The sequence below is a fragment of the Kiritimatiellia bacterium genome (assembly GCA_026417735.1).
Taxonomy (GTDB): domain Bacteria; phylum Verrucomicrobiota; class Kiritimatiellia; order PWTM01; family PWTM01; genus CAACVY01.
On the sequence record JAOACR010000016.1, the window covers coordinates 1 to 53,973 of the forward strand.

Consider the following 53,973-nt stretch of genomic DNA (forward strand, 5'->3'; position numbering starts at 1 on the left):
AGCAGTTCGCGCTCGCGATCGAGAACGCGCGGCTCTACACGGAGGTGGATGACGCGCGCCGCTACAATGAAACGCTGCTCCAAAATGTCGCCGACGGCGTCATCGCCTGCGACGCGACTGGCCGGATCACCGCGGTAAACCGCGAGGCGACACGACTGCTGAACATCCGCGAAGATGGACCTCCCACGTCGCTCCGCGAACTGCCGCCTCCGGTCCGCGAAGCGCTGGACCATGCGCTCGCCGGAAGTCCTCCGCCGCCAGACCTCGAGGCGCGACTCCCCGCAGAGCCGGCACCCCACATCGTGCGCGTCAGCGCCCGCGCCTTGCGCCGCAGCGATGGCACCCCACTGGGCGCGCTCGTCACCCTGCACGACGTCACCGCGGAACGACGCTTCGAAGAGCGCGCACGCCGCGCGGACCGTCTGGCCAGCGTCGGCACGCTCGCCGCCAGCATGGCGCACGAGATCAAAAACCCCCTTGTCACGATCAAAACGTTCATTCAACTGCTGCCCCGCGCGTTCGACGACCCCGACCTGCGCGCCTCGATATGTCCCCTGATCGGCACGGAGGTCGAACGCATCGACATGGTCGTCAACCGACTGCTCGACTTCGCCCGGCCCGTGCAACCCACACTCACCCCTCTGCACCTGCATGAGGTCCTCGCCCAGACGCTCCGCCTGATCGATCCCCGCCGACGTGCCCGCAACATTCGCACCATCGCAGACCTGCAGGCCGACGACGACCGTATTTTGGGCGACCGCGCCCTGCTCGAGCAGGTATTTGTCAATCTCTGCTTCAACGCCATCGAGGCGATGCCGCACGGCGGTACCCTCACGCTCTCCAGCGCGCTGGTGCAGGTCGACTCAGGCCAGCGCGACCTCTGGGGTCAGCAGATCTTTCTGCGCCGACTGCGCGTCTCGGTCCGAGACACCGGCATCGGCATCCCCCCAGACGTGCTGCCTCGCATCTTTGACCCGTTCTTCACGACGAAGGCGGACGGCTCCGGCCTCGGGCTCACCATCGCGCATGGCATCTTGCAGGAACATCATGCTACGATCGATATCGAAAGTCGGCCGGGTGCCGGGACGGTCGTGCACGTCTTCTTCCAGCCGCTGGAAACAGCCGCACAGGAGGGCAACTCCGCGTGAGTCTGCTCCCCTCCCTTTTGTTGTTCACCCGCACGCCCGACTTAGTGGAACGCGTGCGCGGTGCTCTCGTCATGGTCGCCCGCGTTCTGCCCGCCAGCAGCGAGGAGGAACTCGAACGGCTGCTGGCACGCCACGATCCAACACTCGTGCTCGCCGATCTCCGAGACGGCGAGGGCGGACGAGTGGTGATGGAGACCCTCCGCCGGTGGCCCAACACGCTTTGCATCGCCATGGGCGATCACCGTTCCGAACCGGTCCGTCTCGCCCGCGACGCCGGCTGCTACGCCGTTGCGCCGCTCGATCCGGACCCCTGGCAGCTGCAGAGCCTGGTTGAGCGAGGCCTGGAAAGCTTGCAGTTGCGGCGCGAAATCGAACGGCTTCGTCGGCAGGCTCCCACCGAGCGGGTTCCGCTGCCGTTCGCCGCGGCGGAGACCGGCGGGTCGGGACTGCGTTCCGCCGCCCCGCTGTGGCACCTCTCGCTGGCGATGCGCAACATCGAAAATCTCGATGCGCTGTTCACCCGAACCGTCGACGGCATCGCGGCGGCCATGCTGCTGTCTCGCGTCGGCGTGTTCGCACGTTCGCGCGCGGACGGCGTCTATCGGCTCGTCGCCGGCGCGGGATGTCTCGACGAGACGCGCGCCACTACCTATGAGCCCGATGACTGGCTCGTCCGCTGGATGTCGCGCCACGCCCACCTGATCTCCCGGCCCCTCCTCGCCCATTTGAGCGACCCCGACGAGGTCCGCCGTCTCTCCCGCGCACTGGACGCGATGGGCGCGGAGGCGATCGCACCGTTCTTTGCGAGGGGGCGCCTCTATGGATGGCTCTTCGTTGGCCGGCGAGCAACGGGCGCCCCGTTCACCTACGCCGACCTTGAAGAGCTCTCAGTGCTCGCCGGCCACGTCGCGATCATCATCGATAACGCTCACCTCTATGACGAGGCCGCACGGGAACGAGCGCTCGCCGAAACACTGCTGCGAAGCCTGCCCACCGGCATTATCGCGGCTGGCCCCGACGGCACCATCCAATGGTGCAACACGGACGGGGCCCGAATCGCGGGGCGAAAAGTGGAAGAGCTCATCGGTCAGCCCGTCGAGGCCGCCGGCATATGGCTGGCGGATGCGTTGCGCCGTGCGCTCGCCGGCGAAGAAATCGCTGGCCAAAATCTCGCCGACCCGGCCACGGGACGCCATCTGTTCCTCACCACGCGGCGTCTCGCCGCGGACAGCGGCACCGGTCATGGCGCGGTCGCGCTGATCGAGGACCGAACCGAGGCGCTCAAAATGGCCCAGCGGGTCGAAGAAGCCGAGCGAGCGGCGTTCTGGTCCGACCTCGCCGCAGCGATGTCCCACGAAATCCGGAATCCCTTGACCGCGATCAAAACCTTCGCCCAGCTGCTGCCGGAGCGCCACGCCGATGCTGAGTTCCGTGAGCAGTTCCGGCGGGTGGTGGAGGAGGAGGTCGGACGGCTCGAGGACATCGTCGCGGCCATTCATGCGTACGCTCACCCGCCAGAGCGCCGCCGCGAACCAGTGGAGCCGGCGAAGCTACTCGCCGCCGCGCTCGACCGGGCACGCCGGCGATTCGAAGCGCCCGGCGCGCGAGTGGAACTGTGCGCCGCCCCGGACGCGCCGACAATTGAGGGTGATGCCAACGCGCTCGCGGACGCGTTGGCGCACCTCATGGTCAACGCGCTCGAAAGCTCGCCCGAGACCGCTCGGCTTCACGTGGTGGCCGCCGCCAATCGTGTGACCATCCGGGGCACCGATCACCTGCTGCTCATGGTCCGTGACAACGGGCCGGGCATTGCGGACAGCGTGCGCGATCGTCTTTTCTCGCCGTTCGGCACCACAAAGCCCAAAGGCCTCGGACTCGGCCTGCCGATCGTACGCCGCATCGTGCTGGATCACGGCGGACGCCTGCAGGTGGACTCCTGCGAGCATGGAACGCGAGTGACCATTGTGCTGCCTCTCGTTCCCCCGCCCACACCGGACGCCACCACACCCGCTAGTCCGGCGAACGAGCCGACGGTGCAAATCCCGGAGGCGGCAGATCCGCAAGGGTGATCCGGCGCTTCGCCGCCAGCCACTTTAGCAGCGCGGAACGCGTATCTACTGCCGTGATCTCCAGCGCGGCTTCCGGCGCACTCGCCATTCGACGCACCCCCGGCCATCGTCCCCCTGCGGAAGCGATCGCGTGACTGTTCATTGCAACTCGAAATCGTCGCCGCGGATGCGGCAGGCTCCCGTCCGGAAGCTCGATCCGGACCACCCGGCGGCCCGCTTCCGCTGCCGGGTCGAGCCGCACCCGCAGACCGCTGATCCCGCTCACCGTACGGCCGGTCGTGCTTAACATCTCTTCCAGCGCCGCGCGGATCTCCGTCACCGTCCAACGGCAAATGCCGATCCGATTCTCGTACGGCACCACCCGCCACACGTCGCGCACGCGCACGTCCCCTTCCGTCAGCTCTGCCTCCGACAAACGGCCGTGGATCACGACATCCGCGCCGACAGTCTCCATGATGACCTTCCGTAGTAGCCGCGCGATGTTTTCATCGCCGGGCGCCGTGGCTTCCGCCGACCATGGCGCCACCACCTGAGCGACGACGCGCTCCAGCCGATTCGATGCCCGCTGCACCACCGATCCGGTCAGAGCCACAAGGTCGGCATCCGGCTCCACCGTGGCGTCCACCGGCAGCAGCACGCCGCTCTTGCGCACCACACGCCGCTGCAGCGTGTCGTAGACGATGTCCACCCTCCCCACCCACTGGCCATGACAGCCAGCCTGGGCGTACAGCACCCCCCCCGCCAGCATCTGCTCCGCAATCGCCTCATGGGTATGCGCACCCAGAACCACATCGAAGTCAGGGTATCGGCCTGCCAGCGCGACCGCGCCCGGTGCCGGATCCTCCCGACCCGGCCGGAGACCTTCGTGAACCACCAGCACCAGCACTTCCGCGCCCGCCGATCTCAGCGCGGGCAGCGCATCTCCGATCGCATCCTGCGGCGCCCGAATCGCCAGCCCTTCCAGCCAGCCGGGCGGCTGCCAACGCGGTGTGGTGGGATGCGTCGTTCCCACCACACCGACGCGCACGCCGCCGAGTTCACGGACGATCCACGACCTGATGCCCGGCAACGGCGGCGGCGCCCCGGGCGCCGGCCCGATGTTGGCCCCCAGCACCGCAATCGGCGACGCCTCAACCAGCGCGCGCAACGCCGGCAGCCCCCAATCGAACTCGTGGTTGCCGAGGACCCATGCGTCGCAGCCCGCGCGCGCCAGCGCATCCAGCATCAAGCGGCCACCCGTTTCCAGGCTCTCCAACGTGCCCTGGATGGTGTCACCGCAGTCCACCCACAGCACGTTCGGTTCCCGCGCGCGAACCCGTCGGATCAGCGTCGCACAGCGCCACAGCCCCGCCTCGGACGCAACGCCGCCCTCCGGCACCAGGTTGACCAGCCGACCGTGGAGATCAGTAGTGTGCAGCAGCACAATCGGTACTTCGCGTGCGGCGCACGCGAAGGCCACTAGCAGTGCGACCGCCGTCGCCCACCGGGGGACGCGTTCGCCCCTCATGCGCACCGGCTCATCGCGTTCGGCCGCTCGTCAGCATCTAGCCGCCGCGCGACCATTGCACGATCCACCCTCACCACTCGCGGATGTGCGGCCGAGCCCGGATGGTCGGGCGCGTGATACATCACGTCCAGCATCACCGTCTCGAGCATCGCCCGCAGCCCCCGCGCGCCGGTCCCCCGAGAAACCGCACGCCGCGCCAGCTCCCGCAACGCCGGCTCGGTAAACTCCAGCCGAATCCCTTCGCGCGCCAGCATCTTCTGATACTGCCGCACAATCGCGTTCCGCGGCTCCGTTAGAATCCGAAAGAGCTCCTGCTCCGTCAGAGGGTCCAGCACCGTCACCACCGGCAGCCGACCGATGAACTCCGGAATCAACCCGAATTGGCGAAGATCCTCCGGCTCGACGCTCGCGGCCGCACGACCGGTTTCCGGCCCCGCATGAAAGCCGAGCCGGCTGGTCCCGATCCGCCGGCGAACGATGTCCTCCAGACCCACAAACGCCCCGCCACAAATGAACAGAATGTTCCGCGTCTGAATCTGAATGTACTCCTGCAGCGGATGTTTCCGACCGCCCTGCGGCGGAACGTTCGCGACGGTCCCCTCGAGAATCTTCAGCAACGCTTGCTGCACCCCTTCACCCGAAACGTCCCGGGTGATTGAAACGTTCTCCATCTTCCGCGCGATCTTGTCGATCTCGTCAATGTAGCCGATGCCGACCTCCGCGCGCGCCACGTCGCCATCCGCCGCGCGGATCAAACGCAACAAAATATTCTCCACGTCCTCGCCAACATAGCCGGCCTCCGTCAGCGTCGTCGCGTCGGAAATGCTGAACGGAACCTTCAACATCCGCGCCAGCGACTGCGCCAGCAGCGTCTTGCCCGAACCGGTGGGGCCGATCAGCAGCACATTGCTTTTGTCCAGCTCAACGTCCGCGAACTCGGGGGGCTCCGCGCCTTCCCGCGCCCGTATCCGCTGATAGTGGTTATAGACCGCGACCGACAGCACGCGCTTCGCCGTCTCCTGCCCCACCACGTACTGGTCCAGAAACGCGTGGATCTCGCGCGGCGTCGGCACCTCGATCTCCGGCGCCGATCGCCGACGGCCGACGCCACGGGCGCCGACCTCCGGCATCTCGAGCATCGCCGCACACGTGCGCACACACTCCTCGCAAATCGTCGCGCGCGGCGCCGCGAACATGCGCAGTCCCTCGTCGTCCGGCCGACCGCAAAACGAACATCGCCGGGATGGCCTGTCTGCCATCGGGCTCAGCCCTCCCGTCCACCCGCCTTCTCCCGCGGTCGGAGCACCTCGTCCACCAGACCGTACTGGCGGGCCTCCTCGGCGGACATGAAGAAGTCTCGATCCGTATCCTTCGCCACCGCCTCCACGCTGCGGCCCGTGTGAAACGCCAGAATCTCGTTCAGCCGATCCCGCAGCCGGAGAATCTCCTTCGCCTGTATGCTGATGTCCGCCGCCTGTCCCTCCACACCACCCCACGGCTGATGAATCATGATGCGAGCGTTCGGCAACGCGTAGCGACGGCCCTTCGTGCCGGCCGCCACCAGCACCGCCGCCATGCTCGACGCCTGACCGACGCAGTACGTCTCCACCGGGCAGCTCAGATACCGCATCGTGTCGTACAGCGCCAAACCGGCAGTGACGGATCCGCCCGGCGAATTGATATACAGCCGTACCGGCTTCTCGGTGTCCTCGCTCTGCAGAAACAGCAACTGCGCGATCGCCAGATTGCTTACTTCATCGGTCACTGCAGTGCCAAGAAACACGATCCGGTCTTTCAGCAGACGGGAGTAAATGTCGTACGCGCGCTCGCCGCGCCCGGTCTGCTCGATCACCATCGGAATCAAAATCTGTGCAGACTCGTTCACGTTTGCGCTCCTTCCTCGACGCGGGCCAGCCCGGCAAGATGCTCCAACACCTTCTCCGGCCGCAACATCGCCCGCAACTGCTCGATCCGTCCGCGTTCCCGAACCTCCCGCAACCAGGTCGCCGCATCCGAGCCCGAGCGCCCGGCAATCGCCGTCGCGTGACGTTCGAGGTCCTCGTCGCTGACGACGATATGTTCGGCCTCCGCAATGCGGTCGAGAATGAACCGCACGCGCAGCCGCTGTTCCGCGCTCGCCCGCGCCGCGGCCTCAATCTGCTCGCGGTTGCGCCGGATCGCCTCTTCGTCAGCGCCGCGCCCCATCGCCTGCCGCACCATCTCCACGACAAGGTCGCGCGTTTCCTCCTCCACCGCCGCAGGGGGCAGGGTCATCGGTGTCCGCGCCAGCAGATACTGCAAAATCTGCCCCCGAACATCCTCGCGAATTCGGCGGCGACGCGCCTCCTCAAGCTCCGAGCGGACCTTTGCCCTGAGCTCGTCCACGCTGTGCACACCGAGAGCCGAACAGAACGCGTCATCCAGTTCGGGAAGGACCGGCTCGCGAATCGCCAACACTGTGGCCCGGTACACAACGCTGCGGCCGGCGAGCTCCGCGACGCCAAAGCGGTCGGGAAACTTCACCGTCACCGTGCGCGACTCGCCCACCGCCGACCCCACCAGCGACGCTCCCAGCCCCGGCGGAAACGCCTCGGGCTCAGTGGAAAGCCACTGCCCCGCAATCCTCGCCAGCCGCTTCGCGGCACCGTCCATTTCCGCGAGCGGCCGGCCATCCATCTCCCCCACCGCGTCGACCTTCACCCAGTCGCCCACCGCCACCGGCCGATCGGCAACCTTGCGGTACCCCATTCGCTCCTCCCGCAGCGCCCGCACCGCCCGGTCCACCTCCTCCTCGCTCACCGTCGCGGGAGGCACGCGCACCGGAATGCCACGGTACTCCGGCAGTTCGAAGTCCGGCATCGTCTCGACCAGTACCCAGCACTCATGCGGCCCCGCCGCATCCGTCAGTGCCTCCGCGCCACGGTCCACCACCATCAGCGCCCGCTCCGGAACTGCGTCAAACGCGGAAAGCGTCGCCCGGTTCAGCAGGGCTTCATGGGTCCGGCGAGTCACCTCGTTCCGATAGCGCAGCTCGGTTACCTCCGGCGGTACGCGCCCCGGCCGGAACCCCGGCACAGTCACCGTCTTCGACATCTGCTCGACGATCGCCCGCCGCACCTCCGCCACGTCCGGCGGGTCAAACGCCACCCGCACCCGCACCCGACAGGGCCCCACTGTCTCAAGGAACGTCTTCATTCTGTTGCGTAAAACATGTTATCTTCCGTCCCGACAGTCGGCCGGTCAAGCAGCGATTCGGCCGTCAACCGCGCAGAACGCGGCACCGACCACTCAGGGAACCACCTCCTCGATTTGCGGCCACCGCGCGCGCACCGTCGCACCGATTCGCTGCTCGTACAGCAGCTTCAAGTTCGGTCCTGCGTCCATCGTGAACCATACCGGCACACCCTCCCGTCGCGCGGCCTCCACCTCGCGCACCGCCTCCAGCGTCGCCGCTGTCCAGTAGCGCACCGGCGGGCGAGCTGCCCACATCACCGCGTGCATCGCCAGCGCATTACCTTCCGCCGCGCGCCCCAACCGCTCGATATCCCGCGACGCGATCGCCGCCTCAACCTCCCGCAGATCCGCCACCACCACTTCCGGCCAGGCTCGATACAACGGCGACGTCGCGCGACAGTGGGCCATCGCCTCACCGGATCCCCGCCCCTTCGGACCCTCATCCACCCGCCACAACCCGACGCGCAGCTCCGGCCACTCCGCGCCCAGTGGCTCGCCGTGGCTGTCCAGACCGTCCGCCCGCTCGCCCCGACGCCATCGCACAAATCCCCGCCAGAGCGACCGACACGCGCTGCCACTTCCCAGCCGCGCCAGCACCGACAGTTCGCGCTCAGACAATCCCCAGCCGTACACCGCGTCCAGCGCCCGCACCAGCGCCGCAAACGCGGAAGCGGACGACGCCACCCCCGCCGCCGTCGGCACCGTATTGCGCGTCACGATGCGGAACCCCCCTGCCGGCCGTGTCGGCAATAACCCCAGAAACTCAAACAGTCGCCGGGCCGCCGGATCCTCACGCACCACCGGCTGGCCGTTCAAAATCAGCTCGTCGCTGCCCGCAACCTCAATCCGCGTGTCCGTACCCAGTCGGCCGAGCGAGATCGATAGACTATCGGTCTCCGGCAGATGGAGCGCCTCGTCCCGCTTACCCCAGTACTTCACCAGCGCCACGTTCGCCGGTGCATAGGCCGCGGCCGCCCCCACCGGCGGACGATCCGCACGCTCGCCCAGAACGGCGCGGACCGCCGCCCGTCGCCGTGCCTCCACTTCTCCCGCCGTTTCCACCAAGCTGTTCACCCTCCCTCCTCCTCAAACCGCACTCCGTCGGCCGAAACCGCCACCTCGATGTCCCGCTCATCCGAGACGGTGCGCTCCCGACGTCCCACCGCCACCACGCAGTCGCCAAGGCCCGACCCGGAGATCTTCGCGCCGTACACACCGGGATCGGAGCGCAGCACGTTCGCAATCGCGCGCAGCTCGGGCGTATCCACCCCCAGCGCCGCCATCAGGTCATGTCCAATGTTCATCGCAGCGCCAAGCCGCCGCCAGTCACCGGCCTCGATTGCCGCCGCACCTTCGAGCGACAGCGCGCCGATCGCCGAAAATATCCCACCCACCACCGCGGGTAGACGCCGCCGAAGGGCTTCGACCCGTTCGATCACCACCGGCGTCGGGGTTTTTCGACCCGAATAGACCAGTAACAACGGCGGCGCTCCCCGCAGCGGCCGGTCCGTCTCACCGTCGCGCGCAAACACCCTCAGCCCCCCCAGTGCGCTCGCCCACGCGTCGGCACCGGAACCCGCTCCTTGCACCGCTCGGATCACCGCCACCGCCTCCCGCGCCAACTCGGCCGGCGTCCCCCCGCGGCCCGCCAACCTTCGCAACGCCGCGAGCGCCGCCACAGTGACGGCCGCGGAGGACCCCAGCCCCACGGTCGGCGGAAAATCCGATTCGATCACCATCTCCATCCCCGTCGGCAACTCCGGTCGGCACGCGAGGATCGCGCGCTCCACGAACGCCAGCGGCGCCGAAGGCTCGATCTCGTCCAGCGAGCGCTCGCGCGTGGCCAGCGCCGAGACAATCCGCACCCGCCGGTCCGCACGCGGCGTCACGCTCACATGCACCCGCCGCGCAACCGCCATCACCACCGCCGGATAGCCATGCAACACCGCATGTTCGCCGAACAGCATCACACTGCCTGGCGCCGAGGTCCGGATCATTCCTCCATCATACAACGTCGCCCTCCGGCCCGCGCCCTCGGACCAGCCCGTTAGGCCGCCGCCGCTTGTTCGGCCCGCCGTCACGGCTATACTCCGCCCATGGCCGAGTCGCTGGTCATCACGCCCACCTACAACGAGCGGGAAAACGTCGAGGCCATCGCGCGCGCCACCCTCGCCGCACTGCCCTCCGCGGAACATCTCTTCGTCGACGACAACTCGCCCGACGGCACCGGTGACCTCCTCGATCGGATGGCGGCCGCGGACCCTCGCATTCACGTGATCCACCGCCCCGGCAAACAGGGACTCGGCCGCGCATACGTGGCCGGCTTTCTCTGGGCTCTCGAGCGAGACTACCGCTTCATTTTCGAAATGGACGCGGACTTCTCGCACAACCCGGCGGACCTCCCCCGCCTGCGATCGCTCGCGGATGAGGCCGACCTCGTGCTCGGCTCGCGGTTTGTCGGCGGTATCCGCATCACCAACTGGCCGCTCTCGCGCCTGATGCTGAGCGTCTGTGCGGCCGCCTACGTCCGCCTGGTCACTGGCATGCCGTTTGCGGACCCCACCGGCGGCTTCAAGTGCTACCGGCGCGAGGTGATCGAGGAGCTCGACGTTCCCACGCTGCGGTCCAACGGCTACTCGTTCCAAATCGAAACGCTGCACCGCGCCTGGATTCGCGGGTTCCGCATCGTCGAAGCGCCGATCATCTTCGAGGATCGCCGCAGCGGCGTCTCCAAAATGAACCGCTCGATCATCAGCGAAGCGATGTTCCTCGTCGGCCGGCTGTGGCTGCGCAGCGGTCTGCGGCGACGGCCCGTCGGCGTGCATCCGCGCAGCGTCGCGGCGCGCCGGCCGTCGTGAGAATCCTGCTGGTCGAGTTCCGCGATCCGCTTCACCCGCAAGCGGGCGGCGCCGAGACCCTCCTACTCGAGGTGGCCGCGCGGCTCGTCGCCGCAGGGCACGGGGTGGACTACCTCTGCTGCCGCCCCGCCGGCGCGGCGCCCCAGTGCGAGCTGCGCGGCGTCCGCGTGATCCGTCGCGGGCCGCAACCGCTGTTCAACTACGTCGCACCGGCCGCCGCATTGCGACTGCGGCGAGAGCACCATCACGATGTGATCGTCGAGGGACTCGACAAGGTGCCCTTTTTTCTGCCCCTCCTGCGGCCGGGTTGTGCCGTCGTCGCGCATGTGCCCCACCTCTTTGGCGAGACGATCTTCCGGGAGGCCCCCTGGCCGCTGGCCGCCTACGTCTGGGCGATGGAACGCCCGATTCCGTGGGTGTATCGCCGCTGCCGCTTCTCCGCGCTGTCGGAGACCACTCGCGACGACCTGATCCGGCGCGGTGTCCGGCCGGACCGGATCCGCGTGATTCCGCCCGGCATCGACCACGCGCGGTACCGCCCTGACGCGTCCGTGCCGCGCGCGGCCGTGCCCACCCTGCTCTACGTCGGCCGCCTCAAGCGCTACAAAAGCATCGAGACCGCGCTCGCCGCGCTCGCGCAACTGCGGCGCGACATGCCGGAAGCGCGGCTGGAAATCGTCGGCGCCGGCGACCATGAGCCCGCGCTGCGTCGGACCGCAGCCGAACTGGGTCTGGGCGATGCGGTCGACTTCGCGGGCCGCGTGAGCGAGGAAGAGAAAATCCGGCGAATGCGCCGCGCCTGCGCGCTGGTGTACCCCTCTCCGAAGGAAGGCTGGGGGCTCTCCGTGATTGAAGCAAACGCCTGCGGAACACCCGCGATTGCCAGCGACTCGCCCGGCCTCCGCGACGCGGTCCTCGACGGTGTCAGCGGCATGCTGGTGAGGCACGGCGACCCGCGGGCGCTGGCCACCGCGGCCCGCCGCCTCCTCACCGATCCGGCCCTCGCCGCCCGTCTCCGGGAAGGCGCGCTGCGCTGGGCCGCGAGGTTCAGCTGGGAACGAGCAGCAGCCGACATGGCCGATCTGCTGCGGGCCGCGATCGCGGACCACGCGGCTAGGCGCGCGGGTGGTACCGCTCGTGAACCTGCTTGAGCCGTCCCGCGTCCACGTGGGTGTAAATCTGCGTCGTCGCGATGTCCGCGTGGCCGAGCAGCTCCTGGATCACACGCAGCGGCGCGCCGTTCGCAAGCAAATGCGTCGCAAACGTGTGCCGCAGCGTGTGCGGATGAACGCGCTTCGCCAGCCCCGCCCGCGCGGCCGATCGCCGCACGATCGCCCAGATCGTACGCCGGTTCAGCGCCCCACCCCGTGCGGAAAGGAACAGCGCCGACGAGGCGCGGCGGCCCGCCAACCGCGGTCGCTCTTCCTCGAGATACCGCAGCAACCACGCGCGCGCGGTCTCGCCAAACGGCACCAACCGCTCGCGTCCCCCCTTGCCAAGACACCGCAGCACGCGTTCCTCCAGCCGCACGCGATCGAGCGTCAACCCCGCCACTTCCGACACCCTCAGCCCCGTCGCGTACATCAGCTCCAGAAGCGCACGGTCGCGCACACCGTGCGCCCGGTCCAGATCCGGCGCCGCCAGCAGCCGATCCGCCTCCCGCTGCGTGAGCGCGTCCGGCAGCGCGCGCCAAAGTTTCGGCGCATCCATCGTCTCCGCGACGTCCGCCGCCAGTAGCCCCTCACCGTGCAGGTACCGGAACCAGGACCGGATCGCCGCCAGCCGGCGCGCAATCGTCGGACTGCGCAGCCCCGCATCCCGCCCCTCCATCAAAAAGGCGACGATCTCCGCCCGCCCGATTTCCGCCGGTGAAGCGACCCGTCGCGCGGCAAGAAACCGCTCGAACTCGCGAAGGTCCGTCCGATACGCCGCCAGCGTGTGGGGACTCAGTCCCCGCTCGAGCTCGAGAAACTCGATGAACTGGTCAATGAACGGCCGCACGGCTTCGGGCCGTCAGGCGTCCGCAATCGCCGCGGAGAGCGCCCGCCCAGTGATTCGCTGAAAGGCCTCGATGTACTTCACCCGTGTGCGCTCGACCACCTCCGCGGGCAGCTCGGGCGCCGGCGGTGTCTTGTTCCACGGTAGCGACTCGAGGTAATCGCGAACGTACTGCTTGTCGAACGAGGGCGGATTCCGACCGGGCTCGTACCGGTCCGCGGGCCAGAAGCGCGAGCTGTCCGGCGTCAACACCTCGTCGACCAGATGGAGCTGTCCGTCAATCAGGCCAAACTCGAATTTCGTATCGGCGATGATGATGCCCCGTTCGGCAGCCCACGCGGCGGCGCGCCGGTACAGTTCCAGGCTGATGTCCCGCACGCGCGCGGCGAGCTCCGCGCCGATCAGCTTCGCCGTCTCCTCCAACGTGATGTTCACATCGTGGCCCGCCGCCGCCTTGGTGGACGGCGTGAACAGCGGCTCGTCCAGGCGGTCGGCCAGCCGGTACCCCGCCCGCAGTGGCATGCCACCGATCGCACCCGTCGCCTGGTATTCCTTCCATCCCGACCCGGCAAGGTAACCGCGGACGATGCACTCCACCGGCAGGACATCGGCCTTCCTCACGATCATCGTCCGACCCCGCAGCAGCCCCCGGTATTCCTGCAGCACCGACGGCAGATCGCCAAACCGCACCGACACACAGTGGTTCGGCACCACGTCGGCAAGGTGGCGAAACCAAAACGCCGACATCAGATTCAAAACGTGTCCTTTCGCCGGAATTCCGGTCGGCAGAACGCAATCGAACGCGGAGATGCGGTCGGTCGCGACCAGCAGCCAGCATTCCCCGAGGTCAAACATTTCGCGCACCTTGCCGCTTTTGACCCTCCGTAGCTCGGGGATGTCAATGATGGTGTAGGCGCGATCCATTCTGCTCAGCTCCGCGTGGATGCGTCGTGATGCCGTGTGAGCCACTCCGCGAGCAGCCGCGCGCCAAACAGCGTTGCACCGGCTCGACGGTGGGCAGCACCCGCCGAGTCGCGTGCGGTGCCCGCCACATCGAGATGCGCCCAGCGCACGCCCTCCGGAACAAACCGCTTCAGAAACACCGCACCGAGGATCGTCCCTGCCCCGTGCTCACCGGCGTCCGAATTCGCGAGATCTGCAAACTCGCTCGCCAGCGCGCCGTCGTACTCGGGCCACAGCGGCAGCGGCCACAACCGTTCGCCACACTCCTCGCCGGCCGCCCGCAGCGCCGCGATCAGTCCATCGTCGTTCCCCAGCACCGCCGCCGCGTGATGGCCCAGCGCGACCACCACCGCGCCGGTCAGCGTCGCAATGTCCACGATCACCTCGGGGCGCCGGTCCGCCGCCATCGCGATCGCATCCGCCAGAATCAACCGGCCCTCCGCATCCGTTGAGACCACTTCAACGGTCAGCCCCGCGCGCGTTCGCAGCACATCGCCGGGCCGCACCGCGGCGCCGTCCGGCATGTTTTCCGCCACCGGCAGCCAGCCGGTCACCCACAACGGCAGTCGCCGCACCGCGGCCAGCACCATCGCGCCGAGCACCGCCATCCCGCCGCTCTTGTCGTAGCGCATCATCTGCATGCCCTTCCACGGCTTGAGCGACAGGCCGCCGGAATCAAATGTGATGGTTTTGCCCACCAGCGCCAGCGGCCGCCGGCCGGCGCCGCGGCCGCGATACTCGATCTCGATCAAACACGGCGGATGCGCACTACCGCGACCCACGGCCAGCAGCGCGCCACAGCCGGCCCGCTGCAGCGCCCGATGGTCGTGCACCCGGCACCGCAGCCCATGCCGCCGACAGATGCGGGAGGTTTCCCGCGCAATCACCGACGGTGGCGCCTCGTTGCCCGGCCGATTCGCCAGTTCCACAACCTCGAGCAGCGCTTCCGCTTCGCCCGCACCGGCCGCGGCCGACCGCGACACCTCCCGGCCCTCTGCACCGACCAACTCCAACCGTAGCGTCCCACGACGAGGAACCTTCTGTTGGGGTTTGTCCGGCCACCCCCCCGCCAACACCGCCGCAAACGCAAGCCGCCGCGCCACCGAGGCCGGCTCACCCTCCCCCATCCCCAACGAGGCCTCCAGAACCTGGATCTGACGCGAATCGCACGCCCGCACCGCCGCGCCCAGCGAGTGCTCAACCCGCCACAGCGGCGGCCGCGGTGTCTCTCCGGCGCCGCTCAGCACCCACCACCCCGCGCCGTCCGCTCCATCGCCGGGCAGCAACGTGACCGTACCCGGCTTCGCCGCGTCCCGCGTCCGCCGCAGCCAATCCTCGATCCGCCGCCGCGCCGCGGCACCAACAACCGGCATCAAGGGCATCGGCCGGTCTCCCCGCCGCACAACCGGCACCCACACTGCCCGGTCTCGTCGCGCGACGGGTCTCTGCGAGCCGGTTGCCACCACCACCCGGCTCACCTCAACTCCTCCGGTAATTGTGACTTGCGGCCCGGGTCGCCCGGCAAATCATTGGCATCAAAACCCAGAACAACGATCGCTCGCTCGAAGTTTCGACGCGCCGCGCGTTCGCTGTTGTAGGTTACCCGCACCACCCGATTCGAGAGATCCGTCTCCACCCGGATCAGGATGTTCGTATCGAACACTCGCAGCGCCTGCTCGATCATTTGCGCCGCCTGGGGTGTGCGCATCTGCGGCACCCGGATCTCAAACGTGCGGATCACCTCGCGGAAACAGCCCGCTGCGACCACCGCCGCGACAACACCGGTCCACCATCGCATCGTCGGATTCTCCACCGGGCCGCCCTGACCCGGCCCCCGCACGATAGGCCGGCCCCGCGCAAGGTGTCAATAATGCGCCATCGCCTCGCCGCAGCGCGGTGTCGCGCCGTTACGCCAATCTTTCCCCACCGCGAGAGGCGACGAGCTGCGCCATCCGCTGCCCCAATTTTCGGCAGGTGTCCAGGCCAAGTTCATCCCCGGCGATGTCATCGTCCTTCGACAACACCGTCGCGCCCTGAAACGCCGGCGCATCCCCGCCCACCGCCACCATCCCAAAACACAGCATCGAGGTCAGAATTTCAGCGATCACCAGCTCCTGTCCGCCATTGCGGAAGGCGCCCACCGCCACCACCCCCACCGGCTTGCCCTGCAGCCGCATCGTCGGCTCGCGCAATGGCGCCAGCCGCTCGATGAACGCACGACAGAGCGCACTGGGCGCGCGGAAATAGCAGGGCGATCCGATGATCAGCCCCGCGACGGCCGGATCCCCAAACCGGGCCAGCAGCGGCGTGAAATCGTCCTCCGGCGGCGGCTTCGAATAGCCCCCAACCCGCAGCCCCCCCAGGTCCAACAGCTCCACCGCCACACCTGCCGCCGCCGCCGCGTCCAGCGCCGCCTGCACTGCCTTCGCGGTGGTCATGCCGCGGCGGGGACTGCACGCCACCCCAATGATCTTCGCCGGCCCCGCACCACCAGCCGGCCCCGCCGCCACGAACGGACCGACCGCCGCAAGTGCCCCGACTCTTGCAAATGAGCGCCGACTCATCCTCTCCGCATTCATTGGGACCTCCTCAATCGCATCCAGCAGTAGCACAGCATGGCGCTCCTCCGCAAATCCAACCTTTTGCCGACCGCGCTTGCCGCTGAAGCGTTCCCCCGCTCCCAACACTGCCTCAACTCCCCGTTTGACACCGCAGCATCTTAAGAGAATGCTCTCGCTGGTGTTGAATCGGTAAGAGAACCGTGATGCAACGTTCCCGCTTGGGGTTGGTGTGGCTGTGGGCGGCCGCCGCGGGGTGGCTCGTGGGCACGCTGCCGCACCGCCACCCATCGAGCTGCACGGCTCACACCCATGCCGCGCGGCCCGGCCACTCAACCCCGGCCCATCCTCTCGTTCCCGGCACCCAGGATCCCAGCCACTGTGACCGCTGTGGCTTGGCCTCTTCGTCCCCCGAAGTTCCGATCGCGCCATCGCTGCCCACCGCGGCATTTCCGCTCCTCCGGCGGACCGAGCCAGAGTCTCTCGTTCTCCCCGCGCCGCCGGGCGATCTGGACTGGCCCCCCTCCTGCGGGCCGCCCTCCGCCTAATCCTCGTCTACGTCGTTGACCGCCCCGCCGGCGCACGATGGAACGCGCGCCGCGCGAAGCGGCAATGCCGGCGAACAGGATCATCAACAGCGGAGGACTCCTGCATGAAATCTGCTCTCGAGACAACTACTGTACCGATCGCTCTCGCGATCATTGCCCTCACATTGGCCGCGGCGGGCCAAACCGATCGCGACGCGGCGGCCTCTGGCCGGCGAATGCAACCGACGTTCAACCCCGACATTTCGGCAATCCTCGATGTGTTCTACCACGACGATGACAGTGCGGAGGGTATCCGACATGTGCTCAGAGAGCTTCCCGGCTTCCGCGCCCACCATTCTCGTTCGCACAACGGCGATCACTCACACCCGGAGACACCGCGCCAGGGGTTCAACCTGCGGCACGTGGAGCTGGTTCTCTCCGCCGCAGTCGATCCGTACGCGCGAGGCATGGTGAACGTCGTCGTCACGCGCGCCGGCGCTGAGCTCGAGGAAGCGTGGTTCGAGACGCTCTCCCTGCCGCTGGGCTTGAAACTAAAGGGCGGCAAGTTCTACAGCGACTTCGGCTACATCAATCCTCGACACCCCCACGAGTGGGACTTCGCGGACCAACCGCTCGTCTACCGGCTGATGCTCGGCGAACACGGGCTGAATGATACCGGTCTGCAGCTGAGCTGGCTGGCGCCCACGCCGTGGTACCTGCTCGTCGGCGCGGAGCTCTTCCAAGGCGAATCGGAGGCGTTCTCGCATGCTGGCGACGCGCCGCTGCCGCCGCACGACGCGCCGCGACTCTGCGTCGGTTGGTTGAAGTTCGGCCCTCCCGTGCCGGGTCCCCACGGCCTCCAGATCGGTACCTTCGGCATCCTCGGCCGCCACCAGGAGGAACACGACGAGGATCAGGACGGCGAACCCGATCACTGGCTGGATGGTGAAGCGATCATCTGGGGAGCCGACGCCGTCTACAAGTACGACGCCGCTCGCCCGTACGGCGAGGGCGATCTCACCATCCAGGGCGAATACGCCCGCCGGGATCGCAGCCTCGGTCTGGTCGCTCACAAGCTTCGCCCTGAACTGATCGGCCGAGCTCTCGAAACGGCGCAGGACGGGTACTACCTGCAGGCGGTGTATGGTGTTCTGCCCCGCTGGCGCCTGGGAGTGCGCTGGGAGCAGGCGGGGCTGATCAACCGCGACGAGCTGCCCGATGGCTCGGTGGACGAGTCGGACCCCTCTTGGAAAGCCTCCGCGATGCTGGAGTTCGCGCCTTCCGAATTCTCGCGATTCCGCGCGCAGGTAAGCCGCGGCCGATACGAACTGGCGGACGGTGCCGACACGGTCACAGAGCTTTACCTCCAGGCGATCTTCTCACTCGGCGCACACGGTGCGCACAAGTTCTGAGGCGCGCAATGAACTTTCAACATCGCGTCGCCACCGTCCTTACCCCCGCCGCGCTGCTGGTCGGCGTCACGGCCGCCGGCTCCCTTCGGCTGGTGACCACCACCGAGGACCTCGCCGCAATCGCACGCGAGATTGGGGGGGACCGCGTTGCCGTGCGCTCGATCTGCCGCGGGTGGGAGGACCCTCATTCGGTGCAGGGCCGTCCATCCTTTGTGCTGGCAGCACGCGATGCGGACCTCTGGATCCGCGTCGGACTGGACCTCGAAGCCGGATGGGAGCCGGCGGTGCTCGAAAACGCCCGCAACCCGCGCATCCTGCCCGGCCGCCCCGGCCATCTGGACGCTGCCACGCTCATCGAGCCGCTCGACGTTGCGACCGGGCGGCTGAGTCGCTCCGCCGGCCACGTGCACCCCGCCGGCAATCCCCACTACTGGACGGATCCTTGGAACGGCCGGCTGCTCGCCCGCGGGATCGCAGAACGTCTGACGAGGCTCGATCCGACGGGCGCCACCAACTACACGGCCCGCCTCGCCGACTTTGAACGCCGGCTGGACACCGCCATGTTTGGCTCGCAGCTGCTCACCCGCCTCACCGGCGACGAAGCGTGGGCGGCACAACGGGCGGGCGAGCTGGACAGTCGGGCCGCATCGCTCGGCCTCAGCCCCGGCGGCTGGTACGCCGCGATGCGACCGTTCCGAGGCACCCGGCTCCTCACCTACCACCGGAGCTGGACCTATTTCGCACACCGGTTTGGCCTCCACATCGCCGGCGAGATCGAGCCCCAACCCGGCGTGCCCCCCTCGGGCGCGTGGCTCGACTCGCTCGCCGAACGCGCGCGTGCCGCAGGCGTGCGCTTCATCCTTCAAGAACCGCATTACTCCGACCGGGCCGCGCGTCGGCTCGCGCGAGACACCGGCGCGCGGGTTGTGATCGCGCCGATCAGCGTCGGCGGAGCGCCAGAGGTCTCCGGCTACATCGCGCTGCTCGACGAAATTGTACGGCGCATATGCGAGGCACGGCGATGACACCTGCCCCGACATCGCCTGCCCCCCGCCTCGACCGCGTGCCGACGGCGGCGGTCCCGTTGGTGGTCGTCGAGAACGCCTCCCTCGGCTACGGCCCGCACACGGTACTTGAGAACGTGAACCTCGCAATCAAACCTGGCCAATGGCTCTGGCTCATCGGACCGAATGGGGCGGGCAAAACCACGCTGCTACGCGCGATGGTTGGCTTGTGCGCGCCGCTGGAGGGCGTGGTCCGCCGTGCCGTTCACGCGCATCCGATCGGCTACGTCCCGCAGCAAGCCTGGTTCGATCACCGCTTTCCGATGTCCGCCCGCGAGATCGCCGAGATGGGCCTGCTGGCCAGATCCGGCCCGTGGCGACACCCCCGACCAGCGGACCGCGCTCTGGTCGACCAGTGGCTGAGACGGTTCGATCTGCTGGACCACGCGACGAAGCGATACGCGGAACTGTCCGGCGGAATGCGCCAGAAGCTCCTGCTGGCGCGGGCGCTCATTTCCGGCGCGCGCCTGTTTGCGCTGGACGAGGCGACCTCCGAGCTAGACGCAGTGTCCGAGGCGACCGTCTGGAGCGAACTGCAGCACCTCACCGCCGAACGGCACGGTGCGGTGATTGCGGCTCGCCACGGCGAGCTGCCGCCACGTTCGCCCGCCCTGGACGAATGGATCGCCACCGTCAAAGACCGAACGGTGAAAATTCGCCGGCGCACGGAGGCGCACCGATGAAGGACACGCTCGCCGCGCTCCTGCATTCATTTCCGGAGGCAATCCTCACCGGAGCGATCGCCGCTCTCGCGCTCGGCTGGCTCGGACTGTTTGTCGTGCTGCGCGGCGCGGTCTTTATGGCCCTGGCCATGGCCGAAGCCTCGGTATTCGGTGCGGCCGTCGCGGAGCACTGGCATGCGCCCGTGCTGCCGAGTTCCACCGCGGCCGGACTGCTGGCAGCGGCGCTCGGCGCCGGCCCCGGCACGCGCCGACGTCTGCCCCGCGAAGCCATCGTTGCAGTGGTCTTCCTCGGTGCCGCCGCCCTCACGCTGCTGGCGGGCGCCCGCGCGGGCCCCGGTCTACGCGAACTCCGCGCCGCGCTCGAGGGCGAGCTGATCCTCGCCACGCCGGCGGACCTGCGCGTCGCGCTTCTCATTCTGCTACCCACGGCCGCACTGGCCCGGCTCGCCGCACGCCCGTTGCTCTACGTGATGTTCGACCGAGAGTGCGCACGCATCCTCGCGATGCGGCCCACCCTCTGGGAAACCGCACTCTTCGCTGTCCTCGCTGTCGCCGTGGCCACAGCGACCCGCATCGTCGGACCGCTGCTGGTGCTTTGTCACCTCGTCGTGCCGCCCGCCGCCGGGCTGATGCTATGTCGCCAGTGGTCCGCGGTGATGCGCACTTCCGCAGTGGTCGGCGTCGGCTCGACGATCCTTGGGCTCGCGGTTTCATACCGCAACGACCTGCCCACCTCCGCAACGATCGTGGCGACATCGGTCGCGATGCTGCTGGGCGTCACAGCGGCCGGCTCACTCCTGCGCACGATCGGCCGGCGGCTTGCGACGGTCTCCGCGGCTCCCCCACCGCGATGACGCTCAGGCCCATACCCCCGGACATCGCTCCCCGCAATCTGGGCAGGCACCCTGCGCCAGCCGCATCTCCACCACCGCAAAGCCGCGTCGCCGGATTAGCGCCGCACCGCACCGCGCACACCAGGTGGTCGCGCCCTCTTCGTCCCAGACATTGCCCGTGTACACGTGCCGCACCCCCACCGCTTTCGCGATCCTACGGGCCTCGCGCAGCGTCGCGAGCGGCGTCGCCGGCCGGTCCTGCATCCGGTAGTTCGGATGGAATGCGGAAAAGTGTAACGGCACGTCCGGTCCCAACCGCTCGACAATCCACTCGGCGAGTTCCCGGATTTCGCCCGGCGAATCGTTCTCTCCTGGAATGATCAGCGTGGTCAGTTCCAGCCAGCACGAGCCGAGCCGCCCCACATACTCGATCGTCTCCAACACCGGCGCCAGATGGACGCCGCACAGACGCCGGTAGAACGACTCGCGAAAGGATTTGAGATCAATATTCGCCGCATCCATCCACCGGAAGAACGTCGCACGAGGCTCTGGCTCGATGTAGCCGGCAGTCACCGCGACGTTTCGCGCGCCCGCTTCGCGGACCGCCGCCGCGCAATCGAGCGTGAACTCGTAGCTGACGATCGGCTCGTTGTACGTGTAGGACACGCTCGCGCACCCCGCCCGGCGGGCGGTCTGCGCGATCTGCTCCGGTGCGACCGGTTCGGGATCCAGCGCGGACTCGTCGCTCGGCTTGCTGATGTGCCAGTTCTGGCAGAAGCGGCACAACAGATTGCAGCCGATCGTGCCGAAGGACAGCGAGCGACTGCCGGGCAGGAAGTGATACAGCGGTTTCTTCTCGATCGGATCCACTGCCACGCCGCTGATCCGCCCGTACGCCGCCAGCTCGACCTGCCCCGCCCGCGCACGGCGAGCGAAACAAATCCCTCGCGCGCCCTCGGCAAGCTTGCAGCGATGCGGGCAGAGGCCGCATTCCACGCGGCCATCCTCTAGAGGCCGGCTGGGAGCGGGAAATCGGGTGTTCAACATCTCATCGGCGCTCACGAAATCGAAACGCGTAAGGGAGCAGCGCGCCGACCGTCGTCCGGCGCACCCGCCCGGCCGCAGCGGCCACCCACACGGGGGTGGATTCGTCCGCGAACTCCGTCAGTACCTGACGGCACGCCCCGCACGGCCAGGGCGTCGCCCGGCCGGACGCGGTCACCGCCACCGCGACGATCCGCCGTGCGCCCGCCGCCACCGCCGAGCCGACCGCGACACGCTCCGCGCAGAGCGTCAGCCCGTACGAGGCGTTTTCGACGTTCACGCCGACGAACACACGGCCGCGCTCGTCCTGCACCGCCGCCCCCACCCGGTAGCCCGAGTACGGCGCGTGCGCGGCGGCGACCGCTTGCCTCGCCGCAGCCATGAGGTCCCTCCCCTTCCCCGAAGAGTTCATGCGAGCTCCGCCTCCCAAAATGCGCGCAACCAGCGCGCAGCGGCCGGCGCGGCGGCCCGAAGCGTCGCGGTGACCTCCTCGTGCGAAGGCGCCCCAGCCCCCGCGCCCGCCGCAAGGTTCGAAATGCAGCTGACGCCGGCCACCTCGATCCCCGCCGCCCGTGCCACAATCACTTCCGGCGTCGTCGACATGCCCACCGCGTCGGCGCCGATGCGGCGCAGCCACTCCACTTCCGCGGGCGTCTCGTACATCGGCCCGCTCAGCGCAGCGTACACCCCCGGCGCCGCGCGCACACCCGCCGCACGCGACAGCGACAGCAGCGTCTCGCGCAACCGCGGCGAATACGCATCGGTCATCGCGGGAAAGCGCACGCCGCCCCACGCGCCGAGCGGCGGCCCCATCAGCGGATTCGAGCCCATCAAATGCAGATGGTCGCGGATCACCATCATGTCCCCCGGGCGCCAGTGCGGGGCGATCCCGCCCGCCGCGTTCGTCAGCAGCAACCGCGACGCGCCCAACGCCAGCAGGATGTGCACCGGCGCGACCACCGGCGTCCATCCCTCTCCCTCGTAGAAGTGGCGCCGTCCAGCGAAAATCAAAAGATCCCCCCCCCGCACCGTCGCTCGAATCAGCCGGCCACCATGCCCCTCCACAGTCGGCGCGCCCAACGCCGGGATGTCGTCGTAGCGCATCGCGTCCCGCGCCTCGAACGACTCCGCGACGGAGCTCCAGCCTGACCCCAGCACCATCCCGCCCGCCGGCCGTACGTCGGGCCAGCGACGCCGAACCGCCTCGACCGCGGCGGCCAGTCGCTCCGCATCCACTCCGCCCCAGGGCCCACCGATGCTCATGCCCGACGCTCCAACACCAAGGGAGGCGGCGCCGGCGGTTCGTCCACAAAGGTGAACGCGCCCGCGAGCAATCGCCGCGCCTCTTCCGCGCCGGCGTCATCGGCCGCATGGATTACACCGAGCACCTCGCCCTTGCACACCCTCGCGCCGATTTTCGCGAGGTCGGCCACACCCACGCGCGGATCCACCGCGTCCTCCGTGCGCCGGCGCCCCGCGCCGAGCAACACGCACGCGCGCCCCACCCGTTCCGCATCCACACCCGCAACCCACGCGGTGGTCGGCGAGACCAGCGGCAACCGCACCGGCGCCGACGGCAGCCGCTCGGGATGTTCCACCACTGCAGCGTCCCCCCCCTGCGCCCGGATCATCCGGGTGAACCGCTCTAACGCTGAGCCATCGGCGAGCGCCGCGCGAAGCCGGCCACGCGCCTCCTCCAGGCTGCGGGCGAGCCGCGCCATCTCGAGCAGCTCCGCCCCCAACTCCACCGTCAGCGCCGCCACGTCCGGCGGGCCGCCACCACGAAGAAGCTCGATCGCCTCCCGCACCTCCAGCGCATTGCCCACCGCGCGCCCCAACGGCTGGTTCATGTCCGTGATCAGCGCCCGGCAGGAGAGCCCCATCCGCCGGGCCGTCGCGACGAGCATCGCTGCCAGATCGCGCGCACGGACTAGGTCGCGCATGAACGCGCCCTGCCCGCACTTCACATCCAGCACCAAATGCTCCACCCCCTCCGCAAGCTTTTTCGACAGAATGCTCGCCGTAATCAACGGCACGGACGGCACCGTCCCGGTGACGTCGCGCAGCGCATACAACTTGCGATCCGCCGGCGCCACCCGCGCGGTCGGCCCGATCATCACACAGCCGACATCCGCAAGTACCGCGACCGCCTGTTCCTCGTTCAGCCGGGTCTGAAAACCGGGGATCGCCTCGAGCTTGTCGAGCGTCCCGCCGGTGATGCCCAGCCCGCGGCCGGACATCATCGGCACACGCGCGCCGCAGGCCGCCAGCAGCGGCGCCAGCACCAGCGAGACCTTGTCGCCGATCCCGCCGGTTGAGTGCTTGTCCACCTTCGGCCCCGGCACCGCACTCAGATCCAACACGTCCCCCGAGCGCAGCATCGCGTCGGTCAGCGCCGCGGTCTCGTCCGCTGTCATGCCCACAAAATAGACGGCCATCGCGAACGCCGCCGCCTGGTAGTCCGCGATCTCACCGCGGGTGAACCCCTCGATGAAGCCGCGGATCTCATCCCCGCTGAGCGTCTGGCCGTCGCGCTTCTTCTCGATCACCCACTGCGGCACAATCATTCCAGCGGCCCTCCGGACTCGGACCAGCCAAACGGCCGGCCGCGGGGCAGCGGCGGCAACCCGAACCACGCCGCGATCGAGGCCGCCACGTCCGCAAAACCCTCCCGCACGCCAAGCTGCCCGCCCGGCCGGCCCGGACGAAGCGCGAGCACCGGCACGTATTCCCGGGTGTGGTCACTGCCCCGATACGTCGGATCGTTACCGTGATCAGCGGTGATCACCAGCACGTCCTCCGACCCCAACCGCTCCACCAAACCGCCCAGCCAACGGTCGACCTCTTCCAACGCCCACGCATACCCTCCCGGATCCCGCCGATGACCGTAGAGCATGTCGAAGTCAATCAGGTTCGCGAAAATCAGCCCCGCCGGCATCTCGTCGAGGAACAGCTCGACCGCCCGCTGTGAATCGGCGTTGTTGCCGGTGTGGCGCGAACGCGCAATGCCACGCCCCGCGAAGATGTCCTCGATCTTGCCGACCGCAGCGACGGGGATGCCCGCCGCCGTGAGCCGCTCAAGCACGGTCGGCTCCTCCGGTCGGAACGCGAAATCGCGGCGATGCTCGGTGCGCCGGAACTCGCCCGGCCGGCCCACAAACGGCCGCGCGATCACCCGCCCGACCCGCAGCGGATCGCACAGCTCGCGCGCAATCTCACAGGCGCGATAGAGCTCGTCCAGCGGCACGACCTCCTCGTGCGCCGCAATCTGGAACACCGAATCCGCACTCGTGTACACAATCCATGCACCGGTGCGCAGGTGCTCGGCGCCCAGCTCGTTCATGATCGCCACGCCGTCCGCCGCCCGGTTCCCAATCACCCGCCGGCCGGTGCGGCGTTCAAACTCGGCGACCAGCGCGGGCGGGAAGGACGGCGGCCCCGGCGGAAAGCGCGCAAACCCCGGCCGCAAACACAGCCCCGCGATCTCCCAGTGCCCCGTAATCGTGTCCTTCCCCTCGGAAAGCTCACGCATCGCGCCCACCAGCGCCTCGGGCGAGCGCACCTCCGCCACGCCTTCGATCGGCAGCCCGCCGAATGCCGAGGGCACACATCCAAGCCCCAGCCGTTCGAGCACGGGCACGCGAAGTCCCCCCACCGCCGCGGCGACGTGCTGCAGCGTCGCGCTGCCCTCGTCGCCATACTCCGCCGCGTCCGGCGCCGCCCCCACACCGCAGGAGTCCAGCACGATCAGGACTACCCGCATTTCTCGCCCCGCTCCGACCACCCCCGGAGAATCTCGACCGTACGGCTGGTCCCCAGCCGCGTCGCGCCCGCACGGATCATGCGCAGTGCATCCTCCAGCGTCCGGATACCTCCCGACGCCTTGACCCCCAACCCCGCCGGCCGCACGATCGCCGCCAGCCGAGCGACGTCCTCCACCGTCGCGCCCCCCGTCGAAAATCCGGTGGAGGTCTTCACAAAGTGCGCGCCGGCCTCCACGCACAGCCGCGCCGCGCAGTCTTTTTCGGTCTCGCTCAGCAGACAGGTCTCGAGAATGACCTTACACACCGCCCCCGCCGCCCGGCACACCGCGACAACACCGGCAATGTCGTCACGCACCCACCCCTCCTCCCCCGCCTTCAGCCCACCAATGAACATCACCATGTCAATTTCGGACGCGCCGCGCTCGATCGCCTCCCGCGCCTCTGCCGCCTTCACCGCCGCCGTCGCCGCCCCCAGCGGAAACCCCACCACCGTGCAAACGCGTACTCCCGTTCCGTCAAGACGGCGACGGGCCTCGGCCACATACACGGGGTTCACGCACACCGCATGACAACGATGCAAGGCCGCCTCCTCCGCCAGCCGGGCAATATCGCGCGGCGTCGCCTGCGGCTGCAGCAGCGTGTGATCCATCATCGCCGCCAACTGCCGGGCGCTGGCGGGCATCTCGAAAGACTCCATGCTCCGCCCCTTGCTCATCCACCCGCCTCCCATGGTTGCCGATTCAGCGAAGAAAGGCGAGATCGCTGACCTCGGTCAGACGCCGTACCGCCAGCGTCGCCCCCGCCCGCCGCAACTCGTTGACCGTGTAATGCCCCGTCGCCACCGCCAGCGAGCGTGCACCGATCGCCAGCGCCGCGCGGATGTCCGCCGGCGTGTCGCCGACAACCCACACCGCCCTCCATGCGCCCGCCTCTCCCACGCGCCGCAACGCCGCTCGCGCGAGGCGTCGCCGATCGCCCATCTCATCACCAAACGCACCGCGCAGCGGCCCCACGTCCAGCCCAGCCCGCTCCAGCTTGATGCGCGCGCCGCCGCGACTGTTCCCCGTCAACAGCGCCAGCGAAACATCGGCCCGCCGCCGCAGCCGCACCACCAGCCGTCGCGCGCCCGGCAGCACCCGCACCCGTTCGCGCGTCAGCCGCCTCGCCAACTCCTCCTCCATCCGACGGAAAAACCTCCCGGCCTCCGCCCGGGTCGGCCGCCGACCGTGTCGCCGACAGATCGTTCGCAACAACCCCAGGTCTGTCGCGCCCGCGAACGATACCCACCCCAGATCATCCTCCCAGCCAAATACCGCCCGGATCGCCGCCGCAAACGCCTCGCGCCCCGCCCCATCAGTGGTCAGCAGCGTCCCGTCAATGTCCAGCAGCACCAGCGCCGAGGACATCGCCAACCCTCCCCCCTCACATGCCCCGACGCGCCCGGCACACCAATGTCGGGCTCCAAAGGTCCCGATCGGTGATCCCGATCCGCCGCATCAGATACTCCGCCTGCCCCAGCACACCCACCGCACCCGGCCGGTGAGCGTCACTGCCGGTCGAGAACCGAACCCCCAGCTGCCGCGCCTGCCGGTAGGCGTTCTCGATGAACGACTCCAACCCCAGATGCACACACAGCCGTGGGCCGATCTCCAGCGCCATCCCCGCCTCGGCCACCGACTCCAACCACCGGTGCAGCCTCGGCAGCCGAATCTCCGCCAAAACATCGTCCATCGGAGCGACGTGGACGCCCGCCGGCGGATGCAACAGCGCATACGCATAAAACGGATGCGCGATCACGTGAGCACCCGATCCCACCGCATTCTCCAGATCCGTCATCAAACGGTCCGCCCACTCCACCGGGTCCTCCAAATGCGGCACCGGCGGCGCATGCAACACGTCATAGTGCGACGCCGCCGCCAGTATGTAGTCGGCATCCGGCAGTTCCGCGGGCGGCAACGCCAGCTGGCGAAACCCCACCACTTCGATCTCCGCCCCGATCCACACATGCACCGGCCCCCGCTGCACCTCCCGAGCCCGGTCCAGCATCCGATGATGACGCGCCAACCCCGGCCGGTGCGGGTGATCCGCCAGTCCGACCTCCGCCACTCCCGCCGCCGCCGCCGCCTCAAGGATCGCCGGCAGACTCATCGCCGGCTCGGCGCACGGCGAAAAAAACGTATGCACGTGCAGATCGCGCTCCATGAACGCCCCGCTCAAGATACGGGCCCCATTTGCCCGCTGCAACAACCCCGATACCGCTCCCCTCTCCAACCGTTGAACGACACCCCCGCAACGCCCTCCAACCGTTGGACGCCCCCCGCCCCCCGTACGGTTGACATGCCCTCCGCCCTTTGCGCTAATCGCCGCACGGAGATTCACGCATGAGCACCCGCAGCTTCGCGTGGACCGCACTCGCAGTGCTGCCGCCCTCGCTCTCACTCGCATCCGCCGCCCTCAGCTACCCGGACCTCGTCCGCCGTCTCATCGACCTCGATCTGCTCACGAAACCTCCGCCGCCCGGCGAACGCTGCGCCCAGTGGTCCAGCTGGGACCGCGCCAGCCGCTACGACCCCGCGACCGACCGCTACCTCGAATGGAACGCCAACGCAGACGGCACCGGCGTCCTTCGCCGGGAGGGCGACGACCTCGTGCTCGCGGAAATGACTGGGCCGGGCTGCATCTGGCGGGTCTGGTCCGCGATGCCGGGCCCCGGCCACGTCCGCCTGGTGCTGGACGGCAAGCTCGTTCTCGACATGCCCTTCACCAACTGGTTCACCGGCCGCCACGCTCCGTTCGATTTTCCGCAGCTCGCCTACACCGCCGCGCGCGGCCACAACCTCTACGTCCCGATTCCCTACCAGCGATCGTGCAAAATCGTCGCCGCCACGAACTGGGGACGCTACTACCACTTCACCTACTCGACGTTTCCCCCGGGCACCGATCTCCCCACCTTCAGCGCCGCTCCGGACGCGTCGTGGCGCCGCGCGCTGGAGGAATGCAACCAGCTACTCGGCGACGCGCTCCGGCACGACCCACCGCTTCCCGCGGGCACCACTCTGGCCGCAACGCAAGTGGTCGTCGCCGCAGGCACCCGCCTCACCGCACTCCACATCGCCGGCCCGCGCAAAATCGTCGAGCTGCGCGCACACGCGGAGGCTACGGGACCGGACGACGAAACCGCTGCCCTCCGCCAGCTGGTCCTGCGCATCCGATGGGACGGCGACCCAACGCCCGCGGTGGAATGCCCCCTCGGTGACTTCTTCGGCTCTGCGCCCGGCCGGCACCCGTTCCGAACGTGGGTCACCGCGATGACGCCGCAGTGGATGATCGCCCGTTGGCCGATGCCGTTCGACTCCTCCGCCGAGATCGAAATCGCGAACGACGGCCCCTCGCCGCGCACCGTGCGGCTCCACGCGGCCCATCGCCCAGACCCGGCGGCAGCTCAACACCTCCGCTTCCATGCGGCCTGGCACCGCGGGCTGTCCCCGCCACGGGCCGACCGCCGCCCCGACTGGCCGTTTCTCGTCACGGAGGGACGCGGTCGCTTCTGCGGGCTCATGCTGCACGTGTGGAACCCCATCGGCGGCCCCTATGAGCCGGCCAAACCGGGACACTGGTGGTGGGGCGAAGGCGACGAAAAGTTCTTTGTGGACGGCGAACTGTTCCCTTCCACCTTCGGTACCGGCACCGAAGACTACTTCGGCTACGCGTGGGGATGCGCCGAGCGGTTCGAGCGACCATTCCACGCACAAACCGTCACCGAGCACAACGAAGGCCACCAGTCCCTGCTGCGCTGGCACATCGCGGACAATGTGCCGTTTCAGACGCGGTTCGAAGGCTGCCTCGAAAAATACTTCCCCGACGACCGGCCCACCCTTTACGCGGCCACCGTGTTCTGGTACCTCGCACCCGGCGGTCGCCATTCAATCCGACTGCCGCCGGTTGAACAGCGCCACGGCTACGCGGTGCGCCCGCCCGCCGCCACCGGCGGCCACGTGCTCGGCGCCCCTCCGCCCCGCGGGACCGTCCGCACCCAGCGCATGACACAGTTTGCCGGCGGCCACTGGGCCGGCGATGACCAACTCTGGTGGACCGGCGGCCAGCCCGGCGATCGGATCGTAATCCTCGTTGGCGCGCCACGGCCCGGCCGATACCGCCTCGCAGTCACGCTGACCAAAGCCAACGACTACGCGATCGTTCGCTTCGATCTGGACGGCACACCCTGTTCGACGCCGGTGGATCTGTATCATCCCGTCGTCGTGCGCACCGCGCCGTTCGATCTCGGTGAACATCTGTGGGGGAGTGCGCCGCGCCGTCTGGGCGTGACCATCGTCGGCGCCAACCCCGCCGCGAAACCCGCGTACATGTTTGGCCTCGACGAGGTGCTGCTCACGCCGGTGCCCGACGAACGCTGACACCGCCGACTCGAGCCACGGCGCATTGCGGCGTCCCCGCATGGCGGGCATACTGCGCGCATGAGCGCCCGGCTGCGCTGCCTCTTCGAAGATTTCCGCCGCGAGAACCGCGCGGCCTTCGTCGCCTACCTCGCTGCGGGCGACCCGAACCCGCCGCAGACCGTCGCGCGCGTCCGCGCGCTCGTCGAGCACGGCGCCGACATCATCGAACTGGGGCTGCCCTTCTCGGATCCGCTCGCCGACGGCCCCGTCAACGCCGCCGCCGCGGAACGCGCGCTGCGGGCCGGCGCGACGCTGCCCGTCGTGCTCCACATCGTGCGCGAGATCCGCCGGGCCCTGCCCGCGCCGATCGTCCTTTACTCCTACCTCAACCCGCTGCTCGCGCCGGGCTTCGAACGTGCGGTCCGCCGCATCGCCGACGCCGGCGCGGATGGAGTGCTCATCCTCGACCTGCCGGCGGACGAAGCCGGTCCCTACCTCCCCGCACTGCGCGCCGCCGGGCTCGCACCCATTTTTCTCGTCACCCCCACCAGCACCGAGGCACGAATGCGCCGCATCGCCCGCGTCGCGGACGGGTTCATCTACTGCGTTTCCCGCACCGGCGTGACCGGCGCCCGCCGCACACTCTCGCCCGACGCGCGCGCTGTGCTGCGACGCATGCGGCGGCTCACCCGCCTTCCCCTCGCACTCGGCTTTGGTATCTCAACCCCCGCGCAGGCGGCCGCCGCCGCCCGCTGGGCCGATGCGGTCGTCGTCGGCAGCGCGCTCGTCGAGCGCCTGCACGCGAGCGAACACACCCCCGCCGCGCGCGCCGGCCTGTGGCGCTGGGTCGATGCGATGAGCGAGGCGGTGCATAACGCGCGCCGAGTCGACCGGCCATGACGCGCATTCTCGGTCTCGATCCCGGCGAGCGGCGCGTCGGTGTGGCAATCTCCGACCCGACCGCCACCATCGCGTTCCCACTGGTGGTGCTGGACGCCGCACCGCGCGACGCGCTCGCCGCCGAACTGCGACGCATCTGCGAGCAGAAGACCGTCCGCCGCATCGTCGTGGGTCTGCCGGTGCGCACCTGTGGTGCGGAAGGTGACGCCGCCGCGCGCGCGCGGGCGTTCGCACAGTGGGTCGCCGAGGCGACGGGCCAACCCGTGGAGCTATGGGACGAACGCTTCACCACCCGCACCGCGGAACAGGCGCTTGTCGAGGCCGGTCTGCGGCAACGCGAACGGCGCGGTGCCGTAGACAAGCTCGCTGCGCAAATTCTGCTTCAGCACTATCTCGACTCGAAAGCCGGCCGGCGCGCCGGCTCCCCCCTCGACGACGAGGGCTCCCCGCCATGAGCGCCGGTTCCCCGGCCGCCCCGCCGTCGTTTCGACTCTCCGCCGCACCGTCGCATCGGCCGCTGCGCCACCTCGCGGTGCTCCGCTACGACGGCACCGACTTCTGCGGCTGGCAGATTCAGGCGCACGGCCGTTCGGTCCAGGGCGAACTCGAGCGGGCGATCGAACAGCTCACCGGCCACCGCGTCCGCGCGCACGCCAGCGGTCGCACCGACGCCGGCGTTCATGCCCGGCAGCAGCCCGTCCATTTCGATCTGCCCCTCCGCCCCGACCTCCCAAGGTTTCAGCTCGGACTCAACGCGCTGCTGCCGCCGGACGTGCGCGTGCTCTCGGTCCGTCGGGTCGGGCCAGGGTTCCACGCCCGGTACTCCTGCGTCGAAAAAGAGTATCGCTACTTCATTGACAACTCACCGGTCCCCGACCCCATTCTGCGCCACCATCGGGCCTGGGAGCGGCGCCGCCTCGACGTGACTGCGATGCGGGCGGCCGCCACCCGGTTGGTCGGCCGACACGATTTCGCCGCGTTTGCGGCCAATCCGAACCGCGAGATCGCCGGCACCGTCCGCGATCTGCGCCGGCTCGACGTGCGCCGGCAGGGCTCCACCGTCATCATTGTTGCGGTCGCCGACGGCTTCTTATACCGGATGGTTCGCAGCCTCGCTGGATTTCTGATCCGCGTCGGCCGAGGAGAGCTGGAACCCCACGCGGCTGACGCAATCCTCGCCGGCCGTGTCCGCACCGCCCGCGTGCCGACCGCGCCGCCGCAAGGACTCTTTCTCTGGCGCGTCCGTTACCCGCCGGGCGCGATGCGCGCGCTCCATTGCCCAACACGCCTCGTCTCCGACGGCTGAGCGTTCACCGGCGCCGGTGCGCTGTCGCCCGACCGTCGGGCACCCACCCCTCCGAGCTCCACCCGCCAGGGCGCCACCGCGGGCCGGTCCACCGCCAGTTCCCCTCGCGGCATCTCCACCGCCACCTCGCTGACCACACCGGCCGGCAACACCGCCTCCATCGTGATCGCCAGATCCGTAAACCACCCCGAGATCCCCATCGTGAACTCGCACCGCTCGCCAGTACCAGTCCAGCCGCGCAGCAGCCGGCTGTGGAACATCCCAAACCCCTCCGCGACACCCCGCACCTCCAGCGCCGCTCCCTCGCGCAACGTGAGCGCCACTTCCGCCGGCGGCAACCGCAGACACACCCGCGCGCCGTTCGAAAGCGACTGCCCCGGCGCATGGCGAAACTCCGCATAGTACGGCGTCGCCAGCAGCGAGGCCCCTGCCACGCCCGCCCCCAGCAGCCCCCACCCCGCCGCCGCACCCCGGCTGATGCGCAGCGGGAGCTCCGGACCCGGGCAGGTGTCCTCCCGCCCGGGCACATTCATCACGAAGTAGTACAGCACCACGTTGGCCAGATGTACGACCAACCCGGACGCCAGCACATCCGACGCAAAGTGCGAACCGGTCACCATCCGGCCGATGCCCAGCGCTGTCCCCAGCGCCAGTGCCACTCCGAGCGCCACCACCGCTCGCCGCGGACGATGTCGCTTCCACACCAGCCAGAACGCGGTCAGCGCATACCCCGCCGAACTATGACCGCAGGGGAAGGACTTGCCCCGCCCAGGTGTGCCCCGGCGCGCCACATCCTGGTATGCCCATTGGCCGCCAAACTCGCGTACCTGCACTGGCCGCGGGCGCCCCCAGAAGTTCTTGAAGCCGACATTCACAATCAGCCCGGGCCCCACCGCATAGGCCAGCAGCACAAACGCCGCGGCCCGGCTCGCCGACCTCCAGCGGCGATTCCGTGCCCCGGCCAGCAACACCGCCGCGCATCCCACCGCAATCGCGGCCACCAGCACCGGCGCACCGCGATAGAGCCAAACCCACAACGGCGCGAGCTCCAACGGTCGTTGAAACGATCCGCCGCCGTGAAACAGCGCGGCAATGCGCAGATCCAGGTCAGTGCCCGCAAACAACATCGCGCACACCGCGGCCACCAGCGCGACCGCGACCAGCTCCGGCACCCATTGGGTCCGGTACGCCCATGGAGCCGGGATCGGCCGCAATGCGCCCACCGCCTCCGACGGCACCGGCGCGCCGACGGTGGATCCCGCCATCTCAGTGCCACTCATCCGGCGGCTCCGCGATCGGACCGCCCGGCGGATCACGCAGCACCGTGTCCACACCGGGTGTCCCCGGATCGGCCCACGGATAGTCCAGCGAGTAGTGCAGCCCCCGGCTCTCCCGACGCAAGCGGGCGGAACGGATGATCAGCTCCGCCACCGCGGCAAGGTTCCGCAGTTCCAACACGTCGCTCGTCACCAGATACTGCTTGTAATACTGCCGAATCTCGAGCCGCAGATTCCGGATGCGACGCGCCGCCCGTTCCAGCCGTTTGTTCGTGCGCACAATGCCCACATAGTCCCACATGCAGGTGCGCACCTCGTTCCAGTTGTGCTCGACCACCACCGCCTCGTCGCTCGGCACCGCATCGCCGGTCTTCCAGTCCGGGATCCGTACCGGCGGCGGGCGTCCCCGCTCGCGAAGCTCCGCCCGGATCGCGTTCGCGCAGTTGTACGCACACACCACCGCCTCCAACAGCGAGTTGCTTGCCAGCCGATTCGCGCCATGCAACCCCGTGCACGCCACCTCGCCGACCGCAAACAGACCCGGCAGCGCGGTCCGCCCCGATGTGTCCGTCTCAATGCCGCCGCAACAGTAGTGCGCAGCCGGCACCACGGGCAGACGATCGCGCGCCATGTCGAGCCCCAGTTTCAAGCACCGCGCGTAAATGTTCGGAAAACGATTGATGAGAAATTCCGCCGGCCGGTGCGTGATGTCCAGCCACACGCACGGGTCGCCCCGCGTCTTCATTTCGTGGTCAATCGCGCGGGCGACGATGTCGCGCGGCGCCAGCTCCGCGCGCGGGTCGTAGCGCGGCATGAACCGTTCGCCGGCACTGTTCAGCAGTACCGCCCCCTCCCCCCGCACCGCCTCGCTGATCAAAAACGACTTCGCTTCCGGATGATACAGGCAGGTCGGATGGAACTGAATGAACTCCATGTTCCGGATCGGCAGGCCGACGCGCCATCCCAGCGCGATCCCATCGCCGGTCGCCACATCCGGATTCGTCGTGTACAAGTACACCTTCCCCGCCCCACCGGTCGCCAGCACCGTCCAGCCCGCGCGCACCGCACGGATCTCGCCGGTCGTCCGATCCAGGAAATACGCGCCCACGCAGCGGTCGGGCCCCGGCGCGCCGAGCCAACCGGTCGGCACCAGATCAATCGCCATCCAGTACGGACACATCCGCACGTTCGCCCGGGAACTCACCGCCGCCAGCAGCGCCTCAATCAGTTCCCGACCCGTAATGTCGCCCGCGTGCAGCACCCGCCGGCGCGAGTGTCCCCCCTCACGGCCGAGGTCGTACTCCTCCTCGCTGCCCTCCCGCCGCTCGAACCGGATCCCCAACCGCTCGAGCTCCCGGATCCGCGCCGGCCCGGCCGCAACGATTTCCCGCACCGCCGCCTCGTTGCACAAACCCGCACCGGCCTCGATGGTATCCCGCACATGGGCCTCAATGCTGTCGTCCGGCGCCACTGCCGCCGCAATGCCGCCCTGCGCGTAATTGGTGTTGCTCTCCCACGGCTCGCGCTTCGTCGCGACCAACACGCGGGCGTCGTCGGAGAGGTGATACGCGGTCAGCAGCCCCGCCAGTCCACTGCCGATCACCAGCACATCGCAATCCACCGTCTCCATGTGCCCACTATACGGGCGGAGACGGCGCGAGGCCACCGCGCGCCCCACCACGCCCCACCGGTCCCCGCAGATCAAACTCCAGTACCCGGCACTCGATCGGACCGTTGAAGACCGTCCATCGCCGAGCAAGCCGCAAGCCGATGCGGCGGGCCATCCGCAGATTGCCGGTGATCACCACCGCCCGGCCGCCGTCCGCGCGCTGCCGCAGAAATCGCCCGATCGCCACATGATCCGCCGCCACCTCCTCCGCGTCGCCGAGGCGCACACCATAGGCGGGATTCAGCGCATACCACGCCCCCGCACCCACCGCCGGCGTCTCCTCCAGTGCCGCCACCACCAGCCGAACCACCCCCTCCAGGCCCGCCGCGCGCAAGTTCTCCCGCGCCGCTTCAATGGCCGCCGGATCCCGGTCCGCCGCGACAATCGGCACCTCAACCGGGCGCTCTTCCGCCGCCGCACGCCGCCGACGGGACGCCCACACCTCCGCATCAAAACCACGCAGGCTCATGAACGCGAACCGCCGGCGCAGCAGCCCCGGCGCCCGCCGCGCCGCAATCCACGCCGCTTCGATCGCAATCGTGCCGCCGCCACACATGGGATTCACCAGCGGAGCCTGTCCGCGCCAGCCGGCCCCCAACAGCACCCCGGCGGCCAGCGTCTCGCGCAGCGGCGCAGCCACCGCGCGGCGCCGGTAACCGCGAAACGACAGCGGCACACCCGTGGTGTCCACGAACACCCGGCACACCGGCGGCGCCCAGTGCACAAACACACATGCACCCAGCGGCTGCGGTCCGCTGTCCGGCCGCCGCCCCAACCGCGCCCGCATCCGGTCCGCCAGCGCGTCCTTCGTCCGCAACACCACCGCGCGCTCGCCCGGGCCTCCACCCGCGACCGCCGCCCGCACGCTCACCGGCTGATCCGCGCGAAGCACCTCCTCCCACGACAGTGCCACCGCGCCGCGATAAAGGTCGGCCTCGGACGCCGCCTCAAACACCTGCCACAGCCACAGCACCCGGTGAGCCGTGCGCAGCCGCACATTGAGCTCCTCGCAGTCCGCCAACGTGCCCCGCGTCTCCACACAGGTGTCCTCCACCACCACCGCGGCACGGCCAAGCTCCTCCAGCTCCTCCACCAGCACCGGCGCCAACCCGCGCGCACACGTCACCGCAATCGTCGAGGCGTGCCCGCGCACCTGCCCTCCGCTTGACCCCTCCGCGGGCTCTTCCGTATTGTGCGCACGATGTTCTTTCATCACCTCATCCTGCTGGCGCTCGGCACCGCGGGGCCGATCGCGGCCGCCACGCCGCTCGCCGCGCCCCCGGCAGTCTACGCGACGAACCTCGCACACCCAACGCCCGAGACGGAGCTCCTGCCTCTGGCCCAGCCAGCGCCGCGGGCCCGGCCTTACCGCGAGGACCAGCGCCGCGACAGCTGGTTCGCCTCCCTGTTTCTCCGCCCGGCCCACGCCGATGCCTCCAACCAGCTCGCACACGCCCGCGCCCTGCGTGACGCCGGCCGCCCGCGCGGCGCCGCGCGTGCCTATCGCGCACTCGTCAACACCTGGCCCGCCGCTCCGGAGGCCGTCACCGCACTCCTCGAACGTGCCCGCCTCTTGGAGGAGCGCGGCCAGTGGGAGGACGCGTTTGCGGACTACCAGCAGCTCGTCTCCCGCTACGCGGGCCGCTTCGACTTCAACGAAGTCATCGCCCGCCAAATCCGGATCGCCGACCGCATCGCGGACCGCCGCTCGATGCGGTGGCTGCTGGGCGGTTTCTCCACCCCAGAACGCGCGCTGCCACTCTACGCGCAGATCCTCACCAACGCGCCGACCTCGCCCGGCGCCCCCGCCGTCGCGCTCCGCATCGCACGCATCCACGAGCAAAACGGTGACCTCGCCGAGGCGGTCGCCGCTTACGCGGACGTCCGCATCCGCTACCCCGACGCGCCTGAGGCCGAAGAGGCCGCCGCACGCCGGATCGGCTGCCTCATGCGAATGGCGCGACGCGCCCCTAACCACACCGCGGTGCTCGACGAAGCATGGAGCTCGATTTTGGATTTTCTCCGACGATACCCCCGGTCCGCCCAGACCCCCCTCATCGAGACGTACCGTTCCGAGGTCGCCCAGCGCCGCGCCCGAATCGCGTTTGAGTCCGCCCGGATGTACGATCGCGCACGGTACTCCAACAACGTGATCCGCACCGCCTACGAACGATTCCTCGCGCAGTTCCCCGACTCGCCCTGGTCGCCAACCGCGCGCCGCCGCATCGCCGAGCTCGAGGGCCATCCGGAGGCCGACCGATGAGCCGCCCGCTCGCGCTGCGCCCCCGCCATCCGGCGTCCGCGCTGATCGCGCTGGCGCTCGCGCTGGTGGCCGCCGGCTGCGCCGGCTACCGGCTCGGTTCCGCGCTGCCCGCCAACGTGCGGCGGATCCACGTGCCCATGTTCGAAAACCGCAGCCCGGAACCCCTCATCGAAGCCGACCTCACCCGGGAGGTCGTCAACGCGATCCAGCGCGACGCCACCTTCACCGTGGTCCGGCCCGACCAGCCGGCAGACGCGGTGCTGAAAGTCGTCATCCAGCAGTTCGTGCTGGCCCCCGTCGGCTACGTCAGCGGGCGTCACGGCCGCGCGGACACCTACCGGCTTTCGATCATCGCCTCATTCACGCTCGTCGAGGCCGCCAGCGGGCGGGTGCTCGCGCAGCACGCCCGCGTGCACGGCCAGACGATCGCCCCCCTGGTCGGCGACCTGACCTCCAGCAAGCTCGCCGCGCTGCCCGCCGCCGCGCAGGAATTGGCGCGGGACATCGTGGACAAAATCACCGAGTCGTGGTGAGCGCGACGCCGCCGTGCGGGGGCTCCACGCCGCGGACGTTCTCAGCCGGCCGCAGGCTGCGCGGGAACGGTGTCGGCCGCCGGCGCCGGCTGCACGGTCGGCGACGGAGCCGCAGCGAGCCGGCGCGCCATTCGCGACTTGCGGCGGTTCGCGTTGTTGCGGGCCAGCACGCCCTTCTTCACCGCCTTGTCGAGCGCGGACATATAGCGGCGGTAGGCTTCGCGCGCGTCGTCGGTGCGGCCGGCGTTCATCGCCGCGATCACCGACTTCGCCAAGTGCTTCAAATGCGTGCGCACCGCGCGATTGCGCTGCCGCGCCTTCTCGGCCTGCCGCGCCCGCTTCGCGGCGCTCTTGATGTTCGGCATAGGTGTGCGATCCCCGCGATCACGTTCCGCCGCCGCGCGGGCCGACCCGCCCCCGGGCCAGACCGCCGCGCCGCGCCGAAACCGCGCGACATGATAGACCGCGGCCCGCCCCTGTCAACGCGCGCGCCCGCCGAACCGGCGTGACCCCATGTGGCGCCGCGTAGCACGGTTCGTGGCCGCTCTCGCATTGGTCCCGCTCGCAGCGACCACGCTCCAGTCGCTGGTGGAACTGGTGGCGGACATCGTGCGCATGCCCGGTGGCCGCCTCTCCGCCGCTGCGCTCGCAGCCGGCGCGCTCGCAGGCTCCGCCGCGCGCGCGCAACTGAGCACGCCACTACGCATCGAAATCCTCGCGCACGAACTCACCCACGTTCTGTGGACCTGGCTCTTCGGCGGCCGCGCCTCACACCTGCGCGTCGGGCGCGGCGGTGGAAGCGTGCGCGTGAGCCGCGACAACATCTGGGTCTCCCTGTCGCCCTATGTTTTCCCAATCGGCGCGATGATCGTGCTACTCACCTGGGCGCTCGCGGCGCTCGTGCTGCGCATCACCCCGCCACGGAACGCGGGACTCGCCCTGCTGGGAGCGGCGTGGGGCGCACACCTGGTGTTCTCTGTCTCTCTGCTCCGCGTCCGGCAGCCCGATCTGGAGGCGCACGGGCACCTCCTCTCCCTGCTGTTGATCGTCGTCGCGAACCTATTTGGCGCGGGACTCGCCCTCGCGGTCGTGTCCGACCTTGGCGCGCGCGCATGGTGTCTCCGATGGGCACGCGACCTCGCCCTTGCGGTGCGCGCCCTGATCACATTTGTCTCCGGCGAGTAAACCGATTCGCCCCCGCCGCTCAACCGCTGACCACCGGCAGTGGCGGCGTGCTCTGCCAAACCCCCCGCGTGAAATCCGGCACTTCGACCGGCTCCCCGCCCCGCGCAACCGACCACTCGCTCAGCGGTGCAATCGCGCTCCACGCAGCCGCATCGTACACACTCTGGTCCAGCGGCTCGCCGTGGCGCAAACACCAGATCGTCCGCCAGTCCATCACAAAGTCCATCCCGCCATGACCGCCGACCCGCTTCGCCTCCTCGCCCACGCGAGCCCACAACGGATGTTCGTACTTTTTCTCGTATTCCTTCAGCGCCTCTCCCTCGATCCACTTGTGCGCATCGGGCTCCAGCGCCAGCCGGGGCGGATAGTCGGCAAAACAGCCTTTCGTGCCCGAAATCAGATTGATGCGGCTGTAGGGCCGGGGACTTGTCGTGTCGTGCTGCACCATGATGGTGCGGCCCCGCGCCGTGCGGATGATCGTCGTGTTCATGTCGCCCAGCCGATACCGCTGACGCCGCCGAAAATCCTCCGGCGGATAGTGCGTCTCCGCCCAGAGCGTGAGCCCCCGCTCCATCGAACTCATCGACACCAGCCGCTCGAACCGGTCGCCGCGGTTGATTCCCATGTACTGCGCGATCGGCCCCAGCCCGTGCGTCGGGTACAGGTTGCCGTTGCGACGCACCGACTCCTCCAACCGCCAGAAGCGGTGATAACCGCCCTCGCTCATCTTCGCCGCTCGAAGATCGTGAATGTACGCCCCCTCGCCGTGGACCAGTTCGCCGAGCAGCCCTTCGCGACACATTCGCAGCACCATCAGCTCGGTCGGACCGTAACAGCAGTTCTCCAACATCATGCAGTGCCGCCGCGTCGCCTCCGCAGTCTCCACCAGCTCCCAGCACTCCTCCATCGTCACCGCGGCCGGCACCTCCACCAGCGCGTGCTTCCCTTCCCGCATCGCGCGAACCGCAATCGGCGTGTGCAACCGCCAGGGCGTGCAGTTGTAAACCACGTCCACGTTCGCATCCGCACACAGCCCGTGCCACGCGTCCTCCGCGCCGGTGTACTCCCGTGCCTTTGGCCGTTTCGCCTTCTCGAGCGCCACCTGCGCCGCGGCGACCCGCTCCGGCCGCACGTCACACAGCGCGGTGATCTCCACCCCCTCGATCGCCAGAAGGCGGCCAATCGCCCCGCTGCCCCGCGCGCCAATCCCCACCAACCCGATCCGCACCCGCTCCATCGGCGGCGTCTTCAGATCCATCACCGTCCCCGCAGCCCGCCGGCTCGCCGCCGCCTCCGCGCTCGCCGCCGCCAATACGGCCGCCCCCATCGCACCCTGCAAGAACTCCCGTCGCCCGATCGGATCCGATGCATTCATGGTCACTCCTCGCTCAGTGCCCGCGGAACCACCGACGCCCGCCGCACTCTACCGAAGAGTTTCTGACGTCGTCAAATACCAGCCGGCCCGGTTCTCCACCGCGCTGAACTTGCGCTCCGGCGCTCCTCGCTCGCGATATTCGGCCTCCCGACCGGTGGCCGTGCTCGAAGACCTTGCCCACTCGCCGCCGTGGCGGCCCGATTGCGCCGCCTGCCGCGGCGAGGCGCTCCCGCTCTACCGCCTCAAACCGACTCCCTCACCCGCGTCGCGCGCCCGCCACCGCCCCCTCCACAGCATGCGCCGGCTAGCCGTACAGCGGGCCAAAGTTCGCACAGGCCCGATAGTCCGCCCCCTGCGGATCGGAGGCGCCAAACAACCCCCACGCGGACGGGCGGAAGATCGCTGCCTCCTCCACGTTGTGCATCGCCACGGGAATGCGCAGCGCCGCCGCTAACGCAATCAGGTCGGCGCCAATGTGACCGTAGCTGATCGCACCGTGGTTCGCGCTCCAGTTGTTCATCACACTGTACACGTCCGCAAACGGACCGCGCCCCGTCAGACGCGGCACAAACCACGTTGTCGGCCACGTCTGATTGGTGCGCCGGTTGAGCGCATCATGCACCGCCTTCGGGATCTCCACCGACCAGCCCTCCGCAATCTGCAACACCGGCCCGAGCCCCTGCACCAGGCTGATCCGGCTCATCGTCAGCGGCATGCCCCCCTTGGACAAATAGCACGACGAAAAGCCACCACCCCGGAAATATTCATACACCGCCGGCGGCCAACTCGTCGCCTTCAGGCAGCGCTGGACTTCCTCTTCGGTAATCTCCCAAAATGGCTTCATCGCGGGCTGGCCATCGCGGGACTGCTCGCCGGTGCCGTCGAGCGTCGCCGCGCCGGAGTTGATCAGATGAATGATCCCCTCCGCCGCCGGCCCCGTCAGACGACGCCCCGTCGCCCGCCGCACCGCGTCCGGGCTCCAATACGTCCGCACATCCGCGAAAATCTGCGCGGTGTTGGTGAGCAAATACCCAAACAACATGGCAACGCCGTTCAGGCTGTCGTTTTCGGTTGCGAACACGAACGGCGCACGTATGCCGTTCCAGTCGAACGACGAATTCAAAATCGCCTCAGTAAAATCGCCGTTCGGAAAGTGGTCCGTCCACTGCCGCTGCCCCTGGAAGCCGCCCGCAATCGCATTGTGGCCCAGCGCCTCCTCGCCGAAGCCGAGCTCCGCGAGCCGCGGATTGCCGATCATCAGGTCGCGGGCGATCATGGTCATTTTGACGACCATCTCCCACTCCCAGTCCTTGCGCACTCGGTCGCGGCGCTGATCCGGCGGGTTCACGTCCTCGCCCTCGCGACAGTTCGCGCGCGTCCATGCGATCGCGCGGGCAAACTCTTCCGGATCGTAGATCGTTTCTTCAATCCGGCGCACCAGCTCCGTCATGTCCACCGCTTCCACGCGCATTCCGAGGTAGCGCTCAAAGAAGGGATGGTCCACGATCGAGCCCGCGATCCCCATGGAGGTACCGCCGAGCGAGAGGTAAGACTTGCCGCGCATCATCGCCACCGCCAACCCCGCGCGGCAAAACCGCAGAATCTTCTCGCGCACGTCGGGCGGGATCGTCGCATCGTCGCGGTCCTGCACGTCGCGTCCGTAAATGCCGAACGCGGGCAGCCCTTTCTGATTGTGGGCGGCAAGCACCGCCGCCAGATACACCGCGCCGGGCCGCTCGGTGCCGTTGAACCCCCAGATCGCTTTCGGCGTGAGCGGATCCATGTCCATCGTCTCGCTACCGTAGCACCAGCACGGCGTCACGGTGAGCGATACCCCAACCCCTTCGCGGCGGAACTTCTCCGCACACATCGCCGCCTCCGCGGCGCCGCCAATGCAAGTGTCCGCAACGACACAACGTACCGGACTGCCATCCGGATACCGCAGCTCGCCGGAGATCAGCGCCGCCGCGCGGCGCGCCATCCCCATCACCTGCTCTTCCAGCGACTCCCTCACCCCCCGCCGCCGCCCGTCAATCGTCGGCCGGATGCCCACCGCCGGGAACTCCCCGACCCACCGCCACCCCGCCGGCGCCGCTGGCGCTGCCGCCTTCGTGTCGGAGGGGCTCGCCACCTTCTTCGTCCCTTTCTTCGAACCGCCCATCATGACCGATGCTCCTTCCGTTCCGCGCCGCTCACCGCGCCGCGGTAAACTTCAGCGTCCGCACGTTCACCGGCCGCCAGCCCTCGGCCACCGCCCGTAGCTCCACCCGCGAACGCCCCGCCGGCAGCCGCACGTTCTCCACCTTCACCGTCGTGTACCGTCGATAGTCCCGGGTGTCCGGAACCGCGATCTCGTGGCGGTCCTCCCCCGCCACCAGCACCACCTTCGAAGCACCCACCGCGGCCGCTTCGAACTCCACCCGCCCTCGAAACTCCGCCGGCAACTCCACCAGCCAGATTGCATGGTCGGCAGGGTCGGTCCAAAACCCGAGATTGCGCTGGAGACCCCTCCCTTCCGTCGCCAGCTTGCCAGTGGTCTCCGCCGCCTCCGGCGGTAGCATCAGCGTCCCATCCGCGGCCGGACGCCCCACCCACGGCACCGTCGCCACCTCACCACGCACCCGCAGCGCCACCACCGACGCGATCGGGTTCGGCGCCGCCGCCGGCACCGCCAGCACCACGGTCGAGCCGTTTCGCTCCGCGGCCACCGCCCCGCCCCCGACCAGACGTGCGTCGATCACCTCGTTGGGCAGATCCTCGATCACCAGCCGACCGTCCGCCGGCCAGTCGAACACATGCAGATACAGCGTCGTCACCCCCTCCTTCACCTTTCGTGTGCATCGTCCCCACCGCAGGTTCCGGAATGGGCTCGCGATGGTGCCGTAGATCGCCTCGCCGTACTGGTCCATCCACGCGCCGACTTGTTCGAGACGCTCAACGCTCGGCGCCGGGATCTCTCCTTCCGCGGTCGGACCGACGTTCAGCAGGTAGTTGCCCCCCTTGCTCACAATGTCAATGAGGTTCCGTACCAGCGTCTCGGTGCTTTTCCAATTGTGATCGTAGCTCTTGTACCCCCACGTGTCGTTCATCGTCATGCAGACCTCCCAGTCGCGCCCCTTGAATCCGGTCGCGGGGATGTACTGCTCCGGCGTCTCGGTGTCCCCCTCGTACCCTCCGCCGAGCCGATCGTTCGTGATCAGGCCTGGCCGTAGTGCGATCAGCGCGTGCAGCGGTGCCGCCCGCTCGGCCGTCATCAAGTGCGGCGTGTCCCACCAGAGGATGTCCGGCTGAAACTTCGTCAGCACTTCGCGGGTCTGCGGCACCGCAATCTCCGCGAGGTAACGGTCGAAGCTCCCCTTGTGCGCCTCATCCCAACCGCCGCCGTCCGGATAGCCGGACTTCGCCCCGCCGGGATGAGTCCAGTCCTGCGCTTGCGAATAGTAGCAACCGAACTTCAGTCCGTGCCGGCGTGCCGCGGCGGCCAGCGGCGCCAACAAGTCCCGACCGTACGGCGTCGCGTCCACCACGTCCCAGTCCGTCACCGCGGAGTCGAACAGCGCGAAACCGTCGTGGTGCTTCGAGGTGATCACGATGTATCGCATCCCCGCCCGTTTCGCGAGGCGCACCCACGCCTCCGGATCATACTTCACCGGGTTGAACTGGCGGGCGAACGCCCGGTACTCCGCGACCGGAATCTTCGCGCGCAGCATGATCCACTCGCCGATGCCGGCAATCTGCTGCCCGTTGTAGATGCCCGCCGGCACCGCGTACACCCCCCAGTGGATGAACATGCCACACTTCGCCTCGCGCCACCACGCCATCCGGGCGTCCCGCTGCTCCGGCGTCTCCGCCGCCCCACCCGCAATCCCCACCGCCGCCGCCAGCGCGGCCGCCGCCCATCCTTGAGTGCGCGTTCGCATCGGCCACCTCCGTTCGTTGAAACCCGCTGTTGACGATGCCACGCGCACCGCCCATTCACCATCGCCGGGGTTGACACGATGGTGTCATTTTTTGACCATCCCCCCATGCGCGTGCGCGCGCCAGCCGCAGTCAGCGAGCCGCCCTACTTCAGCCACCAGGTCAGCGCCGCCCGGCGCTTCTACCTGCGCCTCGCCCCCCGCCACGGCGGGCCCCTCACCGTGATCAGCGGCGGCTGGGAGCTCTGCCGGCCAGACTACCGCGTCCGCCGCGCGGGCTTCCCGCATCCAACGCTCGAGTTCGTCGCGCGCGGGCGCGGTGAACTCTGGCTCGGCGGACGGCGCACCCCGTTGACGCCGGGGTCGGTCTTCGTCTACGGCCGCCGCACCCCCCACGACATCCGCTGCGATCCCGCCTCGCCAATGTTGAAATACTTCGTGGTGTTCGCCGGCGCCGCCGCGCGCGATCTGTTGCGCACCGGCCGCCTCACTCCCGGAACGGCGACCCGCGTCACCGAGCCCGACCGCATCCGCGAGCTCTTCGACGATCTCATCGCCCGCGCGCTCGACGACCGCCCCGGCCGCGAACGGCTCTGCGCCATCGCGCTGGCCTACCTCCTGACCCGCATCGCCACGCGGACCGCACCACAGACCCCGGACGCCGGCGCGCTGGCAGCCTACCACCGCTGTCGCGCGCTCATCGAAAGCCGACCCGCGGAGTTCCGGCGGCTGGCCGAACTGGCCGCCGCCGGCCATGTCAGCGTCGGACACCTCTGCCGCCTCTTCCGAAAGTTTGGTCGCCAGAGCCCGATGGCCTACCTCCGCCACCTGCGGATGAATCTCGCCGCACAGCGAATTCTCACCGGCCACGTGCCGATCAAGACCGTCGCCGTGGAATTCGGCTACGCCGACCCGCACAACTTCACCCGCGCGTTCCGTCGCGCGTTCGGCGTCGCCCCAACCGACCTGCTGCGCGGCCCGGTTGCCCACACCCGGCCGGCTGGCCCTCTGCGCAGCTCCGCGGCCCACGCATTGACCCCGGCCCTGCCTGCTTCTACGTTTCGCACATGACCCTCTCCGATCCTGTTCAGCGCCGCGTCGACGCGGTGCTCTTCGACATGGACGGCGTGCTGTGCGATTCTGAGCCGTTCATCTGCGAAGCGGCCCGCCTCATGTTCCGCGAACGGTACGGCCTGGAGTTCTCCCCCGATGAGTTCCGTCCTTTTGTCGGCGCCGGCGAAGACCGCTATCTCGGCGGCCCGGCGGAACGCCGCGGTCTTCGCCTCAACCTGCCGGCCGACAAGGCCCGTACCTACGAGATCTACCTCCAAATCATCCGCGGCCGCCTCGCCCCGCTGCCCGGCGCCGTCGAGTTCGTCCGCGCCGCCCGCACGCTCGGCCTGCGCACCGCGGTGGCCACCAGTGCCGACCGCATCAAGCTGGAAGGCAACCTCCGCGAAATCGGTCTCGCAGAGGGCGAGTTCGATGCGCGCATCACCGGCGACGACATTCGCAGGAAGAAACCGGACCCCGAAATATTTCTCGCCGCCGCCGCCGCGCTCCGTGTCGCCCCATCGCGTTGTCTTGTCGTGGAGGACGCGCCCAACGGTCTGCGCGCCGGTGTCGCGGCGGGCGCACGCTGTCTGGGCATCCTCTCCAGCTTTCCCGAGGCGGAGCTGCGCGCGGCCGGCGCCCGCTGGCTCGCGCGCGATCTCGCCGAGGCACTACCTCGCTTGCCACAGATGATTCGCGAGGACTGACTGTCCCTGCCCTCTCCTCGCACGCGCGACGGCATCACATCAGCCGAAGGGAAACAACACGAACACCGCCACATCCCACGCCGCGTGGCTGACCATGTTCGCCGCCAGCGACCGCCAGCGGTGATACATCCACCCCCACGCCAGACCCGCCACCGCCGCGGCTAGCAGCAACACGGGATTGCCGGTCGCCACATGGATACCCGTGTACAGCGCCACCGCCGCCGCGATACCGCGTCCCGCCCCCAGACGAGCCGTCAGCCCGCGCTGGACGACGCCCCGCCAGACGATTTCCTCCGCCGGACCAATCACCAATGCCAGCAACAACGCGATCCGCCACTTCGAGGCTCCCTCACCTAGCGCGTACACCCGCCCGATCATCCCCCCCGCCTCCGGCCATACCCGCCTCAGCAGTGCATTGCCGACCGCAAACACCGCGCCCAACACCAGCGCCGCCGCCAGCCCTCCCGCCAGCTTCAGGCCCATACGCGCCCGCAAATCCCGCCCCATCTCCCCACGAAGCTCCCTGTCGAGCAGCAGGCCCGCTACGGAAAGCAACAAGCCGTTCGCGGCCATCCACCACCAGAAATCCAACGCGCCCACGCGGCGCCATGCGAACAGTGGCATCATCAGCACATAGGCGCCCGCGACGTACCCCCACAGCCCGCGCGTGCTCATCGCCCGTACTCTCGCTGAACGTGGTTCCCGCCGGTCAACTCCCGCTCAGCGGCGAACCGTAAACCGATACCGGCCGGACTCGACCTCCAGCACCACGCGATCGCCCACCTGCCGCGCAGCGCGCACACCCTCGGCTGCGGCCGCCGGCCCGCCGCCCTCCTCTCGAACCGACTCCACCGACGCAGCCGGCACCCACAGTTCCGCGGTGACACCCGGCGGGATGCATACCTCCCAGACCAGCTCCCGACCACGGCTCGCCCATTCGCTCTCGATGCGCCCCGATACCGCCCGATACACGGCCCGAACCCGCTCGCAGCCGGGCACCACCTCGGGACGCATCCGCAACCGCCGGAAACCCGACCGATCTGGCGCGTTCGCGATGCCGGCGAGATTCTCAAACATCCAGATCACGAGATCGCCCAGCAACATCACGTGATTGTGCGAATTCATTGCCGGATCCGCGGTATCGCCATTCCACAGCTCCCAGATCGTCGTCGCCCCCCGCCGCACCATATACCCCCAGCTCGGATAGCTTTCGCGCGTCGCCAGCGTCCACGCGAGGTCGGCGCGGCCGAGATCGGTGAGCGTCCGCATCAGCCACTGCCCGCCGATCAGGCCGGTCATCACATGACCCCCTGCTTCGCGCTCGAGCTTGTCCACCAGCCGCCCAGCCACACGTCCTCGCTCCGCCTCGGGCACCAGCCCAAACCGTAACGGCAAAATGCAGGCGGTCGCCGTGCCATTGTCGTACCAGCCGTCCGCCGGCCGGAAAAACTCCCGGTGAAACGCCGCCGCCGTCTCGCGCGCCAGCCGCTCATACCGTGCCGCCTCTCCTCCGCGGCCGAGCAGCCGCGCAAACTCCGCGAGCATCTCGGCGCACTTCGCGAAGTATGCGGTTCCGATGAGCGGCCCGGCGGTCTTCCGCGCCAGATCTTTCGAGTGAATCAGCTTCGGGTCCTCCGGCGGAACGCACCAGTCGCCATACGTGTCCCGCGGCTGAATGCCGTTGGTCACGAACGTCTGCATGTGCTCCATCCAGCGCACCATCGCCGGCCACGCCTCCGCGACCGTCACTCGGTCGTCGTAGTGGTCCAACAGCGCCCGCGGCACAAACAAAAGACTCGACGGCCACGTCATGTTGTCGGTGTAGATCGGCCAGTATGGCGGCGCGACGTTCGGCACGCTGCCGTTGTCCCGCTGCGCGTCCACAATGTCTCGCGTCCACTTCGCGTAAAATGCGGCGAGGTCAAATAGGAACATCTCGCCGTGACACTCCGCGGAGCGGTCGCCCAGCCAGCCTTGGCGCTCATCGCGCTGGGGACAGTCCGTCGGAATGCTCCGGTAGTTGCCCCGAATGCCCCACACCGCGTTCGAGAAAATCTGGTTCAGCAGCGGATCGGAGCACGACCATTCGCCCACTCGCTCGACGTCGTCATGCACGACGCGCCCATCAATCATTTCCGCAGTCAGCTCGCCCGGCCACCCCTCCACCTCAACGAACCGGAAACCGTGATACGTGAACCGCGGCTCCCACTCCTCGACCCCTTCCCCCCGCAGCACATAGCGATCGGTCACCTTCGCGCCGCGAATGTTGTCGAGGTACAGCTCGCCCTCCGCGTTCAGCGTCTCCGCGTGGCGCAGCGTCACCACCGTCCCGCGTGGCCCCCGGACCCGGATCCGACACCAGCCGACCATGTTCTGCCCCATGTCCACGATCCAGCGTCCATCGGGCCGGCGCCGAATCTCGCGCGGCCGCAGCGTCTCCGTCACGCGGATCGGCGGCATCACCGCCCCCCACATCCGGCCCGCCGGTGCCCCGACCCGTTGCGCCGGCCACCAGCCGCTCTCATCGAAGCCGGCTGACGCCCAGCCCCGCATCTCGCGCCGGGCGTCGTAGTCCTCACCATCGTACTCGTTGTTCGCGAGAACTGGTCCGTTCGTCGTCATGCGCCACGAGGCGTCGCTCACAAGACGCTCGCGCCGTCCGTCCGTGAACTCCACCGCGAGGCAGAGTCGCAGCTTCGGCCAACCATAGGTCAGCGTCTCGGTCGGCTCGACCAGCCGCGGCGCATAGTAGCGTCCGTTGCCCAGGATCACCCCGATCGCATTTGATCCGGTCTGTAACGCCTCCGTCACATCACGGGTCACATACGGAACCCGCGCATCGTAGTGCGTGAGCGGCGGCCACAACACCTCGTCCCCGATCCGCCGCCCATTGATCCACAACTCACCGAGCCCCAGCGCCGAATAGTGGACCACCGCCCGCCGAATCTCGCCGGTGAGCGCAAACTCGCGCCGTAACCAGCGCGCCGGCTGTCGCCGGTCCGCCGGCAACGCGACCGCCCCCCACGGCGGGTCGCCCGGTCGGCCCACCGCTCGCACCGGCATCCACCCCTCGACCAGCTCGAGCCGCTCCGGCCAACCCGGCGGCTCGTTGGTCGCACACCGCCACTCTGCGTCCGTCTCCATCGACCACGCCCGCCCCGACTCGTGCTCCACCTCGATCACCGCCAGCCACCCCGCCGGGTTCGGCCCCCCGCCCAGGTTCTCCACCCGCACCGCCAACACGTTCGTCCCGCCGTGCAGATGGCGCATCAAGTCAAATTCCCCCGACGCCTTGAACGAAGACACCCGCCCCACCCGCTCACCGTTGCAATAGATGTCGGCAAGGTTGTCTGCGGCCGCAAGCAGTCTCGCCCGCCGAACCGGATCGCCACCGTCCGGCACCACGACCACCCGGCGGAAATACCGCGCACCCGGCGGCTCCGGCCGCTCCGGCGTCCATATCCAGGAGCCACGCATCAGGAGCCCCGTCTCCGTCACACCGTCCAAGCCGATCCACTCCGCCCCCGCCCACTCGGAGGGATCCGTGATACCCATCGTCCACGAGGCGATCCCGCTCCATCCGGACGGCTGACCCTCACGGTCCCACACTCGCACCTTCCAGAACGCCGTTTCGCCGCTGCGCAGGGGCGTGCCCCCATAACGGATCTCCGTCCCCTCCTCCCATCGCTGCTGGCCGCTGTCCCACAGCTCACCGCGGTCTTCCGCCAATGCCGCCGCCGACCGCGCCACGAGTACCTGCCACGCGGTGGGCCGGTCGCCGCGTCGCTCCGAACTCAGCCGCCAGCGCAATCGCGGCGCGGCTGTTTCCACGGCCGTCGGATTGACCAGGTGCTCGCAGCGCAAATCCTCTACACGAAGCGCCGCGCGAACAGACGGTGGAAACCACAACGAAGACGCCGCAAGAAACAGAATCCACATTTCTGGTCTCATCCGAGCCTCCCATTCGAGCCAGAGCCCATCCCTGAGGCTAGCCGTCCTCCGCCCCCGCATTCAAGACCGACCAAGGCCCCTCCACCCGGCGTTGGAAGGGCCGGCTCCATGCGGACCGCCTCCCTGGAGGGCGCCGTTCCACCGGCGCCAATGGAGGGCCCGGTTCCACCCGGGCCATCGAGGATTCGATTTACGGACACCGTGGAAGGCGCCCCTCCAACGTGCATGGAGGGCGCGGTTCCACCCGCGCCGGCCCTGGAGGGCGCCGTTCCACCGGCGCCAATGGAGGGCCCGCTTCCACGCGGGCCGTGGGGGATTCGATTTGCGGACGCCGTGGAACGCGTCCCTCCAACGTGCATGGAGGGCGCCGTTCCACCGGCGCCGCTGGAGGGCCCGGTTCCACCCGGGCCTTTTGGGGATAGGTCGGCGCAGAACTCGACCCTCCAGAGGCGGCTACGATGGCGGCACCAACCTTCACCTGCGCCGCAACACGACCTACTCGCGCGCTCAGCGCAACGCGTGCACAATATCATCCGCAGGCCGCGTGGGCCGCAAACCTGAAGGAGGAAGTATGAACAGCCTCTCCGACCTTAGATCTGTTCTACGTCGGATCCCTGTCCTCGCCCTCGCGCTCATGCCGGACCTCGCCAACGCCCAAACAATCCTCTGGCAGACCAGCGCAGTGCCAGACCGCGTCTGGTCACGCGAACACGCCGCCGCCACCCTTCATCGCGAAGCCGACGCGGTCCGCATCACCCACCGCGGCGAAAAAGACTGGGCACTCCGGCCGGAGATCGCCATCCCTCCCATGAACGGCATCGCCGAAGTCGCAGTTCCGATCCGTGGAGACGGCCGGGGCGAGATCACCGTTGCATTCGCCCGAAAAACAGAGGATGACCGTGTGCTCGAATGGACCCACCGCGCACGTACCCTTCGCCCCCCCACCACGACCATCGTGCTTCGGACCCGCGCCCGACTGCCCGTCGCCGGCGAGCGCCTTCACGCTCGGGTGCTCGGCACCGGCCCTGGGGAATTTGTCGTTGGCCCAATCACCGCCACCGTCGTCGCCCCGCCACCAATGGCCAGCGGGCAGCCCCTTACGATCAGCAACCGCGTGATCGCGGCCCGACTCGATCCCCGCGATGCAACCCTCGCTCTCACCGACCTGCGTACCGCCCGCTCCTGGCTGCCCGCCCGTCCCTCCTCGCCATGGCAGGCGCTCAGAGTGCGCGCGGCTCGCGACCGCCTGGAGTGGACGCTTTCCGACGAATTTGGCGAGGCCAGTTGGGATGCCCGCCTCACGCTCGAACCTGACCTCGCCGAAGCGGTGCTGCTGCTCACGCCCCGCCACGGTACCAATGCGCCAATGCGAGAGCCCCTGGCCTATCCGCCGCCCCTCGCCGCAGACCCGCCCGAATCCGCCGAACTCATCCTTCCCCTGAACGAGGGCATCGGCTTCCCCGTCGGCGATGCCGCCGTGCCGACCATGCGCCTCATCGCGTATGGCGGCCACGGCATCTGCATGGCGTTCGCCGGACTCGTCGCCGGCGACACCGCCTTCATGATGCTCATCGAAACGCCCGACGACGCCGCGATACGGCTCGACCGCCGCGAGGGCCGGCTCGTGCTGGCGCCCGAGTGGGACCCCCAGCGCGAGACGGCCGGCTACGCCCGAAGGCTCCGGTTCGTCCTGTTCGACCGGGGCGGCTACGTCGCAATGTGCCGGCGCTATCGCGAGCACGCCCGCGTCGAGGGTCGGCTCGTCACCTTCCGCGAAAAGCTCGCGCGCAATCCCGACGTCGAGCGCCTCGCGGGCGCCGCGAACGTCTGGTTCATGGACCGGGGCGGCGGGCTGGACCTCGCCCGTGAGATGGCCGCCGCCGGCATGGACCGCGTGCTGTGGAGCGCCGGCCGAACCTCAAACGAAGTCGCCGCACTCCGCCAGATGGGCTGGCTGATCAGCCGCTACGACATCTACCAGGACCTGATGAATCCTGCGGAGTTCCACCGACTTCATCACGTGCCGCGCGACTGGCCCAACGACGCCTGGCCCACCGGCGTGATCCGGCGCGCCGATGGCGACTGGGTCCGCGGCTGGCAGGTGCGCACCAAGGACGGCAGCATGATCCCCTGCGCGGTGCTCTGCGATCGCCTCGCCCCCGACCGCGCCCGACAGCGAATTCGTGAAGAGCTCGCCGCCCGCCCCTACAACACGCGCTTCATTGACACCACCACGGCGACACCCTGGCGGGAGTGTTACGACCCCGCCCATCCAATGAGTCGGACGGAAAGCCGGATGTACAAGATGGAACTGCTGAAGGTCGTTTCCCATGAATTCAATCTCATCTGCGGCTCCGAAACCGGACACGACGCGGCAGTTCCGTTTGTGCACTACTTCGAGGGCATGTTGAGCCTCGGTCCGTTCCGAGTTCCCGACGCCGGGCGGGACATGGAACGCAAGTGGGACGAGGTACCCGAGCGGGTCGCGCGTTTCCAGACCGGTCACCGCTACCGGCTGCCGCTGTGGGAACTGGTCTACCACGACTGCGTCGTCGCGCAGTGGTACTGGGGCGATTACAACAACAAGCTGCCCGCGCTCTGGCGGCGGCGCGACCTGTGGAACGCGCTCTACGGCACTCCACCCATGTACATGTTCAACCGCGCAGAGTGGGCACGCGACCGCGAACGGTTCGTGGAAAGCTACCGGATCGCGACGCCGGTTCACCGCCGGACGATGTTTCATCCGATGATCTCGCACCGGCGGCTGACGCCGGACGGCTCGGTGCAACAGAGTGAGTTCGGCGATGGGACGGTGGTGACGGTGAATTTCGGCGAAACACCGTATCGTCTGCCCGGCGGCCGGGAACTGGCGCCCGAAACCGCCATCTGGACCGCTCAGGCCCCCTGATGCCCCCCTCCCTGGAGGGCGCCGTTCCACCGGCGCCACGGATTTGGGTCGGGGTGGAACCCGACCCTCCAGATGCGCGGGACCTGGAGGGCCCGGTTCCACCCGGGCCATTGGGGATTCGATTCGCGGACGCCGTGGAAGGCGTCCCTCCAACCTGCATGGAGGGCCCGGTTCCACCCGCGCCGTCGCCGATTCGATTCCCAACCGCCCTGGAGGGCGCCGTTCCACCGGCGCCAATGGAGGGCCGGTTCCACCCGCGCCGTCGTGAATTTGATTCGCGGACGCCGTGGAAGGCGTCCCTCCAACGTGCATGGAGGGCGCGGTTCCACCCGCGCCGTCGCCGATTCGATTGCCAACCGCCCTGGACGGCGCCGTTCCACCGGCGCCGATTTCAATTCCCGTGGAGGGCCCGGTTCCACCCGGGCCGTCGGGGATTCGATTTGCGGACGCCGTGGAAGGCGTCCCTCCAACCTGCATGGAGGGCGCCGTTCCACCGGCGCCAATGGAGGGCCCGGTTCCACCCGGGCCGTCGGGGATTCGATTCCCAACCGCCCTGGAGGGCGCCGTTCCACCGGCGCCAATGGAGGGCCCGGTTCCACCCGGGCCGATGTGGATTTGATTTTCGGCCGACGTGGAAGTCGGCCCTCCAATGGTCGGGGTGGAACCCGACCCTCCAGGAATTTGATCATTCATCACACGCTGCGGGCTTTTTCGAGGCGGGCGCGGACAAGGGTGATGACCGCCTCATGGACCGCCTCCCGCTCGCCCTGGGTCAACCCCAACACCTCAAACACGACATCGTCCAACGCCCGACGGTCGGGCTGGATCATTTTGTGCCCTCCGAGACCAGCTTGATTTCCTCCGCTGTCA

General features: G+C 68.9%; 46 protein-coding genes. 18 read left to right on the forward strand and 28 right to left on the reverse strand.

Features of this window, described 5'->3' with window-relative positions; genetic code table 11:
* On the forward strand, positions 1–1,148 hold a 1,148-nt coding region (locus N2652_08115), incomplete at its 5' end, for an ATP-binding protein (protein MCX7819155.1).
* Between the two features lie 71 nt (positions 1,149–1,219).
* A complete protein-coding gene (locus tag N2652_08120; protein ID MCX7819156.1) occupies positions 1,220–3,217 on the forward strand; it encodes an ATP-binding protein in 1,998 nt (665 codons plus the stop codon).
* Here N2652_08120 and N2652_08125 read toward each other — a convergent pair.
* The 6 genes from N2652_08125 to mvk all read right to left on the reverse strand — a co-directional run bounded on the left by N2652_08125 (position 3,159) and on the right by mvk (position 9,955).
* A complete protein-coding gene (locus N2652_08125; GenBank protein MCX7819157.1) occupies positions 3,159–4,724 on the reverse strand; it encodes a 5'-nucleotidase C-terminal domain-containing protein in 1,566 nt (521 codons plus the stop codon). The genes N2652_08120 and N2652_08125 overlap by 59 nt on opposite strands.
* Positions 4,721–5,983 carry an ATP-dependent Clp protease ATP-binding subunit ClpX gene (gene clpX, locus N2652_08130; protein MCX7819158.1) on the reverse strand — a complete coding sequence of 421 codons (1,263 nt, stop codon included), beginning with the start codon at positions 5,981–5,983 and terminating at the stop codon, positions 4,721–4,723. Before clpX ends, N2652_08125 begins: the two co-directional genes overlap by 4 nt.
* A 5-nt stretch (positions 5,984–5,988) precedes the next feature.
* Positions 5,989–6,588 carry an ATP-dependent Clp endopeptidase proteolytic subunit ClpP gene (gene clpP / locus N2652_08135; GenBank protein ID MCX7819159.1) on the reverse strand — a complete coding sequence of 200 codons (600 nt, stop codon included), beginning with the start codon at positions 6,586–6,588 and terminating at the stop codon, positions 5,989–5,991.
* 17 nt (positions 6,589–6,605) lie between these two features.
* Positions 6,606–7,919 carry a trigger factor gene (gene tig / locus N2652_08140; protein ID MCX7819160.1) on the reverse strand — a complete coding sequence of 438 codons (1,314 nt, stop codon included), beginning with the start codon at positions 7,917–7,919 and terminating at the stop codon, positions 6,606–6,608.
* Between the two features lie 93 nt (positions 7,920–8,012).
* On the reverse strand, positions 8,013–9,032 hold the full coding sequence (mvaD, locus tag N2652_08145) for a diphosphomevalonate decarboxylase (protein ID MCX7819161.1): 1,020 nt from the start codon (positions 9,030–9,032) through the stop codon (positions 8,013–8,015).
* Positions 9,029–9,955 carry a mevalonate kinase gene (mvk, locus tag N2652_08150; GenBank protein MCX7819162.1) on the reverse strand — a complete coding sequence of 309 codons (927 nt, stop codon included), beginning with the start codon at positions 9,953–9,955 and terminating at the stop codon, positions 9,029–9,031. Before mvk ends, mvaD begins: the two co-directional genes overlap by 4 nt.
* 99 nt (positions 9,956–10,054) lie before the next feature.
* On the opposite strand from mvk, the gene N2652_08155 reads away from it, so the two are divergent.
* Both N2652_08155 and N2652_08160 read left to right on the forward strand, forming a co-directional pair.
* The gene (locus N2652_08155) at positions 10,055–10,816 is read left to right on the forward strand and encodes a polyprenol monophosphomannose synthase (GenBank protein ID MCX7819163.1); all 762 of its coding nucleotides are present in this window, start codon (positions 10,055–10,057) and stop codon (positions 10,814–10,816) included.
* Positions 10,813–11,967 (forward strand): glycosyltransferase family 4 protein, encoded by a 1,155-nt coding sequence (locus N2652_08160; protein MCX7819164.1) that lies wholly within the window; start codon positions 10,813–10,815, stop codon positions 11,965–11,967. Before N2652_08155 ends, N2652_08160 begins: the two co-directional genes overlap by 4 nt.
* On the opposite strand, the gene xerD is transcribed toward N2652_08160, so the two are convergent.
* The 5 genes from xerD to N2652_08185 form a co-directional block, all read right to left on the reverse strand.
* Positions 11,930–12,817 carry a site-specific tyrosine recombinase XerD gene (gene xerD / locus N2652_08165; protein ID MCX7819165.1) on the reverse strand — a complete coding sequence of 296 codons (888 nt, stop codon included), beginning with the start codon at positions 12,815–12,817 and terminating at the stop codon, positions 11,930–11,932. The two genes, N2652_08160 and xerD, sit on opposite strands and share 38 nt — an antisense overlap.
* 12 nt (positions 12,818–12,829) lie before the next feature.
* Entirely contained in the window at positions 12,830–13,738 is a 909-nt protein-coding gene (locus tag N2652_08170) for a phosphoribosylaminoimidazolesuccinocarboxamide synthase (protein ID MCX7819166.1), read from the reverse strand.
* A gap of 5 nt (positions 13,739–13,743) precedes the next feature.
* On the reverse strand, positions 13,744–15,159 hold the full coding sequence (locus tag N2652_08175; GenBank protein MCX7819167.1) for a leucyl aminopeptidase family protein: 1,416 nt from the start codon (positions 15,157–15,159) through the stop codon (positions 13,744–13,746).
* A gap of 92 nt (positions 15,160–15,251) precedes the next feature.
* Complete coding sequence (locus tag N2652_08180) at positions 15,252–15,575, reverse strand: hypothetical protein (protein ID MCX7819168.1); 324 nt, start codon at positions 15,573–15,575, stop codon at positions 15,252–15,254.
* 109 nt (positions 15,576–15,684) lie between these two features.
* A complete protein-coding gene (locus N2652_08185; GenBank protein MCX7819169.1) occupies positions 15,685–16,464 on the reverse strand; it encodes a flavodoxin family protein in 780 nt (259 codons plus the stop codon).
* 523 nt (positions 16,465–16,987) lie between these two features.
* Here N2652_08185 and N2652_08190 point away from each other — a divergent pair.
* Genes N2652_08190 through N2652_08205 form a run of 4 tightly spaced genes read left to right on the forward strand, consistent with a single transcriptional unit; the run spans position 16,988 to position 20,875 of the window.
* Complete coding sequence (locus N2652_08190) at positions 16,988–18,274, forward strand: TonB-dependent receptor (GenBank protein ID MCX7819170.1); 1,287 nt, start codon at positions 16,988–16,990, stop codon at positions 18,272–18,274.
* Between the two features lie 8 nt (positions 18,275–18,282).
* Positions 18,283–19,299, forward strand: coding sequence for a metal ABC transporter substrate-binding protein (locus N2652_08195; protein MCX7819171.1), 1,017 nt, complete (start codon positions 18,283–18,285; stop codon positions 19,297–19,299).
* Positions 19,296–20,021, forward strand: coding sequence for an ATP-binding cassette domain-containing protein (locus N2652_08200; protein MCX7819172.1), 726 nt, complete (start codon positions 19,296–19,298; stop codon positions 20,019–20,021). Before N2652_08195 ends, N2652_08200 begins: the two co-directional genes overlap by 4 nt.
* On the forward strand, positions 20,018–20,875 hold the full coding sequence (locus N2652_08205; GenBank protein ID MCX7819173.1) for a metal ABC transporter permease: 858 nt from the start codon (positions 20,018–20,020) through the stop codon (positions 20,873–20,875). Before N2652_08200 ends, N2652_08205 begins: the two co-directional genes overlap by 4 nt.
* A gap of 3 nt (positions 20,876–20,878) precedes the next feature.
* Here the strand turns inward: N2652_08205 and amrS are convergent, their stop codons facing one another.
* Genes amrS through N2652_08245 form a run of 8 tightly spaced genes read right to left on the reverse strand, consistent with a single transcriptional unit; the run spans position 20,879 to position 27,864 of the window.
* Positions 20,879–21,901, reverse strand: a complete 1,023-nt coding sequence (gene amrS / locus N2652_08210; GenBank protein ID MCX7819174.1) for an AmmeMemoRadiSam system radical SAM enzyme — start codon at positions 21,899–21,901, stop codon at positions 20,879–20,881.
* Position 21,902: 1 nt separating this feature from the next.
* Positions 21,903–22,310 carry a cytidine deaminase gene (cdd, locus tag N2652_08215; protein MCX7819175.1) on the reverse strand — a complete coding sequence of 136 codons (408 nt, stop codon included), beginning with the start codon at positions 22,308–22,310 and terminating at the stop codon, positions 21,903–21,905.
* Complete coding sequence (locus tag N2652_08220) at positions 22,307–23,161, reverse strand: purine-nucleoside phosphorylase (GenBank protein ID MCX7819176.1); 855 nt, start codon at positions 23,159–23,161, stop codon at positions 22,307–22,309. The genes cdd and N2652_08220 overlap by 4 nt, the downstream gene beginning before the upstream one ends.
* Positions 23,158–24,465 (reverse strand): thymidine phosphorylase, encoded by a 1,308-nt coding sequence (locus tag N2652_08225; GenBank protein MCX7819177.1) that lies wholly within the window; start codon positions 24,463–24,465, stop codon positions 23,158–23,160. The genes N2652_08220 and N2652_08225 overlap by 4 nt, the downstream gene beginning before the upstream one ends.
* Positions 24,462–25,661 carry a phosphopentomutase gene (locus N2652_08230; GenBank protein ID MCX7819178.1) on the reverse strand — a complete coding sequence of 400 codons (1,200 nt, stop codon included), beginning with the start codon at positions 25,659–25,661 and terminating at the stop codon, positions 24,462–24,464. Before N2652_08230 ends, N2652_08225 begins: the two co-directional genes overlap by 4 nt.
* Positions 25,652–26,377, reverse strand: coding sequence for a deoxyribose-phosphate aldolase (gene deoC / locus N2652_08235; GenBank protein ID MCX7819179.1), 726 nt, complete (start codon positions 26,375–26,377; stop codon positions 25,652–25,654). The genes N2652_08230 and deoC overlap by 10 nt, the downstream gene beginning before the upstream one ends.
* A 25-nt stretch (positions 26,378–26,402) precedes the next feature.
* A complete protein-coding gene (locus N2652_08240) occupies positions 26,403–27,068 on the reverse strand; it encodes a haloacid dehalogenase-like hydrolase (GenBank protein MCX7819180.1) in 666 nt (221 codons plus the stop codon).
* A gap of 16 nt (positions 27,069–27,084) precedes the next feature.
* Positions 27,085–27,864 (reverse strand): PHP domain-containing protein, encoded by a 780-nt coding sequence (locus N2652_08245; GenBank protein ID MCX7819181.1) that lies wholly within the window; start codon positions 27,862–27,864, stop codon positions 27,085–27,087.
* Positions 27,865–28,043: 179 nt separating this feature from the next.
* On the opposite strand from N2652_08245, the gene N2652_08250 reads away from it, so the two are divergent.
* The 4 genes from N2652_08250 to truA are packed head-to-tail and all read left to right on the forward strand — an operon-like array spanning position 28,044 to position 32,265.
* A complete protein-coding gene (locus N2652_08250) occupies positions 28,044–30,077 on the forward strand; it encodes a DUF2961 domain-containing protein (protein ID MCX7819182.1) in 2,034 nt (677 codons plus the stop codon).
* Between the two features lie 60 nt (positions 30,078–30,137).
* Complete coding sequence (gene trpA / locus N2652_08255) at positions 30,138–30,959, forward strand: tryptophan synthase subunit alpha (GenBank protein ID MCX7819183.1); 822 nt, start codon at positions 30,138–30,140, stop codon at positions 30,957–30,959.
* Positions 30,956–31,414, forward strand: a complete 459-nt coding sequence (gene ruvX, locus N2652_08260) for a Holliday junction resolvase RuvX (GenBank protein ID MCX7819184.1) — start codon at positions 30,956–30,958, stop codon at positions 31,412–31,414. Before trpA ends, ruvX begins: the two co-directional genes overlap by 4 nt.
* Complete coding sequence (gene truA, locus N2652_08265) at positions 31,411–32,265, forward strand: tRNA pseudouridine(38-40) synthase TruA (protein MCX7819185.1); 855 nt, start codon at positions 31,411–31,413, stop codon at positions 32,263–32,265. The genes ruvX and truA overlap by 4 nt, the downstream gene beginning before the upstream one ends.
* Here the strand turns inward: truA and N2652_08270 are convergent.
* The 3 genes from N2652_08270 to N2652_08280 are packed head-to-tail and all read right to left on the reverse strand — an operon-like array spanning position 32,205 to position 36,424.
* Positions 32,205–33,545, reverse strand: coding sequence for a phosphatase PAP2 family protein (locus N2652_08270; protein ID MCX7819186.1), 1,341 nt, complete (start codon positions 33,543–33,545; stop codon positions 32,205–32,207). The genes truA and N2652_08270 overlap by 61 nt on opposite strands.
* Positions 33,532–35,172, reverse strand: coding sequence for an L-aspartate oxidase (gene nadB, locus N2652_08275; protein MCX7819187.1), 1,641 nt, complete (start codon positions 35,170–35,172; stop codon positions 33,532–33,534). The genes N2652_08270 and nadB overlap by 14 nt, the downstream gene beginning before the upstream one ends.
* Positions 35,173–35,179: 7 nt before the next feature.
* Positions 35,180–36,424 (reverse strand): class I SAM-dependent RNA methyltransferase, encoded by a 1,245-nt coding sequence (locus N2652_08280; protein ID MCX7819188.1) that lies wholly within the window; start codon positions 36,422–36,424, stop codon positions 35,180–35,182.
* Between N2652_08280 and N2652_08285 the strand changes: the two genes are divergently transcribed.
* Both N2652_08285 and lptE read left to right on the forward strand, forming a co-directional pair.
* Positions 36,413–37,474 carry a tetratricopeptide repeat protein gene (locus tag N2652_08285; protein ID MCX7819189.1) on the forward strand — a complete coding sequence of 354 codons (1,062 nt, stop codon included), beginning with the start codon at positions 36,413–36,415 and terminating at the stop codon, positions 37,472–37,474. The two genes, N2652_08280 and N2652_08285, sit on opposite strands and share 12 nt — an antisense overlap.
* Entirely contained in the window at positions 37,471–38,007 is a 537-nt protein-coding gene (gene lptE, locus N2652_08290; protein ID MCX7819190.1) for an LPS assembly lipoprotein LptE, read from the forward strand. Before N2652_08285 ends, lptE begins: the two co-directional genes overlap by 4 nt.
* A 41-nt stretch (positions 38,008–38,048) precedes the next feature.
* Here lptE and rpsT read toward each other — a convergent pair whose 3' ends face one another.
* Positions 38,049–38,372, reverse strand: coding sequence for a 30S ribosomal protein S20 (gene rpsT / locus N2652_08295; GenBank protein ID MCX7819191.1), 324 nt, complete (start codon positions 38,370–38,372; stop codon positions 38,049–38,051).
* 148 nt (positions 38,373–38,520) lie between these two features.
* On the opposite strand from rpsT, the gene N2652_08300 reads away from it, so the two are divergent.
* Positions 38,521–39,192: a hypothetical protein gene (locus N2652_08300; protein MCX7819192.1), complete on the forward strand. Its 672-nt coding sequence runs from the start codon at positions 38,521–38,523 to the stop codon at positions 39,190–39,192.
* A 19-nt stretch (positions 39,193–39,211) separates the two neighbouring features.
* Here the strand turns inward: N2652_08300 and N2652_08305 are convergent, their stop codons facing one another.
* From N2652_08305 to N2652_08315, 3 genes are all read right to left on the reverse strand, one after another.
* Entirely contained in the window at positions 39,212–40,567 is a 1,356-nt protein-coding gene (locus N2652_08305; protein ID MCX7819193.1) for a Gfo/Idh/MocA family oxidoreductase, read from the reverse strand.
* 304 nt (positions 40,568–40,871) lie between these two features.
* Positions 40,872–42,731 carry an L-fucose isomerase gene (locus N2652_08310; protein ID MCX7819194.1) on the reverse strand — a complete coding sequence of 620 codons (1,860 nt, stop codon included), beginning with the start codon at positions 42,729–42,731 and terminating at the stop codon, positions 40,872–40,874.
* Between the two features lie 28 nt (positions 42,732–42,759).
* Positions 42,760–44,487: an alpha-L-fucosidase gene (locus tag N2652_08315; protein MCX7819195.1), complete on the reverse strand. Its 1,728-nt coding sequence runs from the start codon at positions 44,485–44,487 to the stop codon at positions 42,760–42,762.
* A 78-nt stretch (positions 44,488–44,565) separates the two neighbouring features.
* Between N2652_08315 and N2652_08320 the strand changes: the two genes are divergently transcribed.
* The gene (locus tag N2652_08320; GenBank protein MCX7819196.1) at positions 44,566–45,555 is read left to right on the forward strand and encodes an AraC family transcriptional regulator; all 990 of its coding nucleotides are present in this window, start codon (positions 44,566–44,568) and stop codon (positions 45,553–45,555) included.
* Complete coding sequence (locus N2652_08325; GenBank protein ID MCX7819197.1) at positions 45,552–46,244, forward strand: HAD-IA family hydrolase; 693 nt, start codon at positions 45,552–45,554, stop codon at positions 46,242–46,244. The genes N2652_08320 and N2652_08325 overlap by 4 nt, the downstream gene beginning before the upstream one ends.
* 39 nt (positions 46,245–46,283) lie before the next feature.
* Here N2652_08325 and N2652_08330 read toward each other — a convergent pair whose 3' ends face one another.
* The gene (locus tag N2652_08330; protein MCX7819198.1) at positions 46,284–46,919 is read right to left on the reverse strand and encodes a CPBP family intramembrane metalloprotease; all 636 of its coding nucleotides are present in this window, start codon (positions 46,917–46,919) and stop codon (positions 46,284–46,286) included.
* Positions 46,920–46,964: 45 nt separating this feature from the next.
* Positions 46,965–50,195, reverse strand: a complete 3,231-nt coding sequence (locus N2652_08335) for a glycoside hydrolase family 78 protein (protein ID MCX7819199.1) — start codon at positions 50,193–50,195, stop codon at positions 46,965–46,967.
* Between the two features lie 571 nt (positions 50,196–50,766).
* Here N2652_08335 and N2652_08340 point away from each other — a divergent pair.
* Positions 50,767–53,103 carry a glycoside hydrolase gene (locus N2652_08340; GenBank protein MCX7819200.1) on the forward strand — a complete coding sequence of 779 codons (2,337 nt, stop codon included), beginning with the start codon at positions 50,767–50,769 and terminating at the stop codon, positions 53,101–53,103.
* Positions 53,104–53,973 lie beyond the last annotated feature (870 nt).

Coding starts and splice junctions, on each gene's coding strand:
- N2652_08120 (MCX7819156.1), top strand. CDS start 1,220: ATGGTCGCCCGCGTTCTGCCCGCCAGCAGCGAGGAGGAACTCGAACGG.
- N2652_08125 (MCX7819157.1), bottom strand. CDS start 4,724: ATGAGGGGCGAACGCGTCCCCCGGTGGGCGACGGCGGTCGCACTGCTA.
- clpX (MCX7819158.1), bottom strand. CDS start 5,983: ATGGCAGACAGGCCATCCCGGCGATGTTCGTTTTGCGGTCGGCCGGAC.
- tig (MCX7819160.1), bottom strand. CDS start 7,919: ATGAAGACGTTCCTTGAGACAGTGGGGCCCTGTCGGGTGCGGGTGCGG.
- mvk (MCX7819162.1), bottom strand. CDS start 9,955: ATGATCCGGACCTCGGCGCCAGGCAGTGTGATGCTGTTCGGCGAACAT.
- N2652_08155 (MCX7819163.1), top strand. CDS start 10,055: ATGGCCGAGTCGCTGGTCATCACGCCCACCTACAACGAGCGGGAAAAC.
- N2652_08170 (MCX7819166.1), bottom strand. CDS start 13,738: ATGGATCGCGCCTACACCATCATTGACATCCCCGAGCTACGGAGGGTC.
- N2652_08175 (MCX7819167.1), bottom strand. CDS start 15,159: ATGCCCTTGATGCCGGTTGTTGGTGCCGCGGCGCGGCGGCGGATCGAG.
- N2652_08180 (MCX7819168.1), bottom strand. CDS start 15,575: ATGCGATGGTGGACCGGTGTTGTCGCGGCGGTGGTCGCAGCGGGCTGT.
- N2652_08190 (MCX7819170.1), top strand. CDS start 16,988: ATGAAATCTGCTCTCGAGACAACTACTGTACCGATCGCTCTCGCGATC.
- N2652_08195 (MCX7819171.1), top strand. CDS start 18,283: ATGAACTTTCAACATCGCGTCGCCACCGTCCTTACCCCCGCCGCGCTG.
- N2652_08200 (MCX7819172.1), top strand. CDS start 19,296: ATGACACCTGCCCCGACATCGCCTGCCCCCCGCCTCGACCGCGTGCCG.
- N2652_08205 (MCX7819173.1), top strand. CDS start 20,018: ATGAAGGACACGCTCGCCGCGCTCCTGCATTCATTTCCGGAGGCAATC.
- amrS (MCX7819174.1), bottom strand. CDS start 21,901: ATGTTGAACACCCGATTTCCCGCTCCCAGCCGGCCTCTAGAGGATGGC.
- cdd (MCX7819175.1), bottom strand. CDS start 22,310: ATGAACTCTTCGGGGAAGGGGAGGGACCTCATGGCTGCGGCGAGGCAA.
- N2652_08220 (MCX7819176.1), bottom strand. CDS start 23,161: ATGAGCATCGGTGGGCCCTGGGGCGGAGTGGATGCGGAGCGACTGGCC.
- N2652_08225 (MCX7819177.1), bottom strand. CDS start 24,465: ATGATTGTGCCGCAGTGGGTGATCGAGAAGAAGCGCGACGGCCAGACG.
- N2652_08230 (MCX7819178.1), bottom strand. CDS start 25,661: ATGCGGGTAGTCCTGATCGTGCTGGACTCCTGCGGTGTGGGGGCGGCG.
- deoC (MCX7819179.1), bottom strand. CDS start 26,377: ATGAGCAAGGGGCGGAGCATGGAGTCTTTCGAGATGCCCGCCAGCGCC.
- N2652_08240 (MCX7819180.1), bottom strand. CDS start 27,068: ATGTCCTCGGCGCTGGTGCTGCTGGACATTGACGGGACGCTGCTGACC.
- N2652_08245 (MCX7819181.1), bottom strand. CDS start 27,864: ATGGAGCGCGATCTGCACGTGCATACGTTTTTTTCGCCGTGCGCCGAG.
- N2652_08250 (MCX7819182.1), top strand. CDS start 28,044: ATGAGCACCCGCAGCTTCGCGTGGACCGCACTCGCAGTGCTGCCGCCC.
- trpA (MCX7819183.1), top strand. CDS start 30,138: ATGAGCGCCCGGCTGCGCTGCCTCTTCGAAGATTTCCGCCGCGAGAAC.
- ruvX (MCX7819184.1), top strand. CDS start 30,956: ATGACGCGCATTCTCGGTCTCGATCCCGGCGAGCGGCGCGTCGGTGTG.
- truA (MCX7819185.1), top strand. CDS start 31,411: ATGAGCGCCGGTTCCCCGGCCGCCCCGCCGTCGTTTCGACTCTCCGCC.
- N2652_08270 (MCX7819186.1), bottom strand. CDS start 33,545: ATGAGTGGCACTGAGATGGCGGGATCCACCGTCGGCGCGCCGGTGCCG.
- nadB (MCX7819187.1), bottom strand. CDS start 35,172: ATGGAGACGGTGGATTGCGATGTGCTGGTGATCGGCAGTGGACTGGCG.
- N2652_08285 (MCX7819189.1), top strand. CDS start 36,413: ATGTTCTTTCATCACCTCATCCTGCTGGCGCTCGGCACCGCGGGGCCG.
- N2652_08280 (MCX7819188.1), bottom strand. CDS start 36,424: ATGAAAGAACATCGTGCGCACAATACGGAAGAGCCCGCGGAGGGGTCA.
- lptE (MCX7819190.1), top strand. CDS start 37,471: ATGAGCCGCCCGCTCGCGCTGCGCCCCCGCCATCCGGCGTCCGCGCTG.
- rpsT (MCX7819191.1), bottom strand. CDS start 38,372: ATGCCGAACATCAAGAGCGCCGCGAAGCGGGCGCGGCAGGCCGAGAAG.
- N2652_08300 (MCX7819192.1), top strand. CDS start 38,521: ATGTGGCGCCGCGTAGCACGGTTCGTGGCCGCTCTCGCATTGGTCCCG.
- N2652_08305 (MCX7819193.1), bottom strand. CDS start 40,567: ATGAATGCATCGGATCCGATCGGGCGACGGGAGTTCTTGCAGGGTGCG.
- N2652_08310 (MCX7819194.1), bottom strand. CDS start 42,731: ATGATGGGCGGTTCGAAGAAAGGGACGAAGAAGGTGGCGAGCCCCTCC.
- N2652_08315 (MCX7819195.1), bottom strand. CDS start 44,487: ATGCGAACGCGCACTCAAGGATGGGCGGCGGCCGCGCTGGCGGCGGCG.
- N2652_08320 (MCX7819196.1), top strand. CDS start 44,566: ATGGTGTCATTTTTTGACCATCCCCCCATGCGCGTGCGCGCGCCAGCC.
- N2652_08325 (MCX7819197.1), top strand. CDS start 45,552: ATGACCCTCTCCGATCCTGTTCAGCGCCGCGTCGACGCGGTGCTCTTC.
- N2652_08330 (MCX7819198.1), bottom strand. CDS start 46,919: ATGAGCACGCGCGGGCTGTGGGGGTACGTCGCGGGCGCCTATGTGCTG.
- N2652_08335 (MCX7819199.1), bottom strand. CDS start 50,195: ATGAGACCAGAAATGTGGATTCTGTTTCTTGCGGCGTCTTCGTTGTGG.
- N2652_08340 (MCX7819200.1), top strand. CDS start 50,767: ATGAACAGCCTCTCCGACCTTAGATCTGTTCTACGTCGGATCCCTGTC.